The organism is Pseudomonas japonica, from assembly GCF_900188455.1.
Taxonomy (GTDB): domain Bacteria; phylum Pseudomonadota; class Gammaproteobacteria; order Pseudomonadales; family Pseudomonadaceae; genus Aquipseudomonas; species Aquipseudomonas japonica.
Map to the genome: position 1 here is coordinate 1 of NZ_FZOL01000037.1, position 41,272 is coordinate 41,272.

A 41,272-nucleotide genomic window follows, 5' to 3' on the forward strand; every position below is an offset into this window, starting at 1 on the left:
GGTGGTGAATCTTCTGTACTTCTTGGTCATCGGGGGTACTCCTCAGTAGGGGGATTCTCCCTAATTGAGGTGTCCGGAGCCATTAGACCAGCACAGACAGGCCATGGTTGTCCGCCTTGTTGGTACGACGCGGTACCGAGCCGAACCTGACAGCCTCCCCGCGATACATCGCCGAAAAAACAAAGGCTGACAACCCAAATCCCACAGGCCATGGCACGTTGCAACAAATGTGGGAGCGGATTCATCCGCGATGCGCCGCGCGGGCGGCGCTCGATCTCACAGGCACTGCAGGGCTCAAGACAGGCACCTGCCGACCTTGATGCGCCCCCCCGACAACCCTTCGAAGATGTGCAGATACCTATGCTGGAGCGCAGAGCCGGATGCAGAAGCAAGCGGTTTTCATCCATTTTTGCCAAAAAAGGCCGGACACCAATTCGACGCCCGGCCTTCTTCATTGCACAACGCCGATCATTTCTGCCCAGTCAGTACGCCACGCCGCGAGAACAGCAGCGGCGCACCTTCGGCATCGAGCAGCACCGCCGTCAGCGAAACGCCGTCGGCCGCCTGCTTCTCCTGGAAACTGCTGCCACCGTCGCTGCTCACCGCCATCAGGCCGTCCAGGCCGGTCACCAGCACCCGCGACCCGGAGACCGCGACGGAGGTAACCGAACCCTTGCTCTGCATCGGCAGGCGGCGGAAGTCGCTGCCATCGGCATTGCCATGCAGCAGCGTGCCGCGCTGACCACCCACCAGCAGACTGCCGTCGGCCAGTACCGCGCCGGACCAGAGGGTACCTTCGTAACCGCTGTCCAGATAACGCCAGCTCTTGCCCTGGTCTTCGGAACACAGCACCTGGCCGTGCTCCGCCGTGGCATACAGCTTGCCTTTGCCGTCGGCGAACAGGCCCATCAGGTTGAGGTCAGCCCTGCTCGACCCGGGAGGCGCCTGCAGGGACTGTTCACTCCAGGTCTGCCCGCCGTCCTCGGTGGTCAGCACCAGCGACCAGAGGCCAACCGCAACGCCCTGCTGCGCATTGAAGAAATGCACGGCAAAGAGCGGACGATCCTCTTCGCTGGACAGGCGCTGCAGCTGCCAGGACTCGCCGCCATCCGTGGTGGCGAGAATCGCCCCCCAGTGGCCCACGGCCCAGCCGTGCTGCGCATCGACGAACGACACGCCGGTCAGCGGCGTGGAAACCGGTACCGCGCTCGCCTGACGGAAACTCGCGCCGTGATCATCGGACAACAACACCACGCCATGGTCGCCCACGGCCACCACCCGCGCCCCGGCCCAGACGGCATCGAGCATGGTGGCCTGGGTCGCGTTGCTCACCTGGACGGCGGGCAGCGCCTGCAACGGCGTGGCCTGAAGTGCCCCGAACGGCAATGCCGCAACGACCAGGGCGGCCATCAATGAAACCGTGTATCGCATGCTTCTCTCCTCAATGCAGCAACGCGCCGATCATGCGCACCGGACGCTTGCGCGGAAACACCCGTTCCAGCCAGACGGCGAACGCCGGCAGCACGGTCATGGCCATGATCATGTTGACGATGAACATGAAGGCCAGCAGCTTGCCCATGTCGGCCTGGAACTTGAGGTCGGAGAACGCCCAGGTGGCGACGCCGATGGCCAGGGTGATCGCGGTGAAGATGGTGGCCACGCCCACTTCGAGCAGCGCGTACTCGACCGCCTTGGTGATCGACTGGCCATGGGCCTGGTGCAACTGCAGGCGGTTGTAGATGTAGAACGCATAGTCCACGCCGATCCCCACGGCCAGCACCATCACCGGCAAGGTGGCGATGGTCAGGCCGATCTGCAGTTCCTTCATGAACCAGTAGCCGATGAAGGTACCGATGGTCAGCGGCAGGCAGCACACCAGCACCGCGCGCAGATCGCGATAGACCACGAACACCAGCAAGGCGATGGCGGCGTAGACGTACAGCAGCATCGGCGTCTCGCTCTTCTCCACCTCTTCGTTGATGGCGGCCAGGACCCCGGCGTTACCCGAGGCCAGACGCACCGAAACACCCGGCAGCGGATACTCGCCGCGGAACGCCTTGGCCGCTTCGACCACTTTGTTGATGGTGGTGGCCTTGTGGTCGGCCAGGTACAGGTGCACGGCCGACATGCTGCAGTCGATGCGCATCAGTCCGGGCGTGCGCGCGACCTCGGTCGCCAGCGCGGCGTAGTTCAGCGGGTCGATGGGCACCGTCGACATCTTCGGATTGCCCTCGTTGTAGCCCTCGTTGAACTGGCGCATGTTGCTGGAGAACGAGGCGACCGAGAGCACCCCGGGCACGCCCTGCATGGCCCAGACGAAACGATCCTGGTACTGGCCCAGGGCGACGTTTTCGCAGGCGACCGTGCTGCCCTCGCCGGCAGCGTCGCCGTTGACTTCGAAGACCACGCTGAGCCAGTCCAGGCCGATGTCGTAGTTGCTGGCGATGGACACCGCGTCACGGTTGAAACGCGAGTCCTCGCGCAACTCCGGCGCACCGGCCTGCAAGGTGCCGACGACGCGGTCATGGCTCTGCCAGATCGCCACCAGGAAGACCACCAGCGCGGCGCCCAGTACCCACTGCGCGTTGCGCGGCTCGGCGAGCCGGGCCAGACCGTGCAGCCAGCGGCTGCGACGCTCCCGGGAGATTTCCTGGGTGGCGGCATAGGTGTCGCCGACCCGCAGCATCGACGCCACCAACGGCAGCATCACCAGGTTGGTGATGATCTTGAAGGCCACGCCGAGGGACGCGGTGATGGCCAGTTCGCGGACCATCGGGATCGGGATCAGCAGCAGGGTCACGAACGACACCAGGGCCGTCACCAGCGCCAGGGTGCCGGGGATCAGCAGGCCGCTGAAGCTGGAACGCGCGGCCTCCTCGGCGCTCTTGCCGATGGCGATCTCGCGCACGATGAAGTTGATCTGCTGCACGCCGTGGGAGACGCCGATGGCGAAGACCAGGAACGGCACCAGCACCGCCAGCGGATCGAGACCGTAGCCGAGCAGGCGCAGGCTGCCGAACTGCCAGACCAGCGACGCCAGCGAACACACCAGCGCCAGCAGGGTGAAACGCACCGAGTGGCAGTACCAGTAGACCGCGGCCGCGGTCAGCAGCAAGGCCAGCAGGCAGAACTCCAGCACCGCCGAAGCACCGTCGGCGATGTCGCCGATCTGCTTGGCGAAACCGATGATCTGCACTTCGAACTCGCCATCCTCGAACGGCTGGCGGATCTCCCGTTCCAGCACATGGTTGAAGGCGACGTAGTCCAGGTGCGCGCCGCTGGCATCGTACTCGTTGAGTTCCACCGTGATCATCGCGCTGCTCTGATCACGGGAAACCAGAGTCCCGATAAAGCCACCCTGCGCGGTGGAGCTGGCGATCCTGCCGATGATCCGCTCATCGAGGTGCTCGGGAGAAACCGTTCCCGGCACCAGTGGATCGGCGCGGAAGCCCTCCTCGGTGATCTCGTTGACGAAGGCATTGGGCGTCCACAACGAACGCACGCTGCTGCGTGATACACCCGGGAGGAAGGTAACCGCCTGGGTGACGTCGTACAGCCGCTTCAGGCCCGCGGCGCTCCAGATGCTGCCATTGCGGGCCTTGACCACGAGGGTCAGGCGGTTCGCCCCGAGCAGGTCATTGCGATAGGCCTCGAATGTCTTGATGTATTCGTGACCGATCGGCAATTGCTTCTCGAAACCGGCATCCATGCGCAGCTGCACGGCGAACCAGGCCATGACCAGGGTGAAAACGGCCAGGATCGCCAGCACCAGCCGGCGATGCCCGAACAAGACCTCCTCGACGCGCGCGAGCAAGCCGCGCGCCGGGGTTTCAGATAGCTTTACGGAACCGTTCACAGCAGGCCTCACAAGGTACGGGAGATCGCGACACCGACATAATCGCGGTCACGGTACAGCTGGTCGTAAGGGGTATCACCGCCCATGAACGTCGCGTAGTTGAGCGAGATCTGCCAACTGGCCGGATTTCGCACGAAGTTCAGGTAGAGGTTCATGCTGCTGGCGTCTTCGGTGAAGGTCGCCGCCAGGTTGGGCGTGCGCCCGCCCAGGGAGCGCGAATAGAAGACGCCCGGGGTCACTTGCCAGCCCGGCAGCAAGGTGCCGTCGTAGGTGAAGCTCAGGTCCAGGTTGACCCCCGACGAGGTCTTGTCGCCATGCGCGCGGGGCGCGGTCGTCGGATCCAGCTGCCAGGTGTTGAGGCCGGCGGCGAGCGGTTCGCCGTTGTACTCGTCATGCAGGCCCGGGTACTTGATGACCACCAGTTCGCTCAGGAAGGTGCCGGTGCTGGCCCCGATGAAGTCGAGAAGGTCCGGGGAGTTGGACGGGGTGAAGCTGTACAGGCCGGTCAGGTGCCACTGGAACTTCTTCTCGTCCTTCCAGCATTTGCCGCCATTGTTGCTGCACAGGTCGATGACCGGGTTGAGCGCGACCGAGTCCTTCGGACGGTACGACAGCTCCGTGCCGACCGCCCAGTCGCCGATCGGCATGTTGGCGCTGATGCCGTACAGCATGCGGTCTTCCTGGTAGCGCCAGACCGGCGCCGCGGCGAAGGTGGCCGGATCGAGGATGTCCACGCTCAAGGACGGCAGCTTGTCGTGATAACGCATCACGTAGAAGCCGTAGTTGACGTCACTGTCCTCCGGCTGCCAGCGCAGCGAGAGACCCCACTGGCCGCTGTCGCGGGCATCCTTGTCGGAGTAGCCGTAGTCCTTCTTGCCCTCGCCGAGCCCGGTCGTCGTGGACCAGTAGCTGCCCACCGGCGGCAGTTCGCTCTTGTTCCAGCGAAACTGGTAGTAGGCCTCGACGTTCACCCCGGAACCCAGGCCCGAGGCAACGCTGATCATCGGCGCCGGCAGCACCGCTTCCTTGAGCTGCACGCCGGGGCGCGCCAGGGCCTGCAGATCGTAGGCGTTGGTGTTGTTGATGCCGCCCTGCACGAACAGGCTTTCGCCCCAGTTGATCACCTGGTTACCCAGGCGTGCACGGACGCGCTGGTCGCCCACGTCGAAGCTCTTGCTCACCCACAGGTCGAGCAGGCGGGCCTTGAACTTGAGGTCATCGCGGGCGTCGTCGCTGAGGCCGTCGCTGCCGACGCTCTCGGGGGTGTAGAACGACTGCGTGCCGGTGGTGTCGGTGGCGGCGAAGTCGCGGATCCAGGTGCCGCGCGCCATGAAGGTGACGTCGTCGGGCAGCTTCAGCAACAGCTCGTGGGTGCCCTTGAGGTAGTTGGTGAACATATCGCCGCGGTCGTAGTTCAGGTCGCCCTGGTCGCCCACGCCCGAGGTCTGTGCCAGGCAGCCGGAGGGCGCGTTGTGCCCGCTGACGCCCTGGTTGATGAGGTTGCAACCCCGCGATTCCGTACGCAGTCCCATGCCTACGGCGATCGTCGAGTCGAACGAACCCTGGATGTTTTCGGTTTCAAAGGTGAACCCCATTGCCAACGGGGTTGCGCACGCGATGACAAGGCCTGACGCTTTCGTAATTATTCTTTTCATGTTGGCTCTCGATCTGACGTCGTTTTAGCGTTCGCTGATGGCTCGCAGGTTGTCGGAGGTGAAGAAGTCACGTTTCAGGCGTGGGCTGCCACTGTCCTCGGTGAGCCAGCGGATATCGTTCTTGCCTGCGCCGACCGAGGTCATGTCGAACAGGTAGCGGCCGTCCGCGAGGTTGTACTGGACCTGGGCCTGCACATCGCAAGCGCCCGTTTCGTACACCGGGATCGAGAAGCCTTCGCGCACTTTCCAGATCTGCCCTTGCTTGTCGTAGTCGACGGCGACCAGCGGGTTCCAGCTGTCCTCGTCGATGTAGAACAGGCGTTTCGGCGCCTGGTGGCGCATGCCCTGGCGAACGTTGGCCTCGACCACCCAGACGCGATGCAGCTCGTAGCGGCGCGCCTGCGGGGCCAGCGAATCGTTGCCGGCGAAGGCTTCTACCTTGGCCCCGGTGTCATAGGCGCCGAAGTCGTTGTAAGGCACCAGCAGTTCCTGCTTGCCCACCAGTTTCCAGTCGAAACGGTCCATCGCGCCGAAGAACACGTTCGCTTCATCGACGGTGTACTGGTTGTCCAGGCCGATCTGCGGCGCGTCGTAGGAGTACGACGGCATGCGCCGTACGCGACGCTGACCCGGGAAGTAGTAGAAGGTCGTCGCCTGTTCGCCGGCGACGGCGGTCTGCACCGCGGACTGACCGGCCAGCGCGGCGGGTTCCAGATAGTTGAAGAAGGTGGCGTTTTCCAGGCGACCGTAGGACGAGAACAGCGAACTGCCTTTTTTACCCCAGGGCGTGAGGAAGAACGTGTCCGTCGACTGACGCTGCCATTCGCCACCCTTGCGCGGCGAAATCCCGGAAATGCTCCGCGGGATTTCCACGCCGGTACCGCGATAGCGCATCTTCATGTTCCACATCACCTCGGCACCGTTGCCCGGCATCGGGAACGGCACACCCGGCACATGCGCCTCCTCGAGGGCGAGCCCGGCGGCATCGAGCTTGGCGAAGCCGACGTTCTGCCGGGTGTTGTCCACCACGAAGTCAGGCGCGCTGCAGGTACGCCGGGTCGGATAGACCTCCATGCGATAGCCCGGCACTTTCTTGAACAGTTCGAGCTGACCGGGGGCAAGTTTGCTCGCGTACTGCGCAACATTGTTCGAGTCGATGCTGTACAGCGGCTTGTCGCCCTTGAACTTCCAGTGATCACCGCGGACCTGGCCGTAACTCCATCCCGCCCCTTGTTGACCAGGCTGGGTCCAGGCCGGGATGTCCCCGCTGGAACTTGCCGCGACCTCACCGCCCAGAGGGGTCAGTTGCGAACCCAGCGCCTCGGGGCCAGTCGCGGCCTGCACCGAGCAGATCGTGGACGACGCCACGATGCTCACGAGCAGTTGCCTGATCACACGGCGGGCGGACACTTCACCTTCCAGCCGTTCAGTCACTTCTTTCATTGGAGGATCCTCAAACAATGGGCCTTGACCGGTGGCTGGACTTTCCCCGGAGGAAGAGTCAGCGCCTGTCACTTCTCTTGGTCACCCGACCTGATCAAATGACCATGTCAATCGATCAAGACGCAAGCCATATGCCAGAATCACTTCTGAATAAATTTATCCTTATAAATCAATAAGTTATATATCTTACCCAGGAGTTAACCTGGCGCAGCACTGCCCCATCCTGGGAATTAAGGAAACATGTGTTACCAGGCGATGCCTGTTCATGGAGCGCAGGAAGCACGCTGAATGAGGCGATGTAACCCGGCCAAGGAAACCGCATCGGGTTGTTACCTCACGCATTTGAGTCTAGTTGTGTCACAGCCCAAGGACTGGCAGACCGCCCCGAACGCCAGGCATAAAAAAACCGCCCCGAGGGGCGGTGGAAAAATGCAGGCCGAGGCCCGCCATGGAGTTGCGGTACGAAATGAACCGTTGGCCGTCCGCCCCGGCGTCAGCGGGAATGCGCGAAGGTCTGCGCGGTGCTTGCCTGCGAGCGCTCCAGCGCCGTGTAGGCGTAGTACAACTGCACGATCGAATAGGCCCAGGTCAGCAGGGCGTAGGTCATGAAGATCAGCTTGGTGTCATCGCCCGGAATCGGGAAGAAATCGTTGCGGATCGCGATGGTCAGCCCCGCTGCCCCGCCCACGATCGTGGTCAGTACGTGGAAGAACTCCCTGGCCCGCGCCAGGCGCCAGATGAAACAGCAGAGGTACAGAGTATAGAGCGACCACATGACCAGATAGAAGTACGGCAGTGGCGCCTTGAAGGCATCGGAGAGGTGGTAGACGAATGTCGCGGCGAAGCCACCGACGAACAGGACGATGTCCGTTGCGCGAGAGGGCCGGTAGCCATGGGTGAGCGCCATCAGGCCGAGGGTCCCGATGATCGGTACGCCAACGCCGCGGGAGAACGCATCGAGAAACAGCGCGATGTCGTAGTTCAGTTGCCAGCCCGTGGCGATGAACGTGGTGAAGTTGGAGGCGGAGATGCCCACGATGAGGAATTCAAGACCCAGCAGATAGTTGTTTCTCCTGATGAACGCCACGCCATAAAACAACCCGGAAATGACCAGGGCAATGCATGAGAGCAGGGCAAATAGATCTCTCGGTTCCACGATGACAGCCTCTAGGGATAGGAAATCGGCGAATGCCTTGTCGCAACTGCGCGAAGATCGCGTTCAGCCGTTCAAGACGTTGTCTTTACGCACTTTCTTGTTGGTCCATGAATCGAGCAGCTTGGCGGTCGCCAGTGCGGACTTCATCGCGCACCACTGGAAGGGCTCGGGCAGCATGGACGGCGTCTTGTGCTGCATCGCCTTCAGCAATGCCGGCGCCTCTCCGCTGATCTGCGCGGCGAGCAGCGCACCCATCAGCGACTGCGAGGCCAGGCCATGCCCTGAACACCCCGCGGAATAGAAAATGTTCTGTTTGGCCCCGGTCGTACCGACCACCGGCAGCGCGTCATAGGCCGCGCTGATGTAGCCGCTCCAGCAGTGCTGGATGCCCAGCCCCTGCAACATCGGGAAGCGCTCGCGCAGCCCTTGGGCCAGGGCGGCGTAGGCATTGTGATCCGGAATGTTGGGGGTCTTCGAGCCGTACACATAATTCAGTTGCTTGGTGGTCAGCACCATCGTGTCATGCGCGGTCAGGCGGTGGCTCTCCATGGTGAAGTGCGGAGTGACCAGCCCTTCCCGCCCCTTCCAGTCCAGGGACGCCAACTGCTTGGCCGACAGCGGCTGGGTTTCGATCGCCGACACCCGAATCGGTGCGACCTTGTTGCGCAGCAGCCCAAGTTGGGGCGTGTAGGCGTTGGTCGCCAGGAGCATGACCGGGGCGGTTGCGCTGCCCAGCGCGGTCTTGCAGGTGATCACCGGGCCTTCGCTGTAGGACAGCAGCGGCGTGCGTTCGTACACCCTGACCCCGGCCTTGAGCGCGGCACGGCGCAGGGCGCCGACGTACTTGCCGGGGTTCAGGGTGCCGCCGCGCTGCTCGCTGCCGAACAGAAACGCTGGCGGAATGCCCCGCGCGCGCATTTCCGCGGCGTCGACGAAGCGTGTCGACGAGCCCAGCTTCTCGCCCAACTGCATATTCGCGCGCAGGCGTTTTTCCTGGCGGGGATGGACAGCGGCGCGGATGATCCCCGAAGGGTTGTAGTCACACTCGATACCCAGCGCGTTGAAACGCCCTTCCACATAGGTGACCCCCACGTCGTAGAGGCTGACGAACTGTCGTGCCTGCTCCAGGCCCACGCGCTTGACGAAGAGTTCGAACTCGATGCCCATGCTGCCGAGGAGATAGCCGGCATTGCGGCCGCTGGCACCGAAGCCGCAGAACTCCTGCTCCAGGAGGATGACACTGGCGCCACGCGCCGCGAGTTCCAGGGCCGCCGAGAGACCGGCAAAGCCGCCGCCGACCACGATCACATCGGCATGTTCATGGCCTTTCAGCTCCGGTTGCAGGTCGAGCGGACGCTCGACCCAGCCGCCAAGGCTGCGAAACCTCATCACGCCAGCATCGCCGAAGGCCACTTTGTTCGACATTTCCATTCACACCACTCCTACGTGCGCTCTGTGAATATTCCGCATGCATGAGCATTGCAGCGGACACGACATCGCCCGCATGAGGAAGATCGGCAGTGCAGTTGTTTACTGATCGACTGGGAAAGCCCCGGTCGATCGATTCGATAACGTCAGAAATCCTTGCCCGGCTCGGTGAAGGACGGCATGTCGAGAAGCGCTTGCGGGTCGCGCATCTGGCCATCGATTTCCACCCAGCCCAGCAACGTCGAGCTCGAGCTCCAGCCCAGCAGGCGCTGCATCTGCGCCGGCAGCTGGCGCACGCGCTCGATGGGCAGGGACAGGTAGTGGTTCTCTTCCAGGCGCAGGAAGGCCAGGTCATAGGCCATCGTCAGGCCAGTGCGGGGGGCCGCCGAGGTGTTGGCGCCACCACCGTGGTACACCGACCCCATCCACAGCAGCGCCGAACCCGCCTTCATTTCCGCCGGGATGGTTTCTTCCTGGGTCGGCATGCGCTCGTCATCCCATTGGTGACTTCCGGGAATGACCCGGGTCGCGCCGTTCTCCTCGGTGAAGTCGGAAACCGCCAGCATCATCTGCAGGCGCGCCTCGCGGCCATATTGCGGGTGGCGCCAGAGCGAAGTGGCATCGTCGCGGTGCAGCGGCTGCAGGCCCTGCCCCGGACCGATCTGGATGGCCTGGGTGATGCTGAGCTGGATATCCGGTGCGACCTCGACGCGCTCGCTGCCCACCCAGACATGGGTCGGGGTCTGCAGGATCTGTCTGGCCGATTCGAGAAACAGCGGATCCAGGGCCACATCCACCGCCGTGTCGCTGCGCCCGATAATGCGCGCCACACGCCGGGTCTGGGTGCCCGCGAAGTACGGATCGACACCGCAGGGGGTCACGTTCAGATAGCGGTCCAGCTCTTCGGTGAGGGTGGACAGGGTCTCTTGCGAGACGAAATCGGCAATGACCACGGCGCCGTCCCGCCGGATGATCTCCACCACCTGCTCGACAGGTGTGTCGCGGCTTACCGTCGAGAGCTTCTGCGTGTTCATCGGTTCACTACCTCTGTGTGTCGTTGTTCTGCGGTTCCGATCATTAGACATGATCAATTGACCAAGTCATTTGAACAAGGCAATTTACGTGCCTATCGAACCGAGTGCTGTAAAAACACGCGGGAATTCGTTTTCTGGAGTGGAATTACCTGGCGTTGGTGATACCGATATACCCACGCACAGCGGACTGCCGTGCCCTGCAAGGGATGGTTTCGGGAATTAACGAAACAGTAACGAGTCCAGCGCACGCCACGAACGCAACCGCTCCGGCATGCCCCACCCCGAGGCACCGCGCGCAATCGCAGCGGCTCATGGATTGGGGAACGACCATGCGTTAGCATTCATCCGCATCGACGCCGTACCAGTTGGCTGGCGGCAACACTGAATAAGGAGTACGCCTGTATGGCTCGAATGGGCGCGGAACTGCGCAGACAAGACTTCATTGAAGCCACCGTGAAGGTGATCGCCGAACACGGGATAGCCAACGCCACCACCCGTCGCATCGCCGCCGCGGCGGATTCTCCCCTGGCTTCGCTGCACTACGTTTTCCACACCAAGGACGAGTTGTTCTATGCGGTCTACGAGTCGCTGATCAACATGCCCCAGCAGTCGCTGCAGGATGTTCCGCAAGGCGCCACGGCGGCGGAATCGGTCGCGGAGATGCTGCGTCAGCTGGTCAACTGGTTCACCGACCACCCTGAACTGGCGACGACACAGTTCGAGCTGTTCTTCTGGAACCTGCGCAACAACCCGGAAATGGCGACCAAGATCTATACGGTTGCCGTCCAGGCCACCGAACAGGCCATCGCCAAGGTCGCCGGCGCCCAGCTTGGCCCGGTGCAACTGACGACCGTCAGCCGCCTGATGATCAATCTGTTCGACGGCCTGCTGCTCGCCTGGTCCGCCCATGGCGACCGCGAACGCCTGGAAAACGAAACCGAAACGGCCTGCCAGGCAGTGAAACTGCTGGTCGCCAGCTACTGAGACAACGTCCGCCGGCACCCTGCGCGGTGCCGGACGAAGCCACCTCGACGAGCCGAACGCCGGCTCGTCCGACAGCACCATCAGCGCCCTCCCCCGCGCACCGGGAACCTCACTCCCGCCCCCTCCCGCAAGCACCTGGCTTGACCCGATAACCGCCCCCGAACCCCGCCCCGCCCTGGCATTGGGTGCAAATTGTCCCAAGGCGACAGCAAACCTGTGCAATTTGCACCTTGCACCGGTCGATCCGGCGATTCTATGCTTATATCAAGCGATCAAGTCATTTGACCAAGTCTCTATAACACAACAATAGGAGGCGACATGTCCTCACACAATGCTCTTCCCGTTGAGCCGCTCGATATCCTGATCATTGGCGCCGGTGTTTCTGGCATTGGTGCGGCGGCCTACCTGCGACGCAACCAGCCAGACAAGACCTTCGCGATTCTCGAGTCCCGCGAACGAATGGGCGGCACCTGGGACCTGTTCCGTTATCCCGGCATCCGTTCCGACTCGGACCTGTTCACTTTCGGTTTCGACTTCAAGCCCTGGACCAAGGCCAAGTCCCTGGCGGACGCCGCGGATATTCTCGAATACCTGCGCGAAGCCATCGACGAGTACGCCCTGGCCTCCTACATCCAGTACCAGCAGAAAGTCGTCTCGGCCAACTGGCAGAGCGACAAGGGCCTGTGGGCGGTGCAGATCGAGGATGGCAGGACCACTGAAACCCGCACCGTCGAATGCCGCTGGCTGTTCAGCGCGGGCGGCTATTACCGCTACGACCAGGGGTTCAGCCCACGCTTCGAAGGCGCCGAGCAATTCAAGGGGCAGATCGTCCATCCCCAGCACTGGCCGGAAGACCTGGACTACAGCGGCAAGCGGGTGGTAGTGATCGGCAGCGGCGCCACCGCCGTGACCCTGATCCCGGCCATGGTCGACAAGGTGGCCAGCATCACCATGCTGCAGCGCACCCCGTCGTACATCGTCAACCAGCCGGCCAACGATTCCGTCGCCGCGTTCCTGCGCAAGATCTTCCCGGCGCAGACCGCGTATTCGCTGACACGCTACAAGAACGCCAGGATCACCCTGGGATTCTGGGGGTTCTGCCAGCGCTTCCCGAAACTTTCGCGCAAATTGCTGCTCTGGCTGACCAAAAAGGAATTGCCGAAAGACTACCCGGTGGACATCCACTTCAACCCGCCGTACAACCCCTGGGACCAGCGCCTGTGCACCGTGCCCGAGGGTGACCTGTTCAAGGCGATCAGTGCCGGACGGGCGAACATCGTCACCGACCATATCGACCGCTTCACCGAGTCGGGCGTGCGTCTGAAATCCGGCAAGGAACTGAAGGCGGACATCATCATCACCGCCACCGGCCTCAACGTGCAGCTGTTCGGCGGCATCACCCTGCACAAGGACGGCAAACCGGTCGTGTACAGCCAGAGCCTGGCCTACAAGGGCATGATGCTCTCCGGCGTGCCCAACTTCGCCTTCGCGGTGGGCTACACCAACTCCTCGTGGACCCTGAAAGTCTGCCTGCTGTGCGATCACTTCTGTCGCCTGCTCGGCTACATGGACAAGAAAGGCCACAACGTCTGCGAACCCAAGGCGCCGGAGGGAATCGAAACCCGTCCGCTGCTGGACTTCGGCGCCGGCTACGTGCAGCGCGCGCTGGACAGCATGCCGCGGCAGGGGCCGGCCGAACCGTGGGTGATGTCGATGGACTACTTCCGTGACGTCAAACTGCTGCGCAAAGGCGAGGTCGCCAACCCCAGCCTGGTGTTCAGCGCAGTCCCGGCGAGTCGCCAGCACCACGGCGTCGAACTGCAGAAGAGCGGCCGGCGATGAGTATCGATCGGTTCTGCGAGCTGCCTGGCGAGCGCCAGCTGTGCTATCGCAGCCATGGGGCCGACAGCGCCCCGCCGGTCCTGCTCATCGTCGGCCTGGGGCTGCAGCTGACCTACTGGCCGCGGGCGTTCATCAACGGCCTGGTCGACAAGGGCTTGCGCGTCATCACCCTGGACAACCGCGACTCGGGCAGATCCTTCTTCACCCAGGTCACGCCACCCACGGTGCTGCAGCAGTTCTTTCGCAAACCGACCAGGGGTTACGACCTGGGAGACATGGCCGCTGACGTGATCGGCCTGATGGATCACCTGCAGCTGGAAACCGCGCACGTGGTGGGCATGTCGATGGGCGGCATGATCGCCCAGACCCTCGCCGCCCGGTATCCCGGGCGGGTGAGAAGCCTCACCTCGATCTTCTCCACCACCGGTTCGCAACGGGTAGGCCAGCCGACGTTCAAGACGATACTGCAGCTGCTGCGCCGCCCTCCCAGGAACCAGCAGGAAAGCGTGCGCGACTATGTGGACATCATGCGCCTCATCGGTACGACGCTCGAATGGCATGAGCAGGCCTTGCGCGACTATGCCGCCGAGGCCTGGGAGCGCGGCGGTGGCGAGGCGAGCAACCTCGGCACCGCCAGGCAGATCGGCGCCATCATCAACTCGGGCGATCGCACCGCGGAGCTGCAGCGTATTGCCTGTCCCACACTGGTCATCCATAGCGACAGGGACCTGATCGTCGCCACCAGCGGTGGGTTCGCCACCGCGGCCGCGGTGCCGGATGCGAAGCTGGTGCTGTTGCCGGGACTGGGTCATGACTTCCCACCCTCGCTGATCGGCACGCTGCTGTCCCTGGTGGGCGGGCACCTGCAGTAGAACGACGTCACTTTAGGGGCGAAACGCTCATCGCCCCTCTTTTTACCCGGATCAAAGCATGTTGCCGACACGCCAGCAGCCGGCGGAAAAGCCGATGCGTGGTCAAGCCTCTCCGCCGCCCACTGGCGCCAACAAAAGTCTGATGCATCGAAACCAAGAAAAGCTTCGCAACCTCCGCCAGAATATAGGCAAGGCCTGCAACGATCTGAAACAGATCCGCTCCCCTGAAAAGCGGTATGGCACTCTGCCGCCTCGATTGACGATTCGGAACTTCGCAGATGGCATCTAGTATCCGTGGCACCGCCTTGCTGGGCTTCGACGAGTTTGCCTTCACCCAGGGCCTGGATGCCCGCGCCCTCCTCGCCGACGTTTCGCTCGCAGCGGTCGACCCTGACGGGCCCCTCGACACTCGCCGCTTCAACGACCTGCTCGAATTGTGCGCGCAGCGTTCGGGCAACCCGCTGTTCGGTCTCGAGTTCGGCCTGCAGCATGGTCTGCGCGGACTCGGCAAGCTGGGCCCGCTGGCAGGCAACGCGAGCACCGTCGGCGAGTTGCTGGAGGCCTTGAGCCAACCCAACCATGGTTACGGCAGCGCCGTGGAATTCCATCTCGAACGGCATGCCGACCCTGCCCGCCTGTCGTTCCAGGTCATCGACGCGGACATCCCCCGCGTGCGCCAGGCGGTGGAACTGGTGGTCGGCATGACCGCGCAGCTCATGCAGCACCTGGGCAAACAGCACTGGCACCCCTCCGGCCTGCTCCTGCGCCACACCGGCGGCGGCGTGGACCTGGCGGCCTACCGGCGCCTGCTGGGGGTCACGCCGCGTTTCGCCAGCCTGGAAAACGCCTGGCTGTTCGACCCGGCGCTGCTCGGCCTGCGCCTAGTCGAACGCGATGAACGGACCACGCAATGGATGCGCCAGTTGCAGGAGGAACTGAGCGACATCGAGCTGCACGAACTGCCCGCCTACGTGCAGAAGCTGATACGCGGCCGCATGCCCCATGGGCGCGTCACCCTCGAACAGATCGCCACCGACCTGACGATCAGTCCGCGCACCCTGCAGCGCTACCTGATGACAGAAGGCACGAGCTTCCAGGCACTGCTCGACGACACCCGGCAGGCGCTGGCCACGCGCTTCATGCGCGACTCGGCGATCAGCCTGACGCGACTGGCGGAACTGCTCGGCTACGCCCAGCTGGGTGCGTTCTCCCGGGCCTTCAGCCGCTGGCATGGGGTCAGCCCGCAGCAATGGAAACGCCAACTGCAGCGCGAGTCGCTGTCCCGAAGCACCCTGGCCAGGCAGGAGGGCCAGTCCACGGAGCCATCACCCCCATGCCGATGACCCCTTTCGTGCGCACCATCAGCCTGATCGGCTTCCAGGAATTCGCCACCCGGCAAGGGCTCGATCCCGCGCGGATGCTCAAGCTGATCGGCCTGCCGCTGCAAAGCCTGCAGGGCGAGGACGCGCTGTATCCCTACCAGCAATACTGCGCCCTGCTGGAGGTGTGCAGCGTCCATTCGGGAAACCCGCTGTTCGGCCTGCACTACGGCCTGTTCCAGGCCTCCAGCGTCTTCGGCGACCTGCTCTACCTGCTGCGCAATACACACACCGTGGGCGATGCGCTGACGCAATTGCGCACGCACTATCGCCTGTACAACGGTGCCGCCGACATCGGCCTGGTCAGTGAAAACGGCCTGACCACCCTCAGCTACCACGTCCACCAGCCTGAAATGCCGGGCGTGCGCCAGGCGCAGGAACTGGGTTGCGCGGTGGGTATGCAACTGATGCGGTTACTGCTGGGCGCCCACTGGCTGCCCGATGAGATCCGCCTCCCCCACTCACCCGGCAGCGACCCCGAGCGCTATGTACAAGCCCTGGGCATGTCGCCGTGTTTCGACGCGGACAGTCTCGCCATGGTGTTCGCCTCGGCATGGCTCGAACAGCCGGTCTATGCGCCGGATGATGCCGTGCATCACCTGGCGAGCCGGAAGATGGAACGCATGGAGTCACTCTGCGCCGACGGGCTGTGCAGCCAGATCAGGCAACTGCTGCGCCACCTGCTGCCCAGCGGACGCGCCACGGCGGAGAAAGTCGCCGACATCATGGCCCTCACGCCGAACGCGCTGCGCCAGGCCATGGCCGCGGAAGACACGTCCTTTCAACAGTTGCTGGAGGAGGTTCGTCAGGGCATGGCCCGGGAATACCTGAGCGGCCCGTCGATCAACGTTGCCGAGCTGGCGAGCCTGCTCGGCTACTCCGAAACGAGCGGTTTCTGCCGCGCCTTTCATCGCTGGTTCGGCATGAGTCCGCTGAGCTGGCAGAAAGCCCAGGGGGTCAAGCGCCAGCCACGTCTTCTGGGCAGACGTCGCAAGCGCTTGTAGGCCTGCGCCTAGAAGCCTCTGAACACCTCGCCGATGCTGGCCACCGGATGCCCGACATGGGACGCCACAGCCTGGCCGGCAACGGACGGTTTCGAGACGTAGACAGCACTCAGGAACATGGCCAGGGTCAGACCGGCCAGTAGAAACGCAAAGCGGCGCATGGGAACCTCCAGCGGTGTTTTTATAGTTGTTATCACTGAGTGTGCTCCGCGGTGACCGCGAAAGCTTCACAGATCACGCCATTAAATGCCCTTCTGATCCGCGCCCCCGGCCGTCGCATCCTTGCGACCGGCCGGCCGTTCGCGGACTAGGCCAGTTTCTGCAGATGAGCCCAGTGGGTGGCATCGCTCAAGGTCTTCTCGAACGCCGTGAAGATGGCATCGATGTCCTCTTCCGTGGAGATCAGCGGCGGGCAGAAGGCGATGGTGTCGTAGATGGCGCGGATGATCAGGCCATGCTTGTGCGCCTGCCTGAAGATGAAGCTACCCAGCGCCCCCGGCTGCGCGAACGGTCGCTTGCTGGCCTTGTCCGCCACCAGCTCGATCCCGCCCACCAGCCCGACACCACGAACATCGCCCACCAGCGGATGGTCGGCGAAGGCCCGCAGCCGGCTCTGGAAGATCGGCGCAAGACGCTGCACATGGCCGAGCAGATCGCGCTCCTCGATGATGCGGATGTTCTCCAGCGCGACCGCGGTGGCGACCGGATGACCGGTGGCGGTCAAGCCATGGGCGAACGAACCGAGGCGCTCGCTCTGGCTGATCAGCACGTCATGGATCGCATCGGACACCACCAGTGCCGCCAGTGGCTGATAGGACGAGGTGAGCTGCTTGGACAGCACCAGGACATCGGGCTGGATGTCGTACAGCTCGGAGCCGAACAGGGTGCCGAGACGACCGAAGCCGGTGACGATTTCGTCGATCACCAGCAGGATGTCGTAGCGTCGGCACACCGCCTGGATCGCCGCCCAGTAGCCTTTGGGCGGCGGCAGCACGCCACCCGCGGCGATCAGCGGCTCGCCGATGAACGCGGCGATGGTCTCCGCGCCTTCGGCCAGGATGTAGCGTTCCAGCTCGTTGGCCAGGCGCGCGGAAAAGTCTTCCTCGGTTTCGCCAGGCTCGGCGAACCGGTAGTAGTTCGGGCACGTCAGGTGATGCACCGGGATCGCCGGCAGATCGAAATCGCGATGGATCCCCGGGATCCCGGTCAGGCTCGCGGAAGCCAGCGTGGCGCCGTGATAGGCCTGCTGCCGGGAGATGAATTTCTTCTTCGCCGGTTTGCCCCGTGCGTTGTTCATGTACCAGACGATCTTCACCACCGAGTCGTTGGCCTCGGAGCCGGAGTTGGTGAAGAACACATGGTTGAGGTCACCGGGCGCCAGCTCGGCCAGCTTGGCGGCGAGCGCGGCGGCGGGGGCGTTGGTCTTGTGGCTGAAGCTGTGGTAGTACGGCAACTGCCTGAACTGCTCGACGGCGGCATCCACCAGTCGCTGTTCGCTGAAGCCCAATGCCACGCTCCACAGGCCCGACATGGCCTCGATGTAGGCATTGCCCTGGTCGTCGATGACCCGCACGCCCTCTCCCCCGGTGATCACCACCGGCCCCGTCTCACGGTGCTGGGCCAGGTTGGTGAAGGGATGGATGAGTGACGACAGATCGTTCTGAACGATGGATTGCGGAGTGCTCATTGGCGGGTTTTCCTGCTGCGGAGGGTTGTCGACTGAACGGCACGACGCCCCTGCGGCGATGTCTGGCAGACATCGCCGCAGGGGCGTCCGAAGGGTTTACTGGCTCAGCGCGGCCGCGATCGACTCGCCGAACAGTTTCAGACCCAGCTCCAGCTGGTCGGTAGGGATGTTCACCGGCGGCATCAGCTTGATCACTTCGCCGTTCGGACCACAGCGGTCGACCAGCACGCCGGCCTGCAGCACGCGCTGCTGGGCATCCTTGGCGTAGGCGACCCGGCCACGGCCGAAGTCGATGCCGGCGACCATGCCGCGGGCACGCGCGGAGGCGACACCCGGGATCTGCGCGAAACCGGCGACCGCCTCTTCCATCACCGCGACGTTTTTCGCCAGCAGCTTGAGGAAGCTCTCGTCACGCCAGTAGCCGAGCGCGATCTGCGCCGTCAGGAAGGCCAGCTGGTTGCCGCGGAAGGTGCCGATGTGCTCGCCAGGCTGCCACACGTCCAGCGCCGAGCGGATCAACACAATGGCCATCGGCAGGCCGAAGCCGCCGATCGATTTCGCGCAGGTCACCAGGTCCGGCTGGATGCCGGAGCGCTCGAAGCCGAAGAAGTCCCCGGTACGGCCACAGCCGGCCTGGATTTCGTCGCAGATGAGAATCACGCCGTTATCGCGGGTCCACTTGCGCAGGCGCTGCAGCCACTCGTCGGACGCGGCGTACACACCCGCCTGGATCTGCACCGACTCGACGATCACCGCCGCCGGCAATTCCCAGCCGCTGCCCTGGTCGTTGGCCATGCGCTCGAGGAAGCCGATGCTGTCGAATTCACCGTGCGGGCTGTCTTCGTAAGGCACGAAGGTCACGTCGGAGGACAGGCCGGCACCACGGCGGGTACGGTTGCCGGTGATGGCCAGGGCCCCGGCGGTCATGCCGTGGTAAGCGCCATAGAACGACACGATGCGGGTCCGCCCGGTGGCCTTGCGCGCCAGCTTCAGCGCGGCTTCGACCGCATCGGCGCCGGTCGGGCCGGTGAACTGCACCTTGTAGTCCCAGCCACGCGGATCGAACAGGTCACGCTTGATCGATTCGAGAAAGCTGCGCTTGGTGCTGGTATGCAGGTCGAGACCATGGGTCACGCCGTTCGCCGAAAGGTACTCGATCAGGGCGTCGCGCATGCGCGGATCGTTGTGGCCGTAGTTCAGCGCCCCGGCGCCGGCGAAGAAGTCCAGGTACTCGCGGCCGTCCTCGGCGTGGACCTTGCTGCCCAGCGCGGTATCGAATACCAGCGGCAGGTCGCGGCAGTACATCCGCACGTTGGATTCGAGCTTTTCGAACGTCTCGATGTTGTTCATGCATAACCTCTTTTCAGTGTTTGAACAGGCCCGCAACCTTGCTTGCGGGCCTTGTCGCGGTGTCGTTGCGATCAGTGCTTGAACATCACGTGGCGCACTACGGTGTAGTCTTCCAGGCCGTAGGTGGACAGGTCCTTGCCGTAGCCGGACAGCTTCACGCCGCCATGCGGCATCTCGCTGACCAGCATGAAGTGAGTATTGATCCAGGTGCAGCCGTACTGCAGGCGAGCGGCCAGGCGGTGGGCGCGGCCGACATCGGCGGTCCACAGCGACGACGCCAGGCCGTAGTCGGACTCGTTGGCCCAGGCCAGCACCTGCGCTTCGTCTTCGAATTCCGACACCGTCACCACCGGGCCGAAGATCTCGCGCCGCACCACTTCGTCGGCCTGGGTCGTGCCGGCGAGAACGGTAGGCTCGAAGAAGAACCCGTCACCCTCGGCGCGCTTGCCGCCGGTGACCACCTCGATGTGCGGAACCTCCAGCGCACGCTTGACGAAGCCCTCGACACGCTCCAGGTGCTCGCGGGTGATCAGCGGGCCCATCTCGGTCGCTGGGTCATCCTGCAGGCCGGTCTTGATGCTGGCCACGGCTTCGCCGAACTTGCGCACGAACTGCGCATACACGCCCTTCTGCACATAGATGCGGCAGGCCGCGGTGCAGTCCTGGCCGGCGTTGTAGAAACCGAAGGCGCGGATGCCCTCGACGGCGGCATCGATGTCGGCGTCGTCGAAGATCAGCACCGGCGCCTTGCCGCCCAGTTCCATGTGCATGCGCTTCACGCTGTCGGCCGTGCCTTCGATGATGCGGCTGCCGGTGGCAACGGAGCCGGTCAGGGAGACCATGCGCACCTGCGGATGGCTGGTCAGTGGTTCACCCACCGAGGCACCGCGCCCGTGCACGATGTTGACCACGCCCGCGGGGAAAATCCCGGCGAGCAGTTGCGCCAGCTTGAAGGTGGTCAGCGGCGTGTGTTCCGACGGCTTCAGCACCACGGTGTTGCCCGCCGCCAGGGCCGGGCCGAGCTTCCACGCCGCCATCAGCAGCGGGTAGTTCCACGGCGCGATGGAGGCGACCACGCCCACCGCATCGCGGCGGATCATCGAGGTGTGCCCGGGGATGTACTCACCCGCCGCCGAGCCCTGCAGGCAACGCACCGCGCCGGCGAAGAAGCGGAACACGTCGGCGACGGCTGGCAGTTCGTCCTGCAGCACGGCGGTGAACGGCTTGCCGCAGTTGTCCGACTCCAGGCGGGCGAACGTCTCGGCATGGGCGTCGATGCTGTCGGCCAGCTTGAGCAGGAGGGTCGCACGGTCTTTCGGCGGGGTCTGCGACCAGCCGTCGAACGCCGCGTTCGCGCTCGCCACCGCGGCGTCGACCTGGGCGCGACTCGCCTCGCGGGTCTGCACCAGAACACTGCCCAGGGAAGGGTTGTACACCGCCAGGTGGTCGCCTTCGCCGGCCACCAGGGCGCCATTGATCAGAAGCTGGGTCTGCATATCGATTCTCGCGATTGGAAGGCAAGCCCGCGGGCTTGCCGGATGATGGTTGTCGAAGCGTTCGATTGAAAAAACGTCGCCAGGCCAGGCGCCCGCGCACCCGGCCAGCGATTCACGGGATCAGCGGCTCAGGCACGGGACTGCGGAAGAAGCTGGTCCGGCAGGCCAGGTAAACCAGGCCCAGGCCCAGCCAGGTGCAGCCCATGATCAGGGCGTCCTGGTCCAGGCTGATCAGCATCCAGCCGGCCGTGACCAGACCGATGAGCGGAAACAGCACGCCGCGAAACACACCGGCCCCGTCCCTGGCCTGCGCATCGAAGGTCAGGCGCAGCGCACAGAGGTTGACCGCGGTGAAGGCAAGGAAGGCGCCGAAGTTCACCAGCGAGGTCGCGGTGGCGATCGACATGCCGAAGCCGACGGTGCCGAAGGCGCCGCTGAGCAGGATGTTGAACACCGGCGTCTTGAAGCGCGCGCTCAGCGAACCGAAGAGCCTGCGTGGCAGCTGGTTGTCCCGACCGAGGGCATACAGCAGCCGCCCCACGCTGGCCTGGAACGACATGCCCGCGGCGAAGTGGGCGACGATGATGCCGGCCAGCACCACAGCGAAGAACAGGTCCCCACCGATGATCCGGGCGATCTCGAAGGCCGCGCCATCGATGTTGGCGAACTCCATCGACGGATGGACCAGGTGCATGAAGTACGACGAACCGACGTACACCGTGCCGCCGGTCAGGGCCACCAGCAGCATGGCCCGCGGAATGGTCCGCGTCGGGTCACGGGTTTCCTCGCTCAGCGTCGACAGCGCGTCGAAGCCGAGGAAGGAATACGCGGCGATCGCGGCACCGGCCATGGTGGTCGAGAACGGCACGTCCTGCTTGAAGAACGGTTCCACCGAGAGCAGTCCGCCAGGGCCGTTGGCAGCACTGACGTAGTGCCAGCAGAGCCCGATGAACATGACGATGATGGCCAGCTGGACCAGCATCAGCGTCACGTTGAAGCGGTTCGCCACCTGGATGCCGAGGACGTTCAGCAGCGTGCTGGAGACGATGAAGCCGGTGATCCAGACCCACTGCGGCACCTCCGGAAACGCCATGGCGAGGTAGCTGGCGCCGAGCAACCAGATCAGCATCGGGATGAAGAAATAGTCGAGCAGCGCCGCCCAGCCGACCATGAACCCGAGATTCGGGTTGAGCATCTTGCGGGTGTAGAAGTAAGCCGAACCCGCGACCGGAAATACCTTGACCAGACGACCGTAGCTCAATGCCGTGAAGATCACCCCGATCGCCGCCATGGCGTAGGACATCGCCGTGGTGTTCTGGCTTGCCTGCGAGATGACCCCGTAGGTACCGAAGACGATCAATGGAGCAAGGAATGCCAGGCCGAAGAGCAGAACCGAAAACGGGCCCAGGGTACGCTTCAACGAAACGCCGGGAGTTGCTTCGCTCATGATCGTCTCCCCTCAACCCACGAAGTCGTAGGCAGCGGCGATGATGCCGCGATAGGTCTCCACAGTCATTTCCTTGGCATTGTTCGGGTCGGAGAAGTTCTTCTTGGACTTCTCGGCGATGGCCTGGAAGTCCTCGACACGAACGCCCTTGACCCCGGAGAAACGCGGGATGCCCAGGTCCTTGCTCATCTGGAACAGGTAATCGACGGCAGCCTCGGCGGCGGCGACAGGCGAGAGGTTCGGATCGATGCCGAGCGCGTAAGCGACCTGGGCATGGCGGGTGATGTCGGCATCGCGGTTGTGGCCGAAGATGAACGGCAGGAAGATCGCGTTGCCCACGCCGTGCGGGGTGTCGTACATGCCGCCGATGGCCTCGGAGATGCAGTGCACGCTGCCCACGTCGGCGTTGCCGAAGGCCATGCCGGCGATCAGGCTGGCGATGAGCATCTGCTCGCGGGCTTCGAGGTTGTCCGCTTCCTGCACGGCGGGCTTGAGGTAGCGGCTGATCAGGCGGATGGCATGCAGGGCCAGGCCGTCGCTGATCGGGTTCGCCACGCGACAGGTGTAGGCCTCGATGGCGTGGGTCAGGGCATCCATGCCGGTCGCGGCGGCGATCGGCGCGGGCAGCGTCGCGGTGATGTGCGAGTCGAGCAGGGCCAGCACCGGGCCGATGCGATAGTCGAGGACGTTCATCTTGAAGTGGCGGGCGGTATCGGTGATCACCGCGAAGCACGTCACCTCGCTGCCGGTACCCGCGGTGGTGGGGATCGCCACGATCGGCGGCAACGCATTGGTGAGGGTGAAGGAACCCTCGTAGTCTTCGATGCGGCCCTCGTGGGCCAGCAGGATACTGATGGCCTTGGCCGCATCCATCGCGCTGCCGCCGCCCACGGCCAGCAGGCCATCGATACCCTTGCCACGGTAGACCTGCGCCGCCTGGTTGATGTCGTCGCTGCGAGGGTTGGCCTTCACATCGGCGATTTCCTCGAAGGTGATGCCCGAGGCGTCCAGGCTGGTGTACACGCTGTTCAGCAGACCGGCCGCCTTGACCCCGGCGTCGGTGACGATGAGCACATGCTTGAGGCCGAGTTCACGCAGATGTTCGCCGGTGCGCTCGCGCAGACCAGGTTCCATCACGATCTTGGTGGGGAGTACGAAGCGGAATTCCATACATACCTCTTGCCCTTCGGGCGCAGTTATTGTCGTTTTCAAAGGTTCGCTGGAACAGCACCAGCGCCAGGCCATCAGCAGGTCGATCAGTGTTGCTCTTCGGTCGTCGCGGCCTCCTCTGCCCGGGCCCATTCACGCAGGACGAATTTCTGGATCTTGCCGGTGGCGGTCTTGGGAAGCGCCGCCAGCGACACGTAGCGCGGGGCCTTGAAGCCGGCCATGTGCTGGCGGCACCAGCGAATCAGGTCGTCGCCACTGACATTGGCCAGGGCGTCGTCACGCAGGGTGACGAAGGCATGCGGGGTTTCTCCCCAGCGCGAATCGGGGCGCGCCACCACCGCGGCTTCGATCACCGCGGGATGCAGGTAGAGCGCCTCCTCGATTTCCAGCGAACTGATGTTCTCGCCGCCGGAAATGATGATGTCCTTGGCCCGGTCCTTGATTTCCACGTAGCCATCGGGGTGCAGCACGGCCAGGTCGCCGGTGTGCAGCCAGCCGTTGGCCAGCGCGCTGCGGGTGGCTTCCGGGTTGTCCAGGTAGCCCTTCATCACCGTGTTGCCACGCACCACCAGCTCACCCAGGGTGGCGCCGTCGGCGGGCACCGGACGCCCCGTCTCGCTGTCGAGCACCGTGGCCTCTTCGAGCATCGGGTGGGCCACGCCCTGGCGGCTCATGAAGCGGGCGCGCTCCTCCAGCGGCAGCTCGTCGATACCCGGTTGCCACAGGCACAGCGTGCTCGGGCCGTAGCTTTCGGTCATGCCGTAGGCGTGGGTGATGCTGAAACCGCGCGCCTCCATCGCCGCGATCACCGCGCTGGGCGGTGCCGCGCCGCCGGTGATCAGCGACACCGGCTCGCTCCTGGCCGCGCCCTGGGCGGGTTCGGCGTGGATCAGCATGGACATGACCACCGGCGCCGCGCTCATGTGCGTCACGCCGTGCGCGGCGATGGCGGCATGGATGGCCGGGGCCAGGACCTTGCGCAGGCACACGTGGGTGCCGCCGGACAGGGTCACTGCCCAGGTGTGGCTCCAGCCGTTGCAGTGGAACATCGGCAGGGTCCACAGGTAGACGCTGCGCGGCCCGAACTGGAAGGCCAGGGCACCCGCGCAGGCGTTGAGGTAAGCGCCGCGGTGATGCAGGACCACGCCCTTGGGATCGCCGGTGGTGCCGGAGGTGTAGTTGATGGCGATCGACTGCCATTCGTTCTGCGGCGCGCTCAGCGGCCGGCCCGGGTCGCCCTGGGTGAGGAAGGTCTCGTAGTCGAGGTCCGAGACCAGGTCGACGGCATCGGCCTGGGTATCGTCGATGCCCACCAGCAGCGGCGGCGAGTCGAGCAGCGCCAGCGCCTCGCGGACCACCGGGCCGAACTCGCGGTCGCAGAGCAGCACCTTGGCCGAGCTATGGCGCAGGATGAAGGCGATGCTGCGCGCCTCCAGGCGGATATTGATGCACACCAGCACCGCGCCCGCGCCCGGCACACCGTAGTGCGCTTCGAGCATCTCGGGGATGTTCGGCGCCAGGATCGCGACCCGCTCACCCGGCTGCACGCCGACCCGCTCCAGGGCGCTGGCCAGGGCACGGCTGCGCTGGTGCAACTGCTGGTAGCTGTAGCGCCGCTCGCCGTAGATCACCGCATCGCGCTGCGGATAGACCCGGGCCGCGCGCTTGAGGAACGACAGCGGCGACAGCGGCACATGGTTGGCTTCGTTGGGAGCGAGCTCATGTTCGAAGTTCGGAGTCATCATGAAAGGCACCTCATCGGCACGTTATCCAGGCGGTTCAAGTCCATTGCTGATTCCCGTTTCTTATTGTCCTGGCGCCGGGGCGCATCACAGGCTGCTGCACAGATGGCCGCCATCGACCACGATCTCGCTGCCGGTCATGGCCCGGCCGGCATCGCTGGCGAGCAGCAGCAAGGCACCATCGAGGTCGGCCGGCTGGCTGAAGGCGCGGCTGGGAATGCGCGAGCGCAGCTTCTCGCCGGCCTCGCTGACCAGGAACGCCTCGTTCAGGTCGGTCATCACGTAGCCGGGCGCCAGGGCGTTGACCCGGATGCCATGGCGCGCCAGTTCCAGGGCCATGGCCCGGGTCAGGTGGGCCAGGCCGGCCTTGGCCGCGAGATAGGGCGCGACGGCGCCGGCCACGCGACTGGCGAGGATCGAGGTGACGTTGATGACACTGCCGCCCTGCCCCGCCGCGATCATCCGCCGGGCACTTTCCTGGGCCACGGTCCAGGCGCCCTTGAGGTTGGTGTCGAACACCCGGTCCCAGCTCTGCTCGTCGCAGGCCAGCAGGGGCTGGCTGTCGCTCACCCCGGCGTTGTTGACCACGACATCCAGGCGGCCGGCGGCATCGAGCACACGGCAGACATCGTCACGCGAGGTCACATCGAGGGCGAAGGCACGGGCGCGACCACCGGCCCGCTCGATGTCCTCGACCAGGCTTTGCAGGGGCGCCAGGCGCCGGGCGCTGACCACCACCTCGGCGCCCGCGGCGGCCAGGGTCATGGCGAAGTGGCGACCCAGGCCACTGGAGGCCCCGGTGACCAGTGCGCGGCGCCCGTCGAGGGCGAACAGTCGGGCAATCGTCGGCTGCATCAGTGGGCTCCCAGGCGCTGGTCGAGGAGTTTCTTCGCCAGGCTCATGCGGTGGACTTCGCTCGGGCCGTCGTAGATGCGGAACGGACGAATGTCACGGAAGATCCGCTCGACCACGGTGTCGCCGGTCACCCCGCGGCCGCCGAGCACCTGCATGCAGCGATCGACCACCCGCCACAGCGCCTCGGAGCTGATCACCTTGGCCATGCTCGAATCGACGTTGCCGCGCTGGCCCTGATCCAGAACCCAGGCGCAGTGCCAGACCGCCAGGCGCACCACATGCAGGTCCATCATGTTGTCGGCCAGCATGAAGCCGACGCCCTGGTGCTCGCCCAGCGGCTTGCCGAAGGCGTCGCGGCGGCGCGCGTAGTCGCAGGCGATATCGTGGGCGCGGCGCGCGGCACCGAGCCAGCGCATGCAATGGGTCAGGCGCGCCGGCGCCAGGCGCACCTGGGCATAGCGGAAGCCCTTGCCGACTTCGCCCAGCACATCGCTCGCCGGCACCCGCAGGTTGTCGAAGCGCAGCTCGCCGTGACCACCGGTGAAGCAGCTGTCCAGCGAGTCCAGCTGACGCTCGTGGATGATGCCGTCACGCTTCATGTCGCTGAGGAACATGGTCGCCGTGCCGTCCTCCATGCGCGCCATGATGATGGCGAAGTCGGCGCCGTCGGCTCCGGTGATCAGCCACTTGTGGCCATTGATCAGGTAGTCGTCGCCATCGCGGGTGGCAGTGGTGCGCAGCATCGACGGGTCGGAGCCCGAGCCCGGTGCCGGTTCGGTCATGGCGAAGCAGGAACGGGTGCGGCCCTGGACCAGTGGACGCAGCCAGCGATCCTTCTGCGCCTCGGTCGCCACCACATCCATCAGGTGGATGTTGCCTTCGTCCGGGGCATGGATGTTCAGCGCCACCGGGCCCAGGGGCGAATAGCCGGCCTCTTCGAACACGATCGCCTTGGCCACATGGCTCAGTTCCAGGCCGCCCATTTCACGGCTGGCGTGGGGGGTCAGCAGGCCCGCTTCGCGGGCGCGGGCCACCAGGTCCTGACGCAGCGCGTCGCTGGGGCCGTGGGAGTCCTGGCGTGGGTCGTTCTCGAACGGGATGACCTGTTCGGCAATGAAATCGCGAGTCTTCGCCTGCAAGGCAAGCAGCTCGTCCGGCAGCGTAAAGTTCATATCTATCCTTCTCGTTCTTGTCGGTCCGGTTACGGACGCTTGTTCAGGGCATCGCCTTGGGATTGCTGATCGCCAGTTGGGCAACGGTCACCTGGCGCAGGGCCTCGACCAGGGTGCCGCGCCCTTGCACCGCGTCATGGCGACCGGCGCGGATGTCCCGGACAAGTTGCCGGCGGGCCTCCTGCAGCGAGGCGCCGGTGACGTCGGTGAGGATTGCCAGCCGGGACAGCTCGTAACTGCTGGAGCGCTCCTGCAGACGGCTTTCGCGGGCAGCGATGGCCATGGCGTTGGCGATCATCAGGGTCGGGTAGCGCAGGTCCGCGGACAGCGCCGGGAGCACCTGTTCGAGCAGGGTCTGGCGGGCGATCTCGAGGAGTTCGCAGGCATTCGGCTGGGTCATGGCGCGTCTCCGCCCGTCATGTCGAGGATGTCGAGTTCGAGTTCCGGCAGCAGGCGCGCGGTCAGTGCCAGTTCGAGGGAGGGTTCTTCGCCGGACAGGTGACGCTGGCCCTGCTGCAGGGCGATCACCGCCCAGCGCAGCGTCGCCATGACCTGCCAGTAATGCAGTTCGCTGCGCTCGATGCGCAGCGCGGAAACCTGCTGGTAGCCCGCGAGGAAGTCTTCCAGCAGACCGATGCCACCGGCTTCCAGGTCCGGGCGGGTAAAGCGCCAGCAGCGCGCGGTGAACCAGCCGAGGTCCTCGCGCGGGTCGCCCCAGCCGGTGAACTCCCAGTCGAGGACCGCTTCCAGGCCCTGCTCGCTGGCCAGGTAGTTGCCCGAACGGTAGTCGCGGTGCAGCAACGCCACGTCATGGCTGCTCGGCGCATGCAGCTCGCACCAGCGCAGGCCCCATTCCAGTGCCGGATAGGCATCGTCGAGGGTGTCGAGGTAACGCCGATAGGCATTGATGGTCGCCAGGGCCGGCGAGCCCTCCGCCACCGGCAGGAAGTCCAGCGCGGCCTGTGGTGGGCGAACCTGGTGCAGGCGCGCCAGGTTGCCGCCGAGCTGCGCCGCCAGTTGCGCGCGCCCCTTGGCGCCGGCACCGGCACTGAGCACCCGGCCGGCGGCGACACCCGAGACGTATTCCATCAGGAAGAACACCCGGCCGTTGACGCTCGCATCGCGGCACAGCCACAACGGACGCGGCACTTTCACCCCGGCCTGGTGGACCACCTGCAACACCGCGAACTCCTGCTCGCGGCCAAGGCTGGCCGGCAGCGAGGACAGCGCGTCGCTGCGCAGCACCCAGCGCCGCGCACCGGCCCAGGGACCGCCCTCGATCAGCAGGTCGAGCAGCCAGTTTTCCTGGATGGCGCCGCCGCTCAGGCGTTTGCGGGCCTCGATGACCACCCGCGTTGCCGCGGCGTGCTCGCGGATGAAGTCGATCAGGCGCTGATCGTTGGCCACGGCCGCGACGGCGTCGCTGGCCTGGGGCACTGCGGAAGAAATGCTCATGGATCGATAAGCCCAGACTTCGATTTGTGATTGGCCCGACACCCAGAGCAAGGCGTGGGCCAACTCCGCTGAAATCGGCTGCAGACCAGTCAGCACAAGGCCTAGAGGCATTTCAGAAGGGCTTCAGACAGGCACCTGCATTTCACAATCGCAAGGAAATCCTGCAACATCGAAACATTGCAAATTTGAAAAGGTCTCGCCATGCACTCCCCCACCGCCCAGGTCGTCGTGCTGATCAGCCACCTGCAGCGCCCCCGGCAGCGCAGCCGGCTCGCCCATATGGTGAGCGGGCTCATGGCGGACTACCCCGACACCCATATCGAGGTGCTCGACACCTCGGTCACCGAAGCCCTGCAGACCGCGCGCGAGCTGGAACAACTGGGTGCCGTCGACGTGTTCATCTGCGCCGGCGCCACCGGCGCCTACCTGCGCAAGCACCTGACCCGCCCGGTCCTGACGATGCACATCGGCGAGGGCGACCTGCTGCGTGCCCTGGGCCAGGCCCGGGAGCACTCCTCGCACGTCGCCCTGCTCAGCTACAACCGCATCAACCACGATCTGCAGGCGATGAGCGCGCTGTTCACCGTGCAGGTCCACCAGGCCGCCTACACCACCCTGGAAGAGGCGCGCCAGGCGGTCGAGCAGGCCGCCCGGCTGGGCTGTCGCAGCCTCATCGGTTCCTCGACGGTGGTCGAGCTGGCGGAGCAGGAAGGGCTGTACGGCGTGCTGTCGCTGAGCGAGGACACGGTGCGCAAGGCCCTGGACGAGGCCCTTGGCATCCTCGACAGCCAACGTATCGAAGTGGCCAAGCGGCGCCACCTGAATGCCGTGCTGCAGCACATTCCCACCGGCGTGGCGGCGATCGACACCCAGGGCCTGGTGCAGTCGCTCAACCCGGCGCTGGCGCAACTGCTGGACATGCCGCTCAACGCGGCGCTGGGCCGGCCGCTCCAGCAACTGTGCCCGGAACTCGACCCGCAGCAGGCCCTGCGCGATGGCGGCGGCGAGGAAAACCGGGTGATCCGCCTTGGCTCCCATGCCGTGGTCAGCAACCTGCTGCCGACCCTGGAGAACGGCGAGCGCACCGGCCTGGTCCTGACCTGCCAGGACATCACCGCGGTGCAGCGGGCCGACCAGCGCATCCGCTCCATGCGCCGGCCCGGTGCGTTCACCGCGCGCTACCAGCTCGAACAACTGGTAGGCGACAGCCGCGCCAACCGCGAAATGCTGCAACTGGCCAAGCGTTTCGCCGCCAGCCATTCGACCATCCTCATCACCGGCGAAAGCGGCACCGGCAAGGAGCTGCTGGCCCAGGGCATCCACAACGAGAGTGCGCGGCGCCAGGGGCCCTTCGTCGCCATCAACTGCGCGGCGTTCCCCGAGTCGCTGCTGGAGAGCGAACTGTTCGGCTACGAGGAAGGCGCCTTCAGCGGTTCGCGCAAAGGCGGCAAGCCCGGCCTGTTCGAAACGGCGCACCGCGGCACGCTGTTTCTCGACGAGATCGGCGACATGCCGGTGTCGCTGCAGACCCGCCTGCTGCGTGTGCTGCAGGAACGCGAAGTGCTGCGCCTGGGCGGCACCGAGCCGATCGCCATCGACGTGCGGATCATCGCCGCCACCCACCAGGACCTGCGCAGCGCCCTGGAAGAAGGCGAGTTCCGCAACGACCTGTACTACCGGCTGAACATCCTGCGCCTGCGCACCACGCCGTTGCGCGAGCGGCCCGAGGACATCGCCTCGATCGCCCGCGGCATCGGCCAGCGCCTGCTGGTCCAGGGCCAGCCGCCGCGTGCCGCCGAGATCCCCGGCGCCCTGCTGCCCTACCTGACGCGCTATGCCTGGCCGGGCAATGTCCGCGAGCTGGAAAACGTCATCGAACGGGCAATGCTCTCGGCCCGCGAACTGCTCAACGAGCACGGCCTGGACGAACACTACCTGGCGCGCGTGCTGCCCGAGCTGTGCGAAGACCGGCCAGCGGCGCCCGCGCGGAAAAAAACGCCGCGGGAAACCGACCTGCACAGCATCGGCAAGGCCGCGCAGCTGCGCCACGTCCAGGAGACCCTGGACAGTTGCCAGGGCAATCTCGACGAAGCCGCGCGGCGCCTGGGCATCAGCCGCACCACCTTGTGGCGACGCCTGCGCGCCGAGTCCTGAGAACGACTGGCGACATGGCCCGGGGTGGCTTTCGCCGAGCTTTGGTATGATTCGAAACATTCGATTTTGCCCTGATGCCCTCAGGGCCATTGCTTTCCGGTGAAAAGCGAATCCATGCGCAAACTGCTTTCCGGCGCCCTGGCGCTTGTCCTGCTCGCCACCCTGGGTGGCTACCTGCTCTGGGCCGACCAGCGTCCCGAGGGCCATTACCTGTCCGACCTGCGCGTCGAACTGGTCCTCGACCAGGGCCTGCCCAGCGGCCAGGGCAACCTGCTGGGCATCGAGCCACTGCTCTACCCCGGCGACTACCAGAACCTCACCCGCCTGCACCGCAAGCTCGCCGCCTACCTGGAACAGGCGCGGGTCAAGGGCCTGGTCAACGAGCGCACGGTGGTGATCCTCCCCGAGCACATCGGTACCTGGCTGTGGACCCGTGGCGAAAAGCGCGAGATGTACCAGGTCACCCGCCTGCGCGAGGCGTACCAGTGGCTGGAGCTGAGCAACCCGCTGCGCTATGGCCTGGCGATGCTCAATGCCGAGGGCGACGACCGCCGCTCGGACGCCCACCTGCGCATGAAGGCCGGGCAGATGGCCGCCGACTACCAGAAACTGTTCGGCGACCTGGCCAGGGAGTTCGGCGTGACCCTGGTGGCCGGCTCGATCGTCCTGCCCGAGCCCTACCTCGACCATGGCGTACTGCGCACCGGCTCCGGCGCCCTGTACAACAGCAGCCTGGTGTTCGCCAGCACGGGCGCGGTGCTGGGCGAAGTGCAGCGCCAGCAGTACCCGGACAGCAACGTCCGGCGCTTCATCGAAGCCGGCACCGCGCACCCGCCGCAGGTGGTGGAAACCCCGGCCGGGCGCCTTGGCGTACTGCTCGGCAGCGACGGTTGGTATCCCGCAAGCTACCAGGGTCTGGCCAGCCAGGACGCGCAGATCATCGCCAACCCGGCCTTCGTCGGCAGTTGGCACGGGCCATGGCGCGGCAACCGGCACCAGCCGCGGGCGGCGGACCTGCTGCTGCAGCCCGGCGAAATGAGCGAGGAACAGGCCTGGTATCGCCTCAGCGAAAGCACCGTGCCCGCCGGCGTTGCCAGCATGAGCGTGTTCCTGCGCGGACAGTTCTGGGAAATACGCGGCGAAGGCCTGGGCTTCGCCAACCTCAACGGCCTGTACCATGCCAGCGCCAGCCGTGGCGCGCGGCTGCTCAACCTGTGGCTGTAGGCGCATGAGCCGGCCACGGGTGCGCCTGGGTGATCTCTCGGTCGGTTTCATCCAGAGCCTGGAAATGGCCCTGGACGAGCTCGGCCAGGACCCCGCGCCGCTGCTGCAGCGCTACGGCCTGACCCCGCAGCGCCTCGCCGAACCGGGCGCCCGCCTGTCGATCCCGCGCTACATGCACCTGGGCCACGCGGCCATCGAACAATGCCGCGAACCGGCGCTGGGCCTGCGCATGGGCCGCCTGAGCCGCCTCGGCCAGGCCGGCCTGGCGGGCGTCAGCGCGGCCCAGGCGCCGACCCTCGGCGAGGCCGCGCGCACCCTGCTGCGCTTCGAGCCGCTGTACGCCGCCAACTACCGTGGGCAATCCAGCTTCGAGGAAGACAGCCAGGGCGCCTGGCTGCGGTTCTATTCCATCAGCCCGTACAACGCCTACAACCGCTTCGTCGTGGATTCGCTGCTCTCGGGCTGGCTGGCGCAGCTGGCGGACCTGGTCGGCCAGCCGGTGCAGGCCGAGCGCATCGAGATCGAATTCGACAGCCCGGCCTATGCCGAGCGCTATCAGCCGTTGAGCGTGACCCCAGTGCAGTTCGGCGCGCCGACCAACCGCCTGCGCCTGAGCCGCGCCACCCTCGACCTGCGCAACCCGGCGCACTGCCCGAGTACCTGGCGGCACCTGCTGCAGCTGTGCGAGCAGGAACTGCTCGAACGCACCCGGGTTCGCAGCCTGGGCGAGCGCATCGTCCATCTGCTCGGGCCGCTGCTCAATGGTGGACGCGAGCCGGACCTGGAAGAAGTGGCGCGGCGCCTGCAACTGCCGACCTGGACCTTGCGGCGCAAGCTCGCCGAGGAAGGCACCCAGTTCCGCGCGATTCTCAACGACACGCGGCGGGATCTGGCGATGAGTTATATCCGCGATACCGAGCTGGCGTTCGGCGAGATCGCCTATCTGCTGGGGTTTGCCTCGGCGGAGGCGTTCCAGCGTGCGTTCAAGCGCTGGAGCGGGGTGACGCCGGGGGAGTTTCGGCGTAGTCAGCGGCGGGTGGGGTAGAGGGGGATTGGGGTGTGGGGATTGGGGTGCCTGTCGTGAGGGTTGTGGCGCTCTTGAGATCGAGCGCCGCCCGCGCGGCGCTTCGCGAGCAAGCTCGCTCCCACAGTCTGTTGCAACGTACCTATGTCAGTCAGGCCATGGTTGACCGCCTCGTTAGTACGACGCGACATCAAGTGATCCAAATGGCCTCTCTGCTGACACCAGCCATGCACCAAGGCTGACAACCCTAATCCCACAGGCCATGGCGCGTTGCAACAGACTGTGGGAGCGAGCTTGCTCGCGAAGCGCCGTGCGGACGGCGCTCGATCTTGAGGGCGCTAGAAGGGTGTCGTCATGCACAGCGATGCGCCGCGCGGGCGGCGCTCGATCTCAAGGGCGCTGCAACACTCAAGACAGACACCTGGCAGCCTTGACGCAACCCCCGCCAATCCCCCAATAAAAAAGGGCCAGTGCAATCACTGGCCCTTCTACTTCAAAACCTGCCGAGCGCCACTCACAGCTCGGTCGCATCGTCCGCCGGCTCTGGCACATCCAGCTCCGCGGCGTGGAATTCGAGAAGTTCTTCTTGATAATCGTCCATCGTCTGCTCCGTGTTTTCGTTCTGTTCGTGTCTGATTCCTGACTCACCCTAAAGTGCACCGGTGAAGGAAAAATGACAACAACGTGTAGGAAAATAAACGTAGCAGGTGTAACAGGATTTATCCCGCGGGCTAGAGCGCCGACGCCGGTGCAGCGTCGCTCGGCGCAGGCGGTGCGTCCACGGCCGGTACGCTGGTGACCGGGGCGACCGGCTCGGTCACCGCCGGGGTGGTCGTCTCGGGTGCAGTCGGTGCCACCGCTTCGGCGCTGATCGGCGCGGCCTCGGCCGGCGGCGCGAGCGGTTGCGAACCCTGGCTGTCGTCCACCACCGGCGCCGCCTGGGTTTCCGCCACCGGAGCAGCTACAGGTACGGGCGCAGGTGCAGGCGCGGCTTCGACCACCGTCGGGGCGACCGCTTCAGGCTGTGGCGCAACCAGGGCAGCCGGCGCGGCACTGGCGCTTTCCGGCACCCCCAGCTCGGCGGCGGGCTTCGCCGGCGCGGCGGCTTCGGGCGCGGCGGCCTTGTTCTTCGGCTCCGGCGGCAGGAAGCTCTCCACCAGGGCGAAGTAGCGCTCGTAGAACTTGGCCGAGGTCACGGTCTCGCTGGCCACCTTGACCATGGAGTCGTCGGTGGAGCCGATCGGCATCGACACCGAACCCAGCACGCCCACCCCCAGGCTCGCCGAGGTGTTGGACTTCTTCAGCGCGTAGCGATCCTGCAGGGCGTTGGCAAATACCGTGGAACGCTTGCTGCCACCCATGTCGTCGGCGCAGACGATGTTGAAGGTGATCTGCAGATGGCTTTCGCCGGTCTGCTGGAAGCTCTTGTTGCCGTTGACCTGGCCCTTGTCGGCCGAGGTGATGATGTAGCCCTGGCTCAGCAGCGCGCGGCGCGCGGCTTCGCAGGAGCCGGACTCGCTGACCGGAAAGCTGCGGGAGAAGGTGCCGGAATCATCGAAGTTCTCGTGTTCGTAGATGGCTGCCTTCTTCGAGGAACAGCCGGCGACACCCGTCAGCACAAGGGCCAGCCCGAGTGCAACGCGGACGGTGGACTTTGACATTGCAGATCCTGGAAGGGAAAAACGATCGGCGCCTATTGTGCAACACCTGGCCGGGCACTGAAACCGCCTGGCGCAGAATCAGCGACGGAATTCATCCCGCCGACGCACGGCACCCGGCCAGGCGCGGCGCGCCCGCGCTAAATTTCCGTCCGGCGGGATCGTCCTCTCCCTGACGGCAAAACCCCCTTTGTCCGCACTGCGAACGGCAACCCTGAACGAGGCGGCCATGACCCGAGAGACGACAGCATGACCCTCAACACCGAAAGCCTGGCCCGGGAAACCCTGCGCATCCTCAAGCCCTACTGGTGGCTGGTGGCGCTCTCCACGGCGCTGGGGATCGTCAGCGGCCTGAGCGTGACCGGCCTGCTGGCCACCATCAACAACGCCATGGCCCAGCCCGAGGGACCGGGCGTCGAAACCGCGCTGCTGTTCGCCGGGCTGTGCGTCCTCACCCTCGCCTGCTCCACCGTCTCCAGCCTGATGAGCAACAAGGTCGGCCAGCGCGTGGTCACCAACCTGCGCCGCGAACTGGCGGCGAAGATCCTCGTCGCACCCATCGAGCAGCTCGAACGCTACCGCTCGCACCGGCTGATCCCGGTACTGCTCAACGACGTCACCACCCTGAGCAACTTCGCCCTGTCGGTGGCGCCGATGGTCATCGCCTTCACCGTGACCCTCGGCTGCCTCAGCTACCTGGCCTTCCTGTCCTGGCAGATCCTGGTCCTGACCGTGCTCACCGTGGTCATCGGCAGTGGCGCGCAGTTCCTCGCGCACCGGCTCGGCATGCGCAGCATCCTCGACGCCCGCGACGGCGAGGACGAACTGCAGAAGCACTACCAGGCGATGTCCGCCGGCGCCAAGGAACTGCGCATCCAGCGCAAGCGCCGCCAGCACCTGCTCGACGAGCAGATCTTCGCCACCACCGAACGCATCTGCACCTCGAACATCCGCGCGGCGAACATCTTCGTCAGCGCCGAGACCTTCGGCTCGATGCTGTTCTTCGCCGTGATCGGCATCGCCATCGCCTTCCAGGCCCTGTGGCCGAGCAGCGACAAGACCGTGCTCGGCGGCTTCGTCCTGGTCATGCTGTACATGAAGGGCCCGCTGGAGCGCCTGGTGACCTCGCTGCCGATCATCTCGCGGGCGAAGATCGCCTTGGGCCGCATCGCCGAACTGTCGTGGAAGTTCTCCTCGCCGGAACCGCACCTGCTGGTCAAGGACCGTCCTTCGAGCCTCGGCAGCATGCACACCCTGGAACTGCGCCAGGCACGCTACGACTACCCGCGGGTGGAAGGCGTCGAGTCGTTCCACCTCGGCCCGATCGATCTGCGCATCAAGCAGGGCGACATCGTCTTCATCGTCGGCGAGAACGGTGGCGGCAAGACCACCCTGATCAAGCTGCTGCTGGGCCTGTACACCCCGCAACAGGGCGAGATCCTGTTCAACGGCGAGGTGCTTGCGCCCGAGCAACTGGACGACTACCGCCAGCTGTTCACCACCATCTTCGCCGACTACTACCTGTTCGACGATCCGTTGCCCGGCGACGCGCCGCTGGCGGCGGACGCCGGCAAGTACCTGGAGCGCCTGGACATCGCGCACAAGGTCAGCATCCGCGACGGCGCCTTCACCACCACCGACCTGTCCACCGGCCAGCGCAAGCGCCTGGCGCTGATCAACGCCTGGCTCGACGAGCGCCAGCTGCTGGTCTTCGACGAGTGGGCCGCCGACCAGGACCCGGCCTTCCGCCGGGTGTTCTACACCGAACTGCTGCCGGAGCTGAAGCAGCAGGGCAAGACCATCATCGTGATCTCCCACGACGACCGCTATTTCCCAGTCGCTGATCAGTTGGTGCGCATGGAGGGGGGGCGTATCAGTGTCGAGCAGGTGGGTTCGGAGCAGGCGATTGCCTGAGGTGGGGGGCGGCGGGGGGCGCATCGCGAGCGCATGACGACAGCCTTCCAGCGCCCTCAAGATCGAGCGCCGTCCGCACGGCGCTTCGCGACGGTTCGGCGCTCCGACAAGCTCGCTCCCACAGTTTGCTGCAACGAACCTATGTCTGATAGGCCATGGTTGTCCGCCTTGTTTGTACGACGCGATATCAAGTCGGGCCCAACAGCCTCCCCGCAATAATTCGCCAAGCACCAAGGGCTGACAACCCAAATCCCACAGGCCATGGCGCGTTGCAACAGACTGTGGGAGCGAGCTCGCTCGCGAAGCGCCGTGCGGACGGCGCTCGATCTGAAGGGCGCTACAAGAACATCGTCATGCACAGCGATGCGCCGCGCGGGCGGCGCTCGATCTTCAGGGCGCTGCAAGGCTCAAGACAGGCACCTGGCGGCCTACATGCAATTCCCCGACAAGCCTTCAACGATCTGTAGACCCCTATCCCAGCGCCAACCCACAGGCGCCATAAAAACGACGAAAACCCCAACAAATCCGGGCCTTTCGCCGATTCCCGCAAAAAACAGTGAAATGTGAAAAATTGGTTAAATAACTTCAATTCCCATTCGTACAGCTAGAGACGAATGACCGCCACGTCCGGTTTTTCGCCAGAGGTTCCCGGGGAGATTCCGGCCGGCCGCGAGGCCCGCCGACTGCATTGGGCGCAGCCTGCAACGGGAACGCTTCATCCACTGTCGATACCTACTAGAAGAGTTTTCCGCCAATGCACACCCCTTCCCGTCTCAATCCGCTCAGCAAGGCCCTGCTGATGCGTCATGCGCTGCGCAAACCGGTGTTCGCCGCCATGGGCCTGGCCTGCATGCTGCCGCTGGCGGCCCAGGTCCAGGCTCAGGAAATCGAGTTCAACATTCCGGCGCAGTCCCTGGCCAGCGCCCTGAATGAGTGGGGCCGGCAGAGCAACCTGCAACTGTTGTTCAGCCCGGAAGACGTGCAAGGCAAGACCAGCACCGCGGTGCGTGGCAAATACTCCCCGGCCCAGGCCGCCGGCCAGCTGCTCAAGGGCACCGGCATCGGCTACAGCCTGCAGGGCGACACCCTGACCCTGAGCATGAGCGGCCCGGCCTCGGCGGTGAACCTGAGCCCGACCACCATCGGCGCGCAGCAACTGGGCACCACCACCGACGGCACCCACTCCTACGCCACCAACGCGGTGACCATCGGCAAGTCCACCCAGACCCTGCGCGAGACCCCGCAGTCGGTGACGGTGATGACCCGCCAGCTGCTGGACGACAAGAACCTCAACAGCCTCGACAAGGTCATGGCCAAGACCCCCGGCATCACCTTCGGCCAGCGCAACTTCGGCGCCCACGTGTTCCAGTCGCGCGGCTTCGTGCTCGGCGAGGAAAGCTACCTGATGGACGGCGTGCCGGGCCAGGCCTACACCGTGACCGGCTGGCTGCCGCCGGACATGGCGGTGTATGACCGCGTCGAAGTGCTGCGCGGCGCCACCGGCCTGCTGGTGGGCGCGGGCAACCCGGGCGGCGCGGTCAACCTGGTGCGCAAGCGCCCGACCGCCGAGCCTCGATTTTCCGTCACCGCCCGTGCCGGCAGCTGGGACAACTACCGCATGGACCTGGACGGCAGCGGCAAGCTGAACGACGCCGGCACCGTGCGCGGGCGCTTCGTCGCCGCCTATGAAGACCGCAACTCCTACCTGGACCTGTACGAGTCGCGTACCCCGCTGCTGTACGGCATCGTCGAGGCCGACCTCAGCGAAGACACCACCTTCACCACCAGCTTTCGTCACCAGACCGGCGACGTAAACGGCTATTCGATCTTCGGTCTGCCCCGCTACAGCAACGGCCAGTCCCTCGGCCTGTCGCGTTCCACCGCCCTGGTGCAGGACTGGAACAGCCACGAAACGAAGATGGACGAAGTCTTCGCCGAGGTCGCCCACCGCTTCAACGACAACTGGACCAGCACCACCTCCTTCACCCATTCCGAAGGTCAGGTCGATCAGGCCCTGGCCTATGCGCGCGGCGCCATCAACCCGGTGACCAACACCGGCTCGACCTTTCGCGGCATCGAATTCCGCAAGGTCGACATCGACAGCAATGGCGTCGACAGCCACGTCGAGGGCAGCTTCGACGCGTTCGGCCTGACCCACCAACTGACCGTGGGCGCGAACTGGTCGAAACAGAAGATCAACGACAAATCGGCGGATATCTTCCTCGACCCGCGGGTCCCGGTGAATGTGTTCGACCCCGACCACCACTCCATCGCCAAGCCGCTGCGTCCCGACTGGACCTCGGTCAACAACCTGACCGACGAGCGCTACGGCCTGTACGCCAACACCCGCCTGAAACTCGCCGAGCCGCTGACCCTGGTGCTGGGTGCGCGGGTCAGCTGGTACAACTACGACTTCGAGTACAAGCTCGACGACGCGCCGGACTACAACGCCAAGGAATCCGGCCAGGTGACGCCCTTCGCCGGCCTGATCTACGACTTCAGCCAGAACTGGTCGTGGTACGCCAGCTACGCCGACATCTTCATGCCGCAGAGCAGCTACGTCAGCTACGGCGGTTCGCCGCTGAAACCGGCGATCGGCACCAACTATGAAACCGGGATCAAGGGCGAGCTGTTCGACAAGCAGATGAACGTGTCCATGGCACTGTTCTACATCAAGCAGAAAGACGCCTTCTACGAAGACCCGGATCCGGATCACAGCTGCCCGCAGAACATGAACGACGTCTGCTACCTCAGCGGTGTGGTGCAGCGCAGCAAGGGTGTCGACCTGGAAGCCAGCGGCGAAGTGCTGCCGGGCCTGCAGGTGATGGCCGGCTACACCTACAACATGACCTACAGCAGCGGCGCCGAGCGTCTGTCCAGCGAAACGCCGAAGCACCTGGCGAAGATCTCCACCAGCTACACCCTGCCGGGTGCCTGGAACCGCGTGACCGTCGGTGCTGGCGTACAAGCGCAGTCCGGTTACGAGAACGAGACCTGGGACGGCTTCAAGTACGGCGCTGCCGGCCGTGCCATCTGGGATGCGCGGGTGGCCTACAAGCTGGACGAGCACTGGACCGTCAGCCTGGTCGGGGAAAACCTCGCCGACCGCAAGTACTACTCCTCGGCGGACGGCACCGACCGGGTGAACCTGTACGGCGAGCCACGCAACTACATGCTGACCCTGCGCGGGGATTTCTGATCCTCGGGTGATGCAGACAGAAGCCCCCGGCCGTGAGGTCGGGGGCTTTTTTTTGGGCGGTTCACCCGCTACACAACTCTGTCGCCATGGTCTGTTCGATCAAAACATCGGAGGGGAAGGCTTGTCATGTGTATGACAAAGCCCCGTAGGAGCTGGCTTGCCTGCGAAAGGACCGCGCAGCGGTCCCAGATAGCAGTGAGGTCTGGGACCGCTACGCGGTCCTTTCGCAGGCAAGCCAGCTCCTACAGATGCATGAAGAAATCAACCAGCTACGAATTGCTCACAAGACAAGCCGGCTCAAGGCATCACTTCACACCGGCACGCTCACCGTCGACCGCGACAACGCCACCGTCAGCAACGCCTTGCAGATCCTCATGTCCAGCAGCGCATCACTGAGCATTCGCTGATGCTTCACGCTGGTATGGGCGGGCAGATAGGACGTGAGGGCAATGGCCTTCTTCAGATGATCCTCGGCACGGCGGATCGCGTCTTCATGGGACAGACCGGGACCGACGCAGAGGACGGGTGGATCGGGGACCAACTTCTTCATGACTAGCTCCTATTCCGGATTGGGGCTGCCACGAACTCGCTGTCAAACGATGGGTGGCAGCTGTGCGCGGGTTGACAGACCAGGGGAATAGAAGAAAACCTGGCGCACCCGAAGGTGCCCACACGCACAGCCGCCATAGCGACAGCCAGCGCTTCAATTCCCAGCGGCCTGTCAAAGCCGATCGTTGAATTTGCAACGACCGGCGAAGACTAGGCAGCGATGCCCGGGAGCGCAACAGCTGGCAAAGGCGAAGAAGTATGCTTGGGAAATTGCCTACAAGAAAGTCGGAGATCGGTGAATTTTCCGAGCCTTATGCGACATTTTGTGCCTGATTTTCCTTCCTGAAAGATGTCCAGTCTTGGACGACTGCTCGGCTGGCCGAGAACCTACAAGGCATTCAGCCCTTTCTAATGAAAATTCCGAAGCGCTGCTGAGATTTCCTATAGATCGCGGGGAAATGCCCTGCTGACTGCATTCACCTTCACATCAATGATTCCGCCCCTCACACGACGATGGAGGGGT

31 protein-coding genes are annotated in these 41,272 nt (G+C 65.0%); 11 read left to right on the forward strand and 20 right to left on the reverse strand.

The features are described from left to right. Positions 1-468: 468 nt before the first annotated feature. From CHB99_RS28050 to CHB99_RS28080, 7 genes are all read right to left on the reverse strand, one after another. Positions 469-1,431: a WD40/YVTN/BNR-like repeat-containing protein gene (locus CHB99_RS28050; protein WP_042129207.1), complete on the reverse strand. Its 963-nt coding sequence runs from the start codon at positions 1,429-1,431 to the stop codon at positions 469-471. A gap of 10 nt (positions 1,432-1,441) precedes the next feature. Further along, the gene (locus CHB99_RS28055) at positions 1,442-3,856 is read right to left on the reverse strand and encodes an efflux RND transporter permease subunit (RefSeq protein WP_042129208.1); all 2,415 of its coding nucleotides are present in this window, start codon (positions 3,854-3,856) and stop codon (positions 1,442-1,444) included. Positions 3,857-3,864: 8 nt separating this feature from the next. Then, positions 3,865-5,511 carry a DUF1302 domain-containing protein gene (locus CHB99_RS28060; RefSeq protein WP_346426414.1) on the reverse strand — a complete coding sequence of 549 codons (1,647 nt, stop codon included), beginning with the start codon at positions 5,509-5,511 and terminating at the stop codon, positions 3,865-3,867. 24 nt (positions 5,512-5,535) lie between these two features. After that, a complete protein-coding gene (locus CHB99_RS28065) occupies positions 5,536-6,954 on the reverse strand; it encodes a DUF1329 domain-containing protein (protein ID WP_042129210.1) in 1,419 nt (472 codons plus the stop codon). Positions 6,955-7,447: 493 nt separating this feature from the next. Then, complete coding sequence (locus CHB99_RS28070) at positions 7,448-8,110, reverse strand: hypothetical protein (RefSeq protein ID WP_042129212.1); 663 nt, start codon at positions 8,108-8,110, stop codon at positions 7,448-7,450. Positions 8,111-8,173: 63 nt separating this feature from the next. Further along, positions 8,174-9,541 carry an NAD(P)/FAD-dependent oxidoreductase gene (locus CHB99_RS28075; RefSeq protein WP_042129214.1) on the reverse strand — a complete coding sequence of 456 codons (1,368 nt, stop codon included), beginning with the start codon at positions 9,539-9,541 and terminating at the stop codon, positions 8,174-8,176. Positions 9,542-9,684: 143 nt separating this feature from the next. Continuing rightward, positions 9,685-10,572 carry a phytanoyl-CoA dioxygenase family protein gene (locus tag CHB99_RS28080; RefSeq protein WP_042129215.1) on the reverse strand — a complete coding sequence of 296 codons (888 nt, stop codon included), beginning with the start codon at positions 10,570-10,572 and terminating at the stop codon, positions 9,685-9,687. 402 nt (positions 10,573-10,974) lie between these two features. Here CHB99_RS28080 and CHB99_RS28085 point away from each other — a divergent pair, with 402 nt between their 5' ends. From CHB99_RS28085 to CHB99_RS28105, 6 genes are all read left to right on the forward strand, one after another. Next, positions 10,975-11,556, forward strand: a complete 582-nt coding sequence (locus CHB99_RS28085) for a TetR/AcrR family transcriptional regulator (protein ID WP_042129218.1) — start codon at positions 10,975-10,977, stop codon at positions 11,554-11,556. Between the two features lie 318 nt (positions 11,557-11,874). After that, positions 11,875-13,398, forward strand: coding sequence for a flavin-containing monooxygenase (locus CHB99_RS28090; RefSeq protein WP_042129220.1), 1,524 nt, complete (start codon positions 11,875-11,877; stop codon positions 13,396-13,398). Further along, positions 13,395-14,270 (forward strand): alpha/beta fold hydrolase, encoded by an 876-nt coding sequence (locus CHB99_RS28095; RefSeq protein ID WP_042129222.1) that lies wholly within the window; start codon positions 13,395-13,397, stop codon positions 14,268-14,270. Before CHB99_RS28090 ends, CHB99_RS28095 begins: the two co-directional genes overlap by 4 nt. 58 nt (positions 14,271-14,328) lie before the next feature. Continuing rightward, a complete protein-coding gene (locus CHB99_RS29705; protein ID WP_141137352.1) occupies positions 14,329-14,559 on the forward strand; it encodes a hypothetical protein in 231 nt (76 codons plus the stop codon). Continuing rightward, entirely contained in the window at positions 14,549-15,613 is a 1,065-nt protein-coding gene (gene qhpR / locus CHB99_RS28100) for an AraC-like transcriptional regulator QhpR (RefSeq protein ID WP_042129224.1), read from the forward strand. The genes CHB99_RS29705 and qhpR overlap by 11 nt, the downstream gene beginning before the upstream one ends. Further along, positions 15,604-16,653 (forward strand): AraC family transcriptional regulator, encoded by a 1,050-nt coding sequence (locus tag CHB99_RS28105; protein WP_042129226.1) that lies wholly within the window; start codon positions 15,604-15,606, stop codon positions 16,651-16,653. The genes qhpR and CHB99_RS28105 overlap by 10 nt, the downstream gene beginning before the upstream one ends. A gap of 8 nt (positions 16,654-16,661) precedes the next feature. Here CHB99_RS28105 and CHB99_RS28110 read toward each other — a convergent pair whose 3' ends face one another. From CHB99_RS28110 to CHB99_RS28160, 11 genes are all read right to left on the reverse strand, one after another. After that, positions 16,662-16,814, reverse strand: a complete 153-nt coding sequence (locus CHB99_RS28110; protein WP_042129228.1) for a hypothetical protein — start codon at positions 16,812-16,814, stop codon at positions 16,662-16,664. Positions 16,815-16,960: 146 nt separating this feature from the next. Then, positions 16,961-18,340, reverse strand: coding sequence for an aspartate aminotransferase family protein (locus CHB99_RS28115; protein ID WP_042129230.1), 1,380 nt, complete (start codon positions 18,338-18,340; stop codon positions 16,961-16,963). A gap of 96 nt (positions 18,341-18,436) precedes the next feature. Beyond that, entirely contained in the window at positions 18,437-19,690 is a 1,254-nt protein-coding gene (locus CHB99_RS28120; protein WP_042129232.1) for a diaminobutyrate--2-oxoglutarate transaminase, read from the reverse strand. Between the two features lie 71 nt (positions 19,691-19,761). Continuing rightward, positions 19,762-21,186: a gamma-aminobutyraldehyde dehydrogenase gene (locus CHB99_RS28125; RefSeq protein WP_042129234.1), complete on the reverse strand. Its 1,425-nt coding sequence runs from the start codon at positions 21,184-21,186 to the stop codon at positions 19,762-19,764. A gap of 112 nt (positions 21,187-21,298) precedes the next feature. After that, positions 21,299-22,633 carry an APC family permease gene (locus tag CHB99_RS28130; RefSeq protein WP_042129236.1) on the reverse strand — a complete coding sequence of 445 codons (1,335 nt, stop codon included), beginning with the start codon at positions 22,631-22,633 and terminating at the stop codon, positions 21,299-21,301. Between the two features lie 12 nt (positions 22,634-22,645). Beyond that, positions 22,646-23,803: an iron-containing alcohol dehydrogenase gene (locus CHB99_RS28135; protein WP_042129238.1), complete on the reverse strand. Its 1,158-nt coding sequence runs from the start codon at positions 23,801-23,803 to the stop codon at positions 22,646-22,648. 86 nt (positions 23,804-23,889) lie between these two features. Further along, complete coding sequence (locus CHB99_RS28140; protein ID WP_042129240.1) at positions 23,890-25,548, reverse strand: AMP-binding protein; 1,659 nt, start codon at positions 25,546-25,548, stop codon at positions 23,890-23,892. Between the two features lie 84 nt (positions 25,549-25,632). Beyond that, a complete protein-coding gene (locus CHB99_RS28145) occupies positions 25,633-26,400 on the reverse strand; it encodes an SDR family NAD(P)-dependent oxidoreductase (protein WP_042129242.1) in 768 nt (255 codons plus the stop codon). After that, positions 26,400-27,572 (reverse strand): acyl-CoA dehydrogenase family protein, encoded by a 1,173-nt coding sequence (locus CHB99_RS28150; RefSeq protein WP_042129244.1) that lies wholly within the window; start codon positions 27,570-27,572, stop codon positions 26,400-26,402. The genes CHB99_RS28145 and CHB99_RS28150 overlap by 1 nt, the downstream gene beginning before the upstream one ends. Positions 27,573-27,615: 43 nt before the next feature. Further along, positions 27,616-27,972 carry a DUF6285 domain-containing protein gene (locus CHB99_RS28155; protein WP_042129246.1) on the reverse strand — a complete coding sequence of 119 codons (357 nt, stop codon included), beginning with the start codon at positions 27,970-27,972 and terminating at the stop codon, positions 27,616-27,618. Further along, the gene (locus tag CHB99_RS28160; RefSeq protein ID WP_042129248.1) at positions 27,969-29,027 is read right to left on the reverse strand and encodes a phosphotransferase family protein; all 1,059 of its coding nucleotides are present in this window, start codon (positions 29,025-29,027) and stop codon (positions 27,969-27,971) included. The genes CHB99_RS28155 and CHB99_RS28160 overlap by 4 nt, the downstream gene beginning before the upstream one ends. A gap of 201 nt (positions 29,028-29,228) precedes the next feature. Between CHB99_RS28160 and prpR the strand changes: the two genes are divergently transcribed. From prpR to CHB99_RS28175, 3 genes are all read left to right on the forward strand, one after another. Beyond that, positions 29,229-31,181 (forward strand): propionate catabolism operon regulatory protein PrpR, encoded by a 1,953-nt coding sequence (prpR, locus tag CHB99_RS28165; RefSeq protein WP_042129250.1) that lies wholly within the window; start codon positions 29,229-29,231, stop codon positions 31,179-31,181. Between the two features lie 114 nt (positions 31,182-31,295). Then, entirely contained in the window at positions 31,296-32,405 is a 1,110-nt protein-coding gene (locus tag CHB99_RS28170) for a carbon-nitrogen hydrolase family protein (protein ID WP_042129252.1), read from the forward strand. A 4-nt stretch (positions 32,406-32,409) separates the two neighbouring features. After that, on the forward strand, positions 32,410-33,450 hold the full coding sequence (locus CHB99_RS28175) for an AraC family transcriptional regulator (RefSeq protein ID WP_042129254.1): 1,041 nt from the start codon (positions 32,410-32,412) through the stop codon (positions 33,448-33,450). A 710-nt stretch (positions 33,451-34,160) separates the two neighbouring features. Here CHB99_RS28175 and CHB99_RS28180 read toward each other — a convergent pair. Continuing rightward, on the reverse strand, positions 34,161-35,090 hold the full coding sequence (locus CHB99_RS28180) for a DUF2242 domain-containing protein (protein WP_042130647.1): 930 nt from the start codon (positions 35,088-35,090) through the stop codon (positions 34,161-34,163). Between the two features lie 246 nt (positions 35,091-35,336). On the opposite strand from CHB99_RS28180, the gene CHB99_RS28185 reads away from it, so the two are divergent. Both CHB99_RS28185 and CHB99_RS28190 read left to right on the forward strand, forming a co-directional pair. Continuing rightward, positions 35,337-37,001, forward strand: a complete 1,665-nt coding sequence (locus tag CHB99_RS28185; RefSeq protein WP_042130646.1) for a cyclic peptide export ABC transporter — start codon at positions 35,337-35,339, stop codon at positions 36,999-37,001. A 754-nt stretch (positions 37,002-37,755) separates the two neighbouring features. Next, positions 37,756-40,200, forward strand: coding sequence for a TonB-dependent siderophore receptor (locus tag CHB99_RS28190; RefSeq protein ID WP_042130644.1), 2,445 nt, complete (start codon positions 37,756-37,758; stop codon positions 40,198-40,200). 310 nt (positions 40,201-40,510) lie between these two features. On the opposite strand, the gene CHB99_RS28195 is transcribed toward CHB99_RS28190, so the two are convergent. Next, the gene (locus CHB99_RS28195) at positions 40,511-40,750 is read right to left on the reverse strand and encodes a hypothetical protein (RefSeq protein ID WP_042130642.1); all 240 of its coding nucleotides are present in this window, start codon (positions 40,748-40,750) and stop codon (positions 40,511-40,513) included. Positions 40,751-41,272: the final 522 nt, after the last annotated feature.

What these genes read in the sequence shown, in the direction of transcription:
- CHB99_RS28050 (WP_042129207.1), bottom strand. Translation starts at nt 1,431, where the DNA reads ATGCGATACACGGTTTCATTGATGGCCGCCCTGGTCGTTGCGGCATTG.
- CHB99_RS28060 (WP_346426414.1), bottom strand. Translation starts at nt 5,511, where the DNA reads ATGAAAAGAATAATTACGAAAGCGTCAGGCCTTGTCATCGCGTGCGCA.
- CHB99_RS28065 (WP_042129210.1), bottom strand. Translation starts at nt 6,954, where the DNA reads ATGAAAGAAGTGACTGAACGGCTGGAAGGTGAAGTGTCCGCCCGCCGT.
- CHB99_RS28075 (WP_042129214.1), bottom strand. Translation starts at nt 9,541, where the DNA reads ATGGAAATGTCGAACAAAGTGGCCTTCGGCGATGCTGGCGTGATGAGG.
- CHB99_RS28080 (WP_042129215.1), bottom strand. Translation starts at nt 10,572, where the DNA reads ATGAACACGCAGAAGCTCTCGACGGTAAGCCGCGACACACCTGTCGAG.
- CHB99_RS28085 (WP_042129218.1), top strand. Translation starts at nt 10,975, where the DNA reads ATGGCTCGAATGGGCGCGGAACTGCGCAGACAAGACTTCATTGAAGCC.
- CHB99_RS28090 (WP_042129220.1), top strand. Translation starts at nt 11,875, where the DNA reads ATGTCCTCACACAATGCTCTTCCCGTTGAGCCGCTCGATATCCTGATC.
- CHB99_RS28095 (WP_042129222.1), top strand. Translation starts at nt 13,395, where the DNA reads ATGAGTATCGATCGGTTCTGCGAGCTGCCTGGCGAGCGCCAGCTGTGC.
- CHB99_RS29705 (WP_141137352.1), top strand. Translation starts at nt 14,329, where the DNA reads ATGTTGCCGACACGCCAGCAGCCGGCGGAAAAGCCGATGCGTGGTCAA.
- qhpR (WP_042129224.1), top strand. Translation starts at nt 14,549, where the DNA reads ATGGCATCTAGTATCCGTGGCACCGCCTTGCTGGGCTTCGACGAGTTT.
- CHB99_RS28105 (WP_042129226.1), top strand. Translation starts at nt 15,604, where the DNA reads ATGCCGATGACCCCTTTCGTGCGCACCATCAGCCTGATCGGCTTCCAG.
- CHB99_RS28110 (WP_042129228.1), bottom strand. Translation starts at nt 16,814, where the DNA reads ATGCGCCGCTTTGCGTTTCTACTGGCCGGTCTGACCCTGGCCATGTTC.
- CHB99_RS28115 (WP_042129230.1), bottom strand. Translation starts at nt 18,340, where the DNA reads ATGAGCACTCCGCAATCCATCGTTCAGAACGATCTGTCGTCACTCATC.
- CHB99_RS28120 (WP_042129232.1), bottom strand. Translation starts at nt 19,690, where the DNA reads ATGAACAACATCGAGACGTTCGAAAAGCTCGAATCCAACGTGCGGATG.
- CHB99_RS28125 (WP_042129234.1), bottom strand. Translation starts at nt 21,186, where the DNA reads ATGCAGACCCAGCTTCTGATCAATGGCGCCCTGGTGGCCGGCGAAGGC.
- CHB99_RS28130 (WP_042129236.1), bottom strand. Translation starts at nt 22,633, where the DNA reads ATGAGCGAAGCAACTCCCGGCGTTTCGTTGAAGCGTACCCTGGGCCCG.
- CHB99_RS28135 (WP_042129238.1), bottom strand. Translation starts at nt 23,803, where the DNA reads ATGGAATTCCGCTTCGTACTCCCCACCAAGATCGTGATGGAACCTGGT.
- CHB99_RS28140 (WP_042129240.1), bottom strand. Translation starts at nt 25,548, where the DNA reads ATGATGACTCCGAACTTCGAACATGAGCTCGCTCCCAACGAAGCCAAC.
- CHB99_RS28145 (WP_042129242.1), bottom strand. Translation starts at nt 26,400, where the DNA reads ATGCAGCCGACGATTGCCCGACTGTTCGCCCTCGACGGGCGCCGCGCA.
- CHB99_RS28150 (WP_042129244.1), bottom strand. Translation starts at nt 27,572, where the DNA reads ATGAACTTTACGCTGCCGGACGAGCTGCTTGCCTTGCAGGCGAAGACT.
- CHB99_RS28155 (WP_042129246.1), bottom strand. Translation starts at nt 27,972, where the DNA reads ATGACCCAGCCGAATGCCTGCGAACTCCTCGAGATCGCCCGCCAGACC.
- CHB99_RS28160 (WP_042129248.1), bottom strand. Translation starts at nt 29,027, where the DNA reads ATGAGCATTTCTTCCGCAGTGCCCCAGGCCAGCGACGCCGTCGCGGCC.
- prpR (WP_042129250.1), top strand. Translation starts at nt 29,229, where the DNA reads ATGCACTCCCCCACCGCCCAGGTCGTCGTGCTGATCAGCCACCTGCAG.
- CHB99_RS28170 (WP_042129252.1), top strand. Translation starts at nt 31,296, where the DNA reads ATGCGCAAACTGCTTTCCGGCGCCCTGGCGCTTGTCCTGCTCGCCACC.
- CHB99_RS28175 (WP_042129254.1), top strand. Translation starts at nt 32,410, where the DNA reads ATGAGCCGGCCACGGGTGCGCCTGGGTGATCTCTCGGTCGGTTTCATC.
- CHB99_RS28180 (WP_042130647.1), bottom strand. Translation starts at nt 35,090, where the DNA reads ATGTCAAAGTCCACCGTCCGCGTTGCACTCGGGCTGGCCCTTGTGCTG.
- CHB99_RS28185 (WP_042130646.1), top strand. Translation starts at nt 35,337, where the DNA reads ATGACCCTCAACACCGAAAGCCTGGCCCGGGAAACCCTGCGCATCCTC.
- CHB99_RS28190 (WP_042130644.1), top strand. Translation starts at nt 37,756, where the DNA reads ATGCACACCCCTTCCCGTCTCAATCCGCTCAGCAAGGCCCTGCTGATG.
- CHB99_RS28195 (WP_042130642.1), bottom strand. Translation starts at nt 40,750, where the DNA reads ATGAAGAAGTTGGTCCCCGATCCACCCGTCCTCTGCGTCGGTCCCGGT.